The sequence below is a fragment of the Komagataeibacter rhaeticus genome, assembly GCF_011611525.1.
GTDB lineage: Bacteria > Pseudomonadota > Alphaproteobacteria > Acetobacterales > Acetobacteraceae > Komagataeibacter > Komagataeibacter rhaeticus.
This window is the reverse complement of record NZ_CP050139.1, coordinates 2,983,633-3,038,584: the sequence shown is the minus strand read 5'-3', so window position 1 is coordinate 3,038,584 and position 54,952 is coordinate 2,983,633. Positions and strand designations below refer to the sequence as shown.

Genomic DNA, 54,952 nt, shown 5'->3' with positions numbered 1-54,952 from the left:
GGGATACGGAAACGGTTCATGGCGATGTACATGGGATCGATTCTCCTGTTGGGGTGCATGCGGCTAGCGGCCGCCGGACACCGTCATCACGCTTCCCGTCATATAGGATGAGGCGGGCGAAAGGAGAAACGCCACCGCCTGCGCAATTTCGTCCACATGGCCCACGCGGCCCATGGGTACCACGGTTTCGGCCAGTTTCGCGGTTTCTGGCGGGACCATGTCGGTCGCGGTCAGGCCGGGGGCGACGGCGTTGACGCGTATGCCTTCACGCGCGACCTCATTGGCAAGGCCGCGGGTAAAGGTTTCGATCGCCGCCTTGGTCGCGGCATAGGGCACAAGCCCCGGCAGGCCGCCCAGACGGGCCGCGACGGAGGACAGGTTCACGATCGCGCCGCCGCTGCCGCCATGGCGGGTGGACATGCGGCGCACCGCCTCGCCCGCCGCCAGCATGGGGGCGCGGATGTTGATGTTGAACAGGGTATCGAGGGTCTGGGCCGTCTGTTCGTCAATCCGCACCCTGGTGCCGGTAATGCCGGCATTGTTGACCAGACCCGTCAGCGTGCCCAGTTCGGCCGCGCGGTCGAACAGGGTGCGGATTTCATCGGGTTGCGCCATGTCGGCCCGGATGGCCAGCGCCCGGCCGCCCGCCTGCGTAATGGCATGGGCCAGTTCCTCGGCCGGGGCGGCGGTGCTGGCGTAATTGATGGCAACGCCATGGCCGCGCCGCGCAAGCAGGGTGCTTATGGCGTGGCCAATGCCCCGGCTGCCTCCCGTCACGATCACGACGCCGGGCGCCTGCGTCGGGGGGGTGGGGGGATTGCTGTTCATGGGCCTGTCCTGCCTGCTGTGTCGTACCGGATGAACTGATCATAGACCCCCCCGTCCGCCTGCAAACAGGAAACAGTCCTGCCCGCAGGCACGGGGCGTATATCAGCCATCCAGTCGCGACAGGTGGGGCAGCAGGTCCGCCAGTGCCTTGATCGTCGCGTTGTGGGACTGACCCGTTTCATCAGCGAAGCGGGTGATGACGGGTGCGGGGAACAGTTTGCGCACCGTCTCCTCATCGGCCGGTTCGCTGCCGGTGTGGTTTTCCCATGCGTTCAGGCGGGCTTCCAGCCCGGCATGGCGGGCGCGTTCATGCACCTCGCGCCGGCCCGGGCTGCCGGCATCGCCCATATAGGCAATGACGGCACTCATCAGGCCGGAGGTATCGTTGCGCGCGCCTGTCAGCGTATCGGCAACCTTGTTCGCGGCATTCCCGATCCTGTCCGTGATGGTGGTCATTATGCGTGCTCCTTCGGTTCCGTGTTCAGGTATGCGGGGGCAACGTGACGGGAACGGGGTTCGTGGCATCACGGATTTATGAAGGATGCGGCGCATTTCCGGCGGAACCCCTGCCGTGGTGGCGCGTGCCCCGCGCGGGATGGCTGCGCTGCGGGGATGTGACTTGACTCGGCAGGCAAACTGCAATGCGCTGGGATGATATAACAAAACCCTCCCTAACCTTACCAAGGAGAGCAGGATGCACCGCATGCCCGCCGTCCGGCGTTATGGAGCGCATGGCCTGACCTGGACCGCCCCTTTTGTCATTCTCCTGCTGCTGGGCCTGCCCGCGCATGCCGGCGAGCGGGAAGACCAGACCAGGGCATGCAAGGAGGATGTCTTCCGGCTGTGCTTTCTCGATATTCCCAATGAACGGCTGATGTCGGCCTGTCTGGAAAGCAAGCGGGACCGGCTTTCCCCCCGATGCCGCGCGATGTTCGAGGATGACGCACCGCCCCCCGCCACGCCCCCCGCGCGGGTTGGGGAGCAGCCTGCGCCTTCACCCCCCGCCACCATGCATTGAGGGCCGGTTGCGGACGCCACCTTTTTGAAAAGGGACGGCAGCGTAACCTTTCATCGGGATTGCATCAGATGAATTCAGCCGACGACCGCTCCGGAACGGCCATCGGCAGTCCGGCTGCGGTCGCCATTTGACGGCAGGGGGTTTGTGTCCCACACAGGGGCATCCGTCCCCGTCCGCAAGCCGCACCGGAAAAAGCATCCATGTCCCAGAGTGCCCCGACCATCATGTGGTTTCGTGATGACCTGCGCCTGGCGGATAATCCGGCCCTGTCCGATGCGGCCGCATCGGGACCGGTCATATGCCTGTATGTGCATGATCCCGCCCTTGCACCGGGCAGCGCCGCGCGGTGGTGGCTTCATGGTGCCCTGACCGCGCTGGAGGATGACCTGCGCGCACGCGGTGGCCGGTTGTGCATCATGGCGGGGCCGGCATGGCAGTGCGTGCTGCGGCTGGCCCGTCAGGCCGGGGCGGGAGCAGTTGTGTGGAACCGCCGCTACGGTGGGGCTGCCCGGCAGGTGGATGCACGGATCAAGCTGGCGCTGAAGGACATGGGCGTGCAGGCCCGCAGCCATCGGGGCAACATGCTGCATGAACCATGGCAGGTGCGGACCCGGCAGGGCGCGCCGTTTCGGGTCTATACCCCCTGGTGGCGGGCGGTCCGGGCCATGGGCGCCCCGCTGCCGCCCCTGCCGGTGCCGGCCGCGCTGGGTTTTGCCGCCCTTCCTCCCGCCGTGGAGGACGGTCTGGTCAGCCTGTCCGCGCTGGGGCTGCAACCCACCCGGCCGGACTGGGCGCAGGGATTGCGTGACACATGGCAACCCGGTGAGCAGGCGGCGCATGCACGACTGGCCACCTTCATGGCGACACGCCTGCCGGGATATGCCCGGCTGCGTGACCTGCCTGCCCGGCCCGCCACATCGGGGCTGTCGCCCTGTCTGCGTTTTGGCCATATTTCCCCCCGGCAGATCTGGCATGCGGTGGAAGCGCAGGGAGACGTGGACGCGGACGGGATGTGTTTTCTCAGTGAGGTGGGGTGGCGGGATTTCGCGCATGCCACCCTGTTCGACTGTCCCGACATGGCAACGCGCAGCCTGCGGCCCGAATATGACCGCATGCCCTGGCGCACCGACCCGGCCGGGCTGCGGGCATGGCAGCAGGGGCGGACGGGCTACCCCATTGTCGATGCGGGAATGCGTGAGCTATGGCACACGGGCTGGATGCATAACCGGGTGCGGATGATCGTCGCCTCTTTCCTGACCAAGCACCTTCTGCTTGACTGGCGCGCGGGCGAGCGGTGGTTTGCCGATACGCTGGTCGATGCCGACGGGGCCAGCAATCCGTTCAACTGGCAATGGGTTGCCGGATGTGGACTGGATGCCGCGCCCTATTTCCGTATATTCAACCCGGTCCTGCAGGGGGAGAAATTTGATCCCGAGGGTGATTACGTGCGCCGCTGGGTGCCGGAAATTGCCCATCTGGCGGGCAGGGCGGTCCATACGCCCTGGAAGTTTCCCCACGTCCATCGGGGTTATCCCGCCCCCGTGGTGGATCTGGCAGATGGGCGCGCACGCGCCCTGGCGGCATGGAAGACACTGTAAGGATTATGTTTTCTTTATTCCATATCGGCTATGTCCTGTTTTGTGAATTTATGGATACCTGAAATACCCAGAGTAAAATGGTAATAAAAATACATGAATTTGAATTAAAAAATCTGGGCATAAAATTTAATTCCGGAATTTTGACATTTTTTCTTGTGTTTCCCTAATAAAATATATTGTGTCTATACCGTTTTTTGAAAACCCGCGTGATCTGGACCAGATTTCCCACATGGAAGACACGCATATCGAATCAGAGGGCATCATTTCATGGGCAGGCAATATGGTTCGGCAGCAGCGGTTTCGTATGAGGAGGGATGCCTGTCCTTTACCGCCGGCCATTTTGATGTGGATATGATACGGCAGGCCATCATCCAGTATCGCCGGTCCGGTTTCCATCATGATCCCCTGCGCCTGCAACCGCTTGTTGTCCGGGCCGGGGCATGGCTGAGCCTGCGCCTGCATGAACTGCATGAATGGAACCAGGGATTCTTCAGCCTTGATGGCGGCACGGTTGTCATCCATCCCACCGCATCCGATACAGTGACCATGCTGCCGGTTGATATCCGCAACCAGGGCGGGAGCCTGGTCTTCAGCGCGGCGGAGAATCTGTCCGGGACCCTGCTGGTCAACCTGAGCCGCCCCAGGCAGGCCCATGCGCCCGTGCAGCTTGTCTTTCAGGGCTGTGCGTTACAGTTTGCCCATTACGATCCCATGACGGATATGACCCTGGTGGGCCTGGTGCCGGAATATGAACTGCCCCATGGCTGGGTGGCGGTCAGGCTGGACGGCAATCCGTGGCGGATTGACAGGGCCGTGCAGGTTCCGGGGCTGGACAGGCCGGTCCTGCGCCGGGAATGGCAGGCGGATGAACGCGAGACCGTTACGCTCAGCCTTCCCGGCTGAACGGGCGTTCACGGATATGTCACGAAAAAGGGAGGACTCTGCGCGCGCAGAGCCTGAATGCCAAAGGACCAACAGACTTATCCACAGGTATTCACACTGGATTCAGGCTTGCGACTCTGGTCTGGTGTTGCGGTAAAGAGACAATAAATGGCTATTTTCCGCCATCAGAAGGATTCTCTTGGCCGCCTGTGCGCTTCGGCCTGTGCTGTTATCGACTGGACTCGGGTTGAGTCCAGAAAAAAAATCCACACCTGACCGGTCTGTTCATTTTTCCGCTCCCTATCCCCTGGCCGTGCGGGCCTGCTGGGCAGGCGGCCCCTGGCCGGCCTCATGCGCATCCTCGAACTGCAGCAGGATTTCCGGTGGCAGGTTTTCATTGCTCACCATGGTGAACCGCTCCCGTAATGACCGGCGTACCCATGATTCGAATGGTGAAAGGATGGAACGGCATACGGAATGCCGCAGGATGTCGGTTGATGTTGACATGGCGGGTTCCCTGCCTGCGTGGGCCGTCGGATGGAGAACGGTCGGGATGGCCTGACAGTTTCCATCCCGGTCCGCATGCTGCCGTGGCCGCCATGGAAGCCCCCGGGCGGGTCAGGCGGCGATGGAATCCAGCAGGGGAATGCCGGTTGCCTGCGCCATGTGCTGGCAATATGCCCGGACCCGTTCCGGCCAGTCCAGACCGGCCACGATGGTCAGGCTGCGCAGGTGGGCAAACAGGTGAATGTCATCGCGCGACAGGGTGCCGTTTACCGCATCGGGCCGCTGGATCAGTCCCGCCAGACGGGCCAGTCCCGCATTGGTACTGGCGCGCAGGGCCGGTGTGTCGGCCAGGCTTTCACCAAAGGGGCCGATCATGTCTTCCTTGTTGCGGATGAAATACAGCCGTGCCGCCGTGGTGGCGAATTCCGGCAGGGGGGCTGCCGCGAAACGGGGCAGCATGAGGTGGATGCCGGCGCGCTGTTCATCCTTCAGCCACTGGCTGATCGCGGGCCGGGTCGGCCCGGTCAGCACGAGCCTGCCATCCATCGTGTCGATATGGGCGACAATATCCATGCTTTCCCCCATGAAGCGGCCGTCCTGCTCCAGGATGGGCACCAGCTTGCGCCCAACCATGCGGGTAGGAGTCTCCACATCATCATTGAGCAGCACGACATCCGTAACCGGCACATGCTTGAGGCCAAAGATCATGCGTGCCTTCACGCAGAAGGGACAGTGGTCGTAAATATAGAGTTTCATCCAGACCTCCAGGAACGGAACAGGGCCGCGATCTTGCGATCGGTCCTGCTACGGGCGCAGCGCATGGACGGATCGGATCGCGGCGGGAATCCAGCCAATAAGGGTAACCTGCGGCACAAGGCAGACAAGCCCCGCTAAGGGGACGATGGTGAAGAACTGCAGCCGGGGCAGACGTGGTGCGAGGATAAGCCGCGTATCGGGTCTCCCGGTAATCCCGCCCGCCCCCATATCCTGACGGGGACTGGCCGCCAGCACAGCCGGATCTTTATCTGCCGCCCGAAGGGGATGGTGGCGGGGATGCGTACGCCCTTTCTTTTGGCGGGTGATCACGATAGAAAACGCAGGATGGAAAACGCGTCGGATACACAATCGGCACCCGGCGGCGGGCGCCGGAATTTCCTCGGGCTTGTCACCGCCGCCACGGCTGCCGCCGGTGCGGGGGCCTGCCTGTGGCCGTTCCTGCAAAGTCTTGCCCCGCGTGACAGCGCGGCAGCGCATCTGCCGGTAGACGTGGATGTCTCGGCCCTGCCGCCGGGGCAGCAGATTGTCGTGACATGGCAGGGCAAGCCGGTTTTCATTACCCACCGCACGCCCGAATCCCTTGCGGCCCTGCAGGATGCCGCCCTGACCAGCCGCCTGCGTGATGGCCAGTCACAAGACCAGCAGCAGCCCCCTTATGCCGCGAACTGGCATCGTTCGATCGAACCGCGTTATGGCGTGGTAGTGGGGGTATGCACGCATCTGGGTTGCGTGCCAGCTTACCGCCCCCTGCCCGAAGGGCAGGCCGACGGCCGGTGGCCGGGTGGTTATGCCTGCCCCTGCCATGGCTCCAAATTCGATCTGGCAGGACGGGTATTCCGCGGCGCGCCCGCGCCCTACAACCTGCCGGTGCCGCCGTACAGCATGCCGTCGCCCACTCTCATCCGGCTGGGTGAGAACCCGGCCGGGCAGGTATTTGATTTTTCGACCATCCGCCAGCTCTGATATGCGGCCTAGCGGACGGGCTTGAGATGCAGGTCCATGGTGTAGATCGCAACCGGAAGCTGCACGCGTGAAATGCCATCGGGCTGGAACGTTGCGGTCCGGTTGAGCTGCACGGCCGGAATCCACAGCACGCCATGGCTGTCGATCCACATGGCATCGGCCCAGACCAGCCGCCTGTCCCGTACCAGCGTGCTGGCCCTGCCCTGTGGCGTGATGCGCAGGATACGCAGTCGGTTCACATCCGATACATACAGGTTGCCATCACCATCAATGGCGGTGCCTCCACTGCTGGGCGTATTGTAGAAGCGGGTCACCGCGCGCGCGAGACCGGCTGCCGGCAGGACCGGGTTTTCAAGCGCCGCCGTTGGGGCTGACCACATCGGGCCGGAACTGGGCTGGAAATACAGTGTCCGCCCGTCTGGCGAGACCTCAAGCTGGTCGGCATGGATGCGCGCGGGCTGGCCATGCACGGTCAGCAGCCTGCCTTCGGCATGCATCGGGCGTTTATCGGTGGTGGAACGGTCATGCGCCAGCACCCGGCGCTGCGCCCCGGTGGACAGGTTGACCACCACCAGCGCGGGATCACCCGCATCGGTTACGAAAATCGTGTCATTGTGGAAGCGGATGTCATCCATGTAGCTGTGCGGCGTACTGGCCGCGCGCAGCGAGAGGGCATGGACGACCTGCCCGGTCGTGATGTCAAAGGCCAGCAGGCGGGCCGGTGCGCCATTGGCGGGGTTGGGCGGGCCACCCACATTCGCATCGCCCGAATCCACCACCCACAGCAGCCCGTCCGACCCGATGCGGATGGCGTTGACCCGGACAAAGGGCTGGAGCATGCCCCTTGTCCCGTCAGGGTGGTTCCAGCGCGCATCGGGGAAGGCGTGGGGCTGGCCGTTGGCATCGATCTCGGCCACGGTGGGACCACCGCTGCCGCCTCCGCCCCAGTAGGGGAAGGAGACGAACCGCTGCCCGTCATCCGCAACGGCCACGGCGTTGAGGATACGCTCCGATGTCCACGCCACATGCAGTGCCGGCGTGGGGCGCGCCATGCCGGGATGCAGCGGCATGATACAGGCCAGAAGCCCCGCCGCTGCAAGCGCGGCGCGACACTGGCCCCGGCGGAAGCGTGGGCTTGGCATGGCCTTACCCTAACACTGCTCCCGTCCCCGTGGCATCACGGGTGCGTGTGGAACATCCGCCGGGCCGGTGCGCGGGTGTCAGGCCGCGGGGGCAGGGGCCGCCGCCAGCTGCCCCAGGGCCGCGCGCAGCTTGCTTTCATTTTCGGGGGAGAGAGAAGTCTGCAGCACGCGGGCATGGCCCTTGAACTGCGACAGGTCGGCCAGCACCTTGTCCGGCTGTGACTTGCGCACCAGCACGAACAGCGCGGACGAATTGGCGGGGATGGTGGCACCAAGCGATTTGATGAAATTGTCATCAATCCCGTAATCGGACATCTTGCCCGCGATGGCGCCAGCCCCCGCGCCCACGATGCTGCCCGCCACGAAACCGGCCAGCGGGTTCAGGCACAGAAGCCCCACCAGCGCGCCCCAGAACCCGCCGGAAAACAGGCCGTAGGAAGCGCCGATCTTCTCCAGGTTCACGCTCTGCTGCAGGTGCAGCTTGCCTGCCGCGTCCCGAACCACGACAACCGCGTCTTCCAGATCCAGCAGGTATTCCTTTTCCAGTTTCTTGCATTCGGTCAGCGCGGCCGTGGCTTCGGCCGGACTGTCAAAACCGACAACGATCAGATCGGACATGGAGCACTCCATTTGATAGGGCCGCCACCATTGTGGCAGCGGCATAAGGTTATCGTGATATTACATGCAGGAACGCCTTATTCCGTGGTGGTTTTTGAACATGGTTGCCCCCGATGGGGTGCAGGTCTTGATCATTTCGCGCCCCGTGCGGGATGGGGCCTGCCCTGATGCCGGGCGGCGGGCAGGGGAATGAACCCGCATGCCAGCCATGTGTTATCTGCCACAGGGCGACATGCCATGCCCGCGTGACCGAAGGGAAAGGAAACCCGATGCCCCGTTCCATGAATAAGGATGATCGCCCCGATGATGGCGGCGCAGGCAGGCACGGCGCCGCCCGCAGGCTGGCCGAGGCCGGGCTGCGGGCCGAACGCGCGGGGGATCAGGCCCGTGCCGATGAACTGTTTGACGAAGCCGGGCGTACCGACCCCGAAGCACTGGAAAACGTACTGCGGGAAAATCCCGTTCCCCGCCGCCGTGTGTCGGGGCAGGGCTTTGGCGATGACGCGGGCGTTGCGCGCCTGAGCCGCACGGTGGAACCGCATGGCGATTCGCCGTCCCGTGCCGGTATTACGCAGGCAGGCAGTGGCGCGGATTCCAGGCAGCGGTAAAACTGCCATTATCAGGAAAGCGTTCTTGGCACGGCTTCTTGCAAAAAGCCTCGCGCGATGCCGCCTTTTGAAAAGGCGGTATCCTGCAGTTTGATGTGTCCATCAAAAAGGCTGTTTGGGGTGCCGCTAGAGCGACGGCCCCCACATGCCCGCCACGAACACGATTGCCCCAAGGGCAAGCATGGCGATATGGAACATCACCTGTCCCGGCATGTAGTCCGGCGTGATGTTCAGCCCGTAGATGAACTGCACCACCACCAGCGTCAGCCCGATCACACACAGGCCGATACGCACGGGGCTGACCGTGACGGGCCATATCTGGTTTCTGCGGTTCATGTACTGCATGCCTCCGGGCTTTGCTGGCAGCATGCCACAAAACCCGGCGGGGCAGAAGCCGCGACTTTCTTGTCAGGATTTGCCCGTGCCGCGGCGCATGCTATGCGCAGCTATGGGTCGTCCCCGCCACGGCCACGGTGAACTGACAGGAAAACCATGCGTCTTGACCGTTGCGCCCCCACTGGCATGCTTGCTGTCTGTGCCATGATGGCCATGCCGGCTGCCGCCCACGCGCATCCCCACCACCATGGGGCGGCCCGCACGGCGGTGCGCCATGCCGCCGCGCCGGATGTGCCGGCAGGCCCACCCTTGCCCGACGGCCAGGTTTTCCTGCCGCCTCCGCCGGGGCCGGACACCGCGCAGCGCGCGGCCGATGCCTCCATTTATGCCGCCACCCGCGCGCTGGAGGGTACGCCGCGATGGAAGCTGGCGCAGGCCGATAACCGCGATACGCCAGCGCATATGGTCTCGGCCTTTTCCTGCGCGGCGGGTTTTACCCTGCCGCCGGAACGGCTGCCGGAACTGGTGGGCCTGTTCGCGCGCATCGAGCGCCGGCTGGACCCTGCCGTGCATGCGCAGAAAACATTGTGGAACCGCCCCCGCCCGTTTACCGAGGCCGAACTGCCATTATGCATACCCCTGCGTGACAGCCTGCGACGAGACCCGTCCTACCCCTCGCTTCATGCCACGCTGGGCTGGGTGGCGGGGCTGATCCTGTCCGATATCCTGCCCGAGCGGACGGCATGGATCATGCAGCGCGCGCGCGTATTTGGTGAAAGCCGGGTGGTGTGCGGCGTGCAGTGGCAGAGTGATGTCACGGCGGGCTGGCTCAATGGTGGCGTGCTGTATTCCGCCATGGAACAGGATGAAGGCTTCCGGCAGGAAATGGATACGGCCCGGGCGGAAGTGACGGCCCTGCGCACCACCATGGCCGCCCCGCCTGCCGCCGAATGCGCGGTGGAGGCGGATGCCGCCGCCCATCCACCGCAGTAATGTATAAATAATAAAAGTTCTTGGGTGCCGCATTTCTTCAAAAAGGCGGCATTCTTCAAAGCTTTTTGAAAAAAGCTTCACCAAGAACTTCTTTACGTTTTACATCCTGCACGGATCAGGACAGGAACCCGATCCGCCGGTTGCCATCCCGCCCCGCCGTCTCCGCCCGCAGGCGTTCCAGCAGTTCGTCCGGCGTGGGGTCTTCATCCAGCAGGCGCGCCCGGCGCAGCACCAGCGCGAAATCCGATGGTACCAGGGTGCGGACGTGGCGCAGCCCGGCGGGGGGCGCCTTGCCAAAGAAGCTGTGGAACGCATGGGCCGCCTGCTGCTCGGTCAGGTAGCCAAAGCGCGCACGGAACAGGAAGCGCCGCATGCTGGCGGGGTCCAGTTTTTCCACCAGGTTGGTGGTGCAGGCAAAGGGCAGCGGATGCTGTTCCATCCATGTCAGCATTTCGTTGACCTGACTGATCTCCCATGAGCGTTCGGCCGCCCTGCGGTCACCCAGCAGGCTGTCGGCTTCGTCAATGATCAGGAAGGCACCACTGTCGCAGGCTTCGGCAAAGGCGGCCGCGATCTGCTGCTCGCTCTGGCCCACATACTTGTCCAGCAGGTCGGAGGCACGTTTCTGCAGTACCGGCATGTCCATCCGGGCCGCCAGATGGCGGGCATAGGCACTCTTGCCCGAACCCGGTGGCCCGGACAGCAGCAGGGATACCGCGCGCGGCGCGCCGGGGCGGGCCAGGCGCGTGGTCAGCGCATTGAGGTCACAATCCGCGTTGATCAGTGTCGAATCGTAATCCGTCACGTCCGGCTGCGCGGGCATGGGCATCTGCCCGCCTGCGGCGGCGCGCGCGATGCCGGTTGCGATCATGCTGGCCATGGCCGAATCCCCGCCCGCCAGATGGGTGGAACGCAGCGCGTTGCGGAAGATGGCGGGGGCTGCGGGAATGGCACGGGCCAGATCGGCCGCGTCGGTTGCGGCCAGGGCTACTTTTTCCTCGCGCGCCATGTCCTGCCACAGGCGGGTGCGCACCCCTATGCCGGGCTGGCGGACCTCGATGCACAGCGCCATGCGCCGCGCGATGGCGGGGCCAAGCGTGTCCAGGTCATTCGCCGTCCAGATGACCGGCGTGCCGCCCTGTTCGAGCAGGCGGTGGAAGAACACGCGGCTGTAGGACTGCGGCGGGTCGAACAGGCTGGCGGTAAACAGGTCTTCCGCCTCATCGAACAGCAGGATGGAATCCGTGTTGCGCAAAAGCCGCGTGCTGCACCGCAGGTCGGCCAGGCGTTCATGGCGCGAGGGCTCGTCCCCCGCGCTGTCGGCCTCGCCCACGGGGTAAAGGGTCGCACCGATATGACGGGCCAGTGTTGCCGCGAATTCGGTCTTGCCGGTGCCCGGTGGCCCGTACAGCAGGATGTTGATGCCGGTGGCGTGCTGCGCGATGGCGGCCTTCACCAGCTTTGCCGCGATCTCGGCCTGCTGGCCCAGATGGGCAAAGGCCTCCCATGGCAGCGTGGCATCGCGCGGCTGGCCCAGCAGCAGGGAGCGGATGTCCCCCACCACGTTCGCGCGCCGGTTCATGAGCGCCATGAGCCGGGGCAGCAGGGTGATGTCGCCATCCTCGTCCACGGTCATGAGCCCGCTCATGCGCAACTGGCCATCGGGGGCCAGTGCGGTGGCGATCGCCTCCTCCTCCTGTCCCAGAAGCAGGTGCAGCAGCGGAATGTCCTCGCACAGGAACGGCCCGCGCGAGCGGTTTTCGCACAGGTCGTCCCATAACTGTTCAAAATGGCCGTTCAGCCGGTAGCACATGGCAAGGCCCAGCACCTCGCTCGCAACCCTGCCCAGCCCGGTGGCCTGGGTCAGTTCCTCCAGCCACGTATCCACATAACCCCGGTCACTTGCGTGCTGGAGGCGTACTTCCTCCAGCGCGTGGCCAAGCCGCTTCCATTCCGTGGCGGTGGGCGGATTCTCGCCATCATGGCGGGGGCTGGCGGGCAGGTCCTTGTCGGGCAGGCCCAGATCGGGCTGCGCCTGCACCACGCAGCGCACCAGGGCACCCGCATCGCGTGACCCGCGATGGATCGAGCCATGCAGGATACACAGCATTTCCAGCAGCCGGCGTGTCTCACCGCGCACGCGCGGTGAGCGGGGCGGGGCCGTCCTGCGCCGGGGTGCCGGTCTTCTGCTTTTGGCTAGCGCCATATATCGGGTCTCCTGCTACTCCTGTGCAATATAGGGATTGCAGGCGCGGATGTCGCGTGGGGGAAGAGGAATATGTTGCCCTCCTCTCCCTTCAGTTACCGCCCGACAGGGCAAAGCCGGTTTCAACCTGGTCCAGCAGCGCATCGAGTTCCGTCCGCCGCAGGGGGTCGGTGCCGGTGGCCACATGGGCGCGGGCGCGCTTTTTCAGGCTGCCTGCCACGCGCGAACTGACCGGCCGGGCCGCCCCGTTGCGCAGCAGGTCCGCGATGCTGGCCCCCTGTTCGTGGGCGGCCATAATGACCGAGAACGCCATGTGGTTGACAATGTTCTCGAACTCGAAGCGCCCGAAGCGGGACTGGCAGCGGCTTAGCTGTTCCAGTGCCGTGGCATAGCTTTCCACCGCGTTGAAGTGGCCTGCGGTGCGGAAATGCTGGGTATGGTAGCGCGATGCCTGGATATGTTCCTCCCGCGCCAGATCCCATTCGCCAATGGCCGCGCATTCCGTCTCGATCAGGCAGTGCAGCGCGCGGGCATTCAGGCAGGCCGCGACGAAATCGGTATGGGTAATGTCATTCCATGACAGGGGCTGCCCCGCGCGCCGCATGGCAAAGCGGAAGCCGCGATGCCCGTCAATGCCGTACACGATGGTGGTGTTGCCCCGGCATAGCGGGTCGGTACCGGTCACCATGATGTGGCCGCTATCGGCGCGGTGCATGTAGTGCTGCCATGTCATGACATCCAGCAGCGTCTCGTCATCCACCACCCGGTCGGTATGGCGGCGGACATGCTTCATGAAACTGGTCGCCTGCAGGCCGGTTACGGCACGGGGCGAGAAATCGACCTGCCACCATATGCATGCCCGCAGCAGATGGAACGCAAGCGCATCACGCAGCTGCGCCAGCTCCACATTTTCCGTGGCAAGGCTGTCCATCTGCGCATCGCACAGGGCCTTTACGGTGCTGAAGCGATGGGCCAGCATGTCCAGCTGCCGCGCGACCGGCTGCCATGGGTCAAGATAGCTGACCAGGTTCTCGGGGCGCGAATGCTGCAGATGCCACGCAGCCGGGGCGGTACGGAGTTCACGCATCAGGCAGTCCTTGAAGTCTTGGTGGCCGGAAAGGCGGTGCGGGCTGAACGGCCGGCCAGAATAAGGGTGTGTCCCGCATTGATGGTTCCCCCGCATCATGGCTGTGGCCGGATGCGCGGGCTACGGCGTGGTCCCCTGCCGGGACAGCGCATGGCATACGCTGTCTGGGTTGCCGTATTGATGTATATTATGGGCATGTTATGTGATACTGCTAATTAATATCACATTAAATTCGCGACAGGATTTTACGCCTGTCCGCATTCCGTCCTGACATGCGCCACGGGGCCGTGCTGCCCTAACGCAGCATGGTGCCAACAAGTTCACGCGTGATGCGGGTGATATCCACCCCCGCCCGGCGTATGACCGAACGGCTGGTATGCTTGGCATCCACCAGGGTCACGCGGCCCGCGGCGGACAGGGTATGCAGCCCGTCGGTCGCGGGGCGCCAGGCGGCGGGCGCATGCAGGGCGCGCAGTGGGTGGGCCGCGAATTCCCGTGTGGTCAGGGTGGTGATGGCCAGCGGCGTTATGGCCCCGCCATAGGTCCGTGCGCAGTCCTGCGTGGGCAGGATGATGGTGCCATCCTCCATGACCACCGGCGTGCCGCCGGGGCGCGCGCTGTGTATGTCGCGGCGCACGGGGTTGGCGGGGTGCGGGTGCCACGGGCCGGTCAGGCTGTCGGCCCATGCCACATGCAGCGTGTCGACGCGGGGCTGTTCGTGTTCATGCCATGGGGTATGGAACAGCCACCACCGTCCATCATGGAACAGGGGGGAGGCATCGATCATGGCGCCGGGAAAGGCGCAGCCTTTCACTTCTTCCCATCGATAGGGGAAATCCGTTGCGCGGTACAGGCGCTGCCGGCCGCTGCCGCCTGATTCCGGCATCATGAGGAAGGAGCCGTCCCGCTCACGCAGGATGACGGGATAGGACAGGTGCCACGGTTCCACCAGTACGGGGGCATGGGCCAGCAGGCGCAGTGCGTGGTCAAGGATGAACACGTCGATCCGCCCCACCCGCACGCGGTAGTCATAGGCTTCGGCAAACAGGTACAGCCGGTTCTCGTGCCAGATGCCAAACGGGTCGGCAATGAAGCGGAAGGGCCCCGGGTCCGGCAGCCATGTGACCGGCAGCCCCGCAAGCTGGCCCGCGCGCAGCACATCGGGCAGCGGGCGGTCTATGATGCCCGTCTGCCATATGTCGGTCCGGCCCAGTCCCATGCGTGCTTTCCCTTGTCATCCCGGTCGTGGCGGATTTGCAAACAGGCATGCGCTGCAATATGCCAGATGTCATCTGTACCAGATGGACATGGAAGGGGAATAGCAAGCATGGGCAGGACGGAACAACCCCGCCGCCGGACCATTCGGGACGTAAGCAAGGGGGGCGTGCCCGGCGTGTGGCTGACAGCCTACACCGCCCCCCTGGCCCACAGGCTGGACGCGCATGTGGATGTGATTCTGGTGGGGGATTCGCTGGGCATGGTGGTGTATGGCATGTCCGACACGCTTGGCGTGAGCCTGGACATGATGATCGCCCATGGCGCGGCCGTGGTCCGGGCATCGCGTCAGGCGCTGGTGGTGGTGGACATGCCCTTTGGTTCCTATCAGGAATCGCCCGCCCTGGCGTTCCGCAATGCCGCCCGCGTCATGGCGGAAACGGGTTGTGGCGCGGTCAAGCTGGAAGGCGGGGCCGAAATGGCGGAGACCGTCGGCTTCCTTGTCCAGCGTGGCATTCCGGTGTGCGGGCATGTCGGCCTCATGCCGCAGGCGGTCAAGGCCACGGGCGGGTTCCGCACGCAGGGGCGTGATGCGGAACAGGCGCGCAAGGTCCATGCCGATGCCCACGCCATTGCCGCCGCCGGTGCCTTTGCCGTGGTGCTGGAGGGCACGGTGGAGCCCCTGTCGCGTGAGATCGCGGCCAGCGTGCCGGTGCCCGTCATCGGCATAGGCGCTTCCCCCGCCTGCGACGGGCAGGTGCTGGTGGTGGATGACATGCTGGGCATGTTCGGCACCGCCATCCCACGCTTCGTGCGCCGCTATGCCGATATGGGCGACGTGATTGATGATGCGGTGGCCCGGTACGCGCAGGATGTGCGCAGCCGCGCCTTTCCGGGGCCGGAAGAATGTTTTGGCGTGCGCCGCCAGGTCACGCCGGGATGAGGCGTGCCCCCGCGCCCGTGCCCGCTCCACCCCCCGTCGGGATGCTGGAGATCGTGGCCTTTGGCGCGGGTGACATGGGGTTCAACATCATCTGGGGGCTGATGCTCAGCTACCTGGCGTATTTCTATACTGAAATCTGCCTGTTCCCCGTGCAGATGGTCGGCTTCATGCTCATGGCCGCGCGCGCGGCCAGTCTGGTCACCGACCCGGCGGTGGGGCTGTGGATCGACCGCAGGCCGGCGGGCCGGCAGGCCCTGCCGCTGCTGCGCGCGGGGATTGCGCCGTTCATGGTGCTGGTGGTGCTGACCTTCGTGCCGCTACCGCGCGGGTGGTCCATGCTGGCGCGGGGCATCGGCGCCAGCATCGGCTATATGGGGCTGTGCGTGGCCTATGGCGTGGTCAATACCGCCTATGGCGTCATGACCAGCCTGATCACCGCGGCACCCGATATGCGCCTGCGCCTTGCGACCAGCCGCATGGTCGGGGCCACTCTGGGCGGCCTTGCCATCAGTATCGTCACCCTGCCTGCGGTGGACTGGCTGGGCCACGGCAGCCGGCAGGTGGGTTTTGCCCTGTTCATGGCGGGGGTGGCCTGCGTGGTGGGCGGGCTTCTGTGGCTGTCGGCGCGGTTCTGCCATGAGCGCGTGCAGGCCCATGCCGGGGAAAAGCCGGTCCGTGCCCCCGTGCGCGCGCTGGTCGGGATGCTGGCCGCCAACCGGGGGTGGCGGCGGCTGACCGGCGCCATGCTGCTGACCATGCTGGGCAGCACCTTCCTGTTCGGGGCACTGGTCTATGACGTGCGTTATGTGATGGGTGCGAAGGATTACATGGCGGGCTGGCTGCTGGGCATGATCAGCCTGATGGTGCTGGCGGGGTGCTGCGTGTCCCTGCCGCTGGCGATCAGATGGGGAACGGCGCGTGTCATGCGCGGCGGGACGGTGGCGGCGGGGGCGGTGCTGCTGGTGGCGTACGGACTGCCTGCGGGGCCGGGCGCGACGGGGGGGCTGCTGGCGCTGTTCGGGCTGTGTGTGGGGATATGCAACCCGGTCTGCTTCACCCTGCTGGCGCATTGTCTGGACCACGGTGGGGCCGGAGCGGGTGGCCTGCGGACGGTGGGGCTGGCCTGGGCGCTCAATTCCACCGCATCGAAAATGGCGTTTGACATTGGCGGCAGCCTGCTGGCCGGGCTGCTGGCAGCCTGTGGCCTTGCGGGCGGGAGCAGCGTGCAGTCCGCGCATGCGCAGGCGGGAATCCATGCCGGCTTCCTGCTGGTGCCTGCCGTGCTGTACCTGCTGGCGGGTGGCGTGGTCCTGCGCGGCCTGGGCGTTCAGAAGCCGGCGGCCGCCGTAAGCGGCACGGCCAGCCCGCCGCCTGCGTAATATTGTGGCCCGCCAGCGGCGGCAGGGTTCCCCGTGCCCGGCAACCTGCCCACGGCCACGCCCGGTGCCAGACGGCGCGAAAGCGGGCATGCGGCACGGGCGTTCCTGCAAAAATCTTTTTATTTCATTATTATGTGCCAGCGCTGGCGGGTATGACATCGCCTTGAACAAATGCGGGACCGATATAGTATACTCACGTGGCGTATCGTAAGCCCTGATATCGGGCATATCCCGTATAAATGTACGGACAGGTGGAAAGGTTTGCGGGTGGGACAGGAATCGGCACATATCGTAAGCAGTTACGAGCAGGAACTCGAGCAGCTGCGCTCCATGATGGCGCGCATGGGCGGGCTGGTGGAACGGCAGACCTCGCAGGCTGTCGCTGCCATTGCCGATATGGATGAAAATGCCGCCGGCATTGCCTCCGACCTCGACCCGCAGGTCGATACGCTGGAGCGCGATGTGGAGGCGATGGTCATCCGCATCCTCGCCCTGCGCTCACCCGTGGCGGGAGACCTGCGCGAGGTCGTCTCGGCCCTCAAGATCACGGGGGACATGGAGCGCATCGGGGATTGCGCGGCCTCCATCGCCCGGCGTTCCCTGCGTGTGGAGCTGGTGAACTCACGCGTGTCGCTCAGTGGCCTGCGCGGCATGGGGCGGCTGGTGCAGGACAACCTGCGCCGCGCGATCGATGCGCTCAGCCAGCGCAACCCCGACCTTGCGCGTGAGGTCTGGCAGTCCGATACGGCGGTGGATGAGCTTTACAACGCCATGTTCCGTGAACTGGTCACCTATATGATGGAAGACCCGCGCAACATCGGCGCATGCACCCACCTGCTGTTCATTGCCAAGAACCTGGAACGCATTGGTGACCACGCCACCAATATTGCCGAACGCGTGTATTATACCGCAACCGGCGAGATCCTGCCGGTGGTGCGCCCGCGCGGCAGCTTTTCGGGGCAGGGGAGCTAGGCGCCGTGAACCCACAGGTTGACCGGCCGCTCCGCATCCTTGTGGCCGAGGATGATGCCGCCCTGTCCGTCATGCTGTCCTACAATCTTGAAGCGGCGGGCCATGCCGTCATGCCCGTGGATAACGGGCTGGATGCCCTGCGTGAGGTCACGGAATGGAAGCCCGACCTCGTGCTGCTGGACTGGATGATGCCGGGCCTGTCCGGGGTGGACCTGTGCCGCAGGCTGCGCATGGCCACGGCCACGCGCTACCTGCCGGTCATCATGCTGACCGCACGCGGGGAGGAACGTGATTCCATCCACGCGCTGGATACCGGGGCGGATGACTATCTGGTCAAGCCCTGCGGGATGGATGTGCTGCATGCGCGCGTGCGCGCGGTCATGCGCCGGTGTGCCGGGCGGGGGGCCACGGCGGCGGCGGAGCAGAATGACGATGTACTGGGCTTTGCCGACATAACGGTGGACCATGGTGGCCGGCGGGTCACGCGCGGCGGTAGCGCCATTGCCCTTGGCCCTACCGAATACCGGATCCTGCTGCACCTGCTGCGTAACCCGCGCCGGGTGTTTTCCCGCGCGGAAATACTGGCCGCCGCATGGGATGACCGTATCCATGTGGAAGAACGCACGGTGGACGTGCATATCCGCCGGCTGCGTCTGGCGCTGAACGCAGGCGGCGGTGTCGACCTGATCCGCACCGTGCGCTCCAGCGGCTACATGCTGGATGACGGCAGGGTGGATTAGGGAGTGTCGTCAGCGGTCCCGACAGGTGGGGAACCCGGTATCGGTGTTCCGCCCAGCAGGGCCGCAAGGTTCCTTCTGCCCTGATGAAGGCAGCGCGCCCCCGGACCTTGGTCCTTTGGCCTGATGTTGTGAACGCGCAATGATTCCAATATGGTCATGGTTCATGACATCAAGGAATCGTGAATGGTGGACTGCCCTGCCCCCGGCATGACGGACCCGGAGCATCCGGCCGGATGGATGACCGTCCGGTACAGGCTGGCGGCATGCGTTGCCTTTTCATCGCGCCTGTCAGGTTCACGGGCACGGCGCCCGTCAGGACTGGTAATGGCCTGTCTTGCCACGCTGATGGTCGGGGCGTATCCCGTGGTGACGGCCGCTGCCACGCCGGAACCCGCACTGGCTGTCATGGCGCAGGGACAGGCCAATGGACAAAGCTATACCCGCGCGGCCCTGCTGGCCCTGGCACAGCGGCGGACAGTCACGCTGGCGGTGGACCCTGAACATATAGGCCCGCAGGTTGACGCCGTGCCGCTTGCCGCCGTGATGGGTTCCGGTGCAATGCCGGATGCGCTGCGTCTGGGGGCATCGGACGGTTTTGTGGCGGAACTGCCCGTGAGTACGCTCACCACGGCCGCAGACTACGGCGTGCGGCCATGGATCGCCATCGAAGATCCGGCCCGGCCATGGCGTTCACCACAGGGCGAGGACCTCGGGCCGTTCGTGTTGGTCTGGGTGGGCGCGAATGCGGGGCGTATCGGGCAGGAACAGTGGGTTGACCGGCTGGTTTCGGTACAGGGGGAGACCGCGCCCGTGGCCCGCTGGCCCGGACTGGGGCTGCCTGCGGCAGTGCCCCGGAGCGATCCCGCATGGCGGGGGCAGGCCCTGTTCCTGAGTAACTGCATGCCCTGCCACAGGCTTAATGGAAATGGGATGGGGGACAAGGGACCTGATCTGGGGCAACCGGTCAATGCCGTGCGCTATCTGACCCCGGCCGGTTTCCATGCTCTGGTGCGCAACCCGCGTGCGGTCCGGCACTGGGATGGCGCGCGGATGGAAGGATTTCCCCCCGCAGTACTGAGCGATACGGATATCGATGCCATCCATGCCTATCTTGCCCGGCTGGATACCGGGGCAACCCTGCGTCAGGGCAAGCCCCGGGAATAAAAGTTTTTGGTGAAGCTTTTTGAAAAAAGCTTCACCAAAAACGTTCTTATGACGACTGGGTGTTATCCGGATGCCCGTAACGCCTTCTGGCTGCCTTACGATACGTCGGGACCCGCTCCGTTCAGGCGCGTCTGGCGGCTGTAGCGTTTCATGGCCCGGTCGCGCCGCAGTGGCGAGAGGCGGCGTGTCCAGAAAATGCCGTTGATCTGGTCAATCTCATGCTGCAGGCAGGCTGCCAGCAGTCCTTCGGCTTCTTCTTCCACCATCAGGCCATCCAGCCCGGTGTAGCGCACCCGCACGCGCGCGGGGCGGGTCACGGGGGCATGGATGCCGGGCATGGACACGCTGCCTTCTTCCGCCGTGGCGGTTGCGGTGTCCTGCCAGATGATTTCGGGGTTGGCACGGGCCTGCGGGCCATTGCCACCGGGCAGGTCGATCACCACCAGCCGCAGCAGCATGCCCACATGGCATGCCGTGATCCCTATGCCCGGTGCGGCATGCATGGTCTCCAGCAGGTCACGCGCCAGTTCTGTGGTCCGGGCGCTGGTGGCGTCAACCGGGGCCGCCGCCTGCTGCAGGCAGGCATGCGGGAAGCGGATGATGGGCAGGATGGCCATGGTGTGGGGTTCTGCCCCGTTCAGTACAGGAAGGGGCCGTTATCGTCCGGGCTGACATTCGTGTAGTAGGGAATGTAGAAATTCATGCCAAACGGGCTGTAGGTATGGTCCACGCCCGATACGGGCCGTATCGGCTTTACGTCATGTTCGGCCAGGCAGTCATACAGCGTCTCGCGCAGGTGCTGGGTGTCCTTGTCCGACCTTGGCGCGCCGAAGAACAGGTCATGCGCGTAGGGTTTGCACGCCTGTGGCGTGTGATCGTAATAGGTGGCGTAGCGTTCCTGCCTGTTGCGGCTAATGTCGGCATCGGAAATCCACTGGTGGCTGGCGGCGGTGGTATTCCATATTTCCTTCCAGCCCGTACGCATGTGGGGCAGGCGGGCCACGGCCACGCCGTCCTGCCGGGTGCCGTCCTGCCGTACCAGGGTGCCATGGCATGACATGACCTGCATGTGGTCGTTATAGACGGCGCTTTTTATCGTGCCGTCCTCGAACCGCATGGCCGGGGACGTGCCGGGCGTGCCCTGGTTGGCAATTGCCACAACGGCGGAGGCCACGGCAGGCTGCTGGCAGTAATTCACCATGGGGCGGGGCGTGTGCTGCGCGCAGGCGGCCATACCAAGCGGAAGACATAAAGCTACAAGACGGCGCAACGCTCTTATCCTTTTTCATGATGTGGCACATGGCGGTTTTCCATGCCCGTACCGTCTGGGGTACAGGAGGGGGCAAGGCCCTACAACAATATAAATTTTCAATCCGGGTCTGTGCTTTTGTCTTCTCTTGCCCCTTCATCCAGGCCCGCCCGTGACGTCAGAAAGTCAGGCTGGCATGCAGCCCGCAGACCACTTCATTCCCCACGCGGCGCAAGCCGCTCCAGTCCGCCACCCGACCCGAAGGATGCCAGACATACTGGAAGTCGGGCTGCATCACCATCCATGGCGTGACCTGTGCCTGATAGGTCAGTTCCAGGTGGTTCTCGCTGCCCTGCAGCAGGGCGCCACTGGTGCGGTCGTATTCCCGCAGGCCGGAACTGGCGCGCCCGATGCCCCAGCCCAGGCCTATGGTATCATTGTTGCGCCCCCTGAATGGTGCCTTCAGGTTCAGCCCCGCATCGATGGCAAAGCTGATCATGTTGCGGTCACCGCTGTTGCCGGTGGCGCGCGCGAACACGCCCAGCGAGCGCGGCGAGGCAAGCGAAGGCCGCCAGATCATCTGGTCGATGATGCCGTAGAGCAGCCAGTTGCCCCGGTCCTGTCGTGGCATGCCGCCATAGGTGCCCAGCGGGCGGCCCTGCATGTTGTAGCGGTAATCGGGGAAGCGGGCGGTATCGTAATATCCCCCCAGCTTGTACACACCCGGCAGGCCGGGATTTCTGGTCGCGCTGCCCATGTCGGCGGGCTGGGGGTTGAGCGCATATTGCAGTTCGGTGATCAGCAGCGCGCCGGTGCCCATGTTGAACTGCGTGCCGCTGCCGTCATTGGTGGTCTGGCTGGTGGGATCGGCCCGGTTGCCGCCATTCTGGATGACGAAGGAATTGCTGCTGTTGCCCGGGGGGTTGTCGTCGGCCGCGGCGAACATGAAGGTGAATGTCTCGTCCGGGCGGTAGCGGACCCGCACGGCGGGGGAGGCAAGTGGCCATGACGGGCCGCCGGCATACAGGTTGAGTGATGGCCCCATGGGCCAGCCGAAATTGGCGTTGAGGTAGAGCGCCCCGTAATCGCTGATCAGGAATTCGGTATCAAGGTCCTGCTGGCCGATCTTCACGTCCAGCTTCCCGCCCAGGAAGGAGTGCTGGTACCACAGTTCGAACAGGCGGGTGGAGCGGTCGGCCTCGAACCCGCTTACGGGGTTGAAATCGGCCAGATGGTCCTGCGAGATCGAACGCCCGCGCGTCTGCAGCGCGCTGACATTGAACAGCCCGCCCTTCAGCCCGAACAGCTTTTCGGTATCAATGGTCAGCGTGGGCATGGTCACGCCATCATAGGCGGGACCGGTGCCGGCGCCCCCCGCGCCATCGCTGGCCGAGGCACTGCCGCCGGTGGCATTGCCCCACAGTTCATTCACATCCTGCAGGTCGAAGCTTATGCCATGCCTGTAAAGCCAGGGGCGCGCACCCCCCATGTTGCCCAGCAGGCTGCCGCTTGTGTCCAGCGCGTCTGCGCTGGGGGGGGCCTGCGCATCGGCCTGCGCGCGTTCGGAATCCCGCACGGTGGCCGGATCGATCTGCTGGATCAGCGGGGTGGAATTGCCCAAGCGGGCGCGGTCATCGGCAATCTGGGTGCGCGGGACCTGCGCGTGGGCTGTGGTGGCCCCGCATGGCCCGATCAGCATGCAGGACAGGAAAAGGAGGCGTGACAGGGCCGTCCACCGCGGTGGCGGGGGATCAGGTATTTTCATGGCAGGGGAACATCCCGTCAGGATGGGCCTGGCCTATGGCGGGCCAGGAAGGAAGCGGTCCCGCAGGGGGGCCGCCGCAGCTACAGGATGACGGGATTTCAGGTAATCCGGAGCATGGGTGTCCATCCATCTCCGGTCAGGCCCGCCCGGCGATATCGTAAGGGACAACGGCAGGTCTCCTGACTTGCGGGTCATGATACTCCCTCCCCCTTCCCGGCCGGGGCCAGTGGTCGCGGCGGCTGCCGCAATGGATGGAGCACTCTCCGCCTACAGTTGCGGGTACAGTTGCCGACTGTGCCCCCGGGTGCGGGTCCACCCTGCCGGGGCTTACGGCATTCCCTTTCTCGCCCGTTCGCACGGGACCGCTGTCTTTCCGGGCCGGACTATAGCGCTTGCGGACAGGCATGCAAGGTCATGCGGCAGGCTGGGCCGCCATAAGGGCCGTGACGTCCGCCATGGTGGGAGCCGCCTGTGCGGCACCGGCCCGCGTGGTGGCCAGCGCGCCGCACGCCGCCGCGACACGCACGGCCTGAGCCGGCGGGTGCCCCGTCACCATGGCCGTGGCAAGCCCCGCGTTGAAGCAGTCACCGGCCGCGACCGTATCAATGGCATGAACCCTGAAGGGCGGGATGAACCCCTGCGCGCCGGGGGCGGAATAGACCACGCCCCTGTGCCCCAGCTTGATGATGGCGGTGCTTACGCCGCGTTCGTGCAGGATGCGCGCGGCGGCCAGGGCGGTTGTCTCGTCCTTGGGTTCGATGCCGGTCAGGGCCGCGGTCTCACGCTCGTTGGGGGTCAGGATGTCGGCCAGCCTGCACAGTTCGTCCGGCAGTCCCCCTGCGGGCACCGGGGCGGGGTCAAGCATGACCGGTATGGCGTGTGCCCGCGCATGCCGCGCCACCGCGATCATGAGCGTGGGGTCCATCTCCATCTGCAGCATGACCATGCCGGCACCATCCAGCGCGGGCAGCAGCAGGGGGAGGGAGGTGTCCGTATGGGCCATGTTCGCGCCCCCATCCACCAGGATCTGGTTCTCGCCCGCCCTGTTGATGGTGATGAAGGCCCGGCCGGTGCCCGTGGCCGCATCCTCCAGCAGCCAGCGCGTGTCAACGCCCGCGCCCTCCAGCGTCGTGCGGGCCATGCTGGCCAGCATGTCGCGCCCGGTCCAGCCCGCCAGCGCCACCGCCTGCCCCAGCCGGGCCACCGCCATGGCCTGGTTGGCGCCCTTGCCCCCCAGCCCGGTGGAGGAGGCATGCACATGCATCGTCTCCCCCGGCCGGGCGAAGCGGGTGACGTGCATGACAAAATCGATATTCGTGCTGCCGATTACGGCAATATGGGCGCATGACATGGGTAGGGCACCTGAAAGGGGGAAGGGGACGGGACCATCCGGTTGCGGACCGGCCTGATCCCGCAGGGAGCTTTGCGGTTCTATTCCGGCACGACCCATTCCACATGGGCCTGGGCTTCGCCATCGCCCAGATACCCGCACAGGCTGGTCAGGGCATCGCGGGCGGTCTGCGCGAACTGGAAGGGGGGGTTGGCCACCAGAAGCCCGCTGCCATTCAGCCGTGCCGGGTCAAGGGGCGGGCGCAGGGTCAGTTCGATGGCCAGCAGGTTGCGCTGGCCCGCATCCTTCAGCGCGTTGAGGAAGGCACGCGTGGGCGCGCGGTGCTTGATGGGATACCACGCCGCCACGATGCCGGTGGCAAAGCGCCGCCGGGCCGTGATGATGGCCTGCGCCAGCCGGTCGAATTCCCCCGGCTGTTCAAAGGGCGGGTCCATCAGTACCAGCCCGCGCCGTGCCTGCCGGGGTGGCAGCAGGGCGGTCACGGCTTCATAGCCATCGCGGCCATGCACGCTGACAGCCGGGTTGTGGCGGAACAGGCGCCGGAGGTCCTGCTGGTCCTGCGGGTGGAGTTCGCAGCAGGCCAGCGTATCACCGGGGCGCAGCAGGCGGGCGGCAATGGCGGGGGAGCCGGGATAGGACGGCCTGCCACCCTGTTCCCCCATTACCGCCTTCACCATGTCCAGCCACTGCCGCACGCAGGGCGGCAGGATGGTGCCGGGTGGCAGGTCAAGCAGGCGGCCGACGCCCTCACGCCATTCCCCCGTTGACTGGGCCTGCGGGCCGGAAAGGTCATACAGCCCGATGCCCGCATGGGTATCAAGAACGGAGAAAGGCGAGGGCTTGCGGCGCAGTGCGTCCAGCAGCGCCACAAGCATGACGTGTTTCATCACATCGGCAAAATTGCCCGCGTGATAGCCGTGTCTGTAATTCAATGTCCTGTTGCCCTGAAGCATGCCTTCCCCCCGTTACGGGGGTCTGCAGGACTGTTACTGCATGGTGGCGCCTTTTTCCATGCCGGGCACGGTTTTCATGCGGCCCCCACCCGTTTTTCGGGGGGCGGGGGCCGCATTGCCATCATGTGGCATGGCGGCCGGGCCGTACTAATCGCGCAGGGCCATGCGCCCGATGGCGGGGTCATCGGTAAAGAATCCGTCCAGCCCCATGTCCAGCATGCGACGGATTTCGGCTATGGAGCCCTTCGGGTTGCGGGCGTCATCGCCACTGGCGTCACGCAGTTGTGCGGGCAGGAAACGGTTTTCCGGCCGGAAGGTATAGGAATGGACCAGAAGCCCCGCACGATGCGCGTCATCGATCAGTGTCGTCGGCTCAAGCCAGGCCCCGGCGGCATCACGCGGGATGATGTCCGTATTGGATGGCCCGATCACATCGGCATAGTCCCGCACGCGCTTCAGGCCATCCGCGGTCATGAGATCGCCAAAGGTGAGCGGATCGGGCGAACCCAGCGTGTCGGGTACGGGCTGCGTGCGCTCGCCCATCAGGAACATCAGGCGGGCCTGCGGGTTGACGGCCTGCACCCTGCCGTGGAGCAGGCGCAGGTTCGCGGTCTCGAAGGACTGGACTTCAAGCGGGCAGGTGCGGGTGTATTCATGCGCCGCGATCACGCGCAGGAACGTGTCTTCGGGCGTGTGGCCCAGCTTGTGGAAATGGGTGGAGTTCTTGATCTCGGGGATCAGCCCGATCACGCGCCCGCGGGCCGCGGCTTCGGCGGCGACGAAATCAATGACTTCCTCGAATGTCAGGATATCGAAATGCCCGTCATAACGGGTGTTGTGCGCGCGCACCGTGGGCAGGCGTTCCTTCGCGCGCAGGGTCTTGAGTTCGGCCAGGGTGAAATCGGTGGTGAACCAGCCGGTCTCCTGTGTGCCGTCAATGTTCAGGGTGCGGCGGCGCGACGCGAACTCCGGATGCGCCGCCACGTCCGTCGTGGCGGTGATGTTGCTTTCATGGCGGGCGACCAGCACACCGTCGCGGGTGGGCACCAGGTCAGGCTCGATATAGTCGGCCCCGTCCATGATGGCGCGGGCATAGGCCGCCAGCGTGTGTTCGGGCCGCAGCGCGGAAGCCCCCCGGTGCGCCATGAGCAGCGGCACCGGCGCCAGCGCGGGTGCGGCATGGACGGTGGTGCGGGCAAGGAACAGCCCCATGCCCGTCATGGTGCCCGTTATGGCCTGTCTGCGTGTCAGCATGAACCTTCTCTGTTCCTAAAAGCTTGCACCCACGGTCAGGAAGAACATGCGCGGGGCGATCGGGTATGCGGAATACTGCCCGCTGGCGTAAGTGGTGCTGAGTGTAGACCAGCCACGGGTGCCTGTCAGGTTGGTGATGTTGCCCTGCACCTTCAGGCCCTGCACATGCGGAATGCCACGAATGGTGTAGCCGGCATTGATGCTGAACAGCGCATAGGATTTGACGGAAAGGTCATTGGTGTAGGTGGTGTAGCGCTTGCCGATGACATCACCGATGAACTGCGCATAGAAGTTGCCCCAGTTGGTGGAGGCCACGAATTTTTCCGTCCAGTCGGGAATGCCCACGACATTCTTCCCGGCCGTCGGGACCAGGGTGGTGCCGCTCATGTAATTATCGTTATAGACCGACTTGTTATAGGACAGGGCGTTGTAGAACGAAAAATGCGGCCCGAACTGGGCGGTAAAGGAAAAGTCCATGCCATCGGTGGAAACCGAGCCGACATTGGTCAGGACCGTCGCACTGCCCACGATCGAGGCAATGGTGGGCGTGGACGAGACCGCCAGAAGCCGGTTTGAAAAGTGGACGTGGTAATATTCGATCTGCCCGCTGATATTGGTCAGCGGACCAGCCCTGAGGTGGCGGTTGGTCCGGAAACCCGTCTCATAGGTCCATGCCGTTTCCGGTTTGCCTTCCTTCTTGAACAGTTCGAATGCCGACTGGCTGGTCATGCCCCACGGGCTGGCATTGCCGTAGCCCGTATCCTGGAACGAGCGCATGTTTTCCTGGATATTGGCAAACCACTGTTCATGCGGTGTGATGTTCCACAGCGCGCCAAACGCGGGCAGGAACGGCCTGACCGTTGCGATCCGGCCGCCCGGAATGGTCTGGGCCGTGGAAGGCGACAGCGAACCCGGAAGCCCGGCTACCGGCAGGGTGCCGTCCGTATAGACCAGTTCGGACTTGAAGCCTGCGTTCAGGTTGAAATTCTTGGTGATCTGCCAGCTGTCCTGCAGGTGGGTGGTCCAGGTATTGGTATAGAAATAATTGGTGTACTGGTGGATCAGGGGATTGGACTGGCGATCATAGGGTGTTGTCGGGTCATTGATGTCAAATGCGTACCAGCGGCGGGCCTGTGTATTGTTGTTGCGCTCGTACCAGCCGCCCAGTTCAATATGGTGGTGGCCGACATCGTAATGCAGGGTGGACATGATGCCACCGCGATTGTCCCAGTATTCCGTCGTGCGGGTGGCCATGCCCGAACCGCCGAATACATCGGAAAGCTGGGAGGCGGAATCATTGGGGAAATAGGCGCTGAACAGTGTCGGCAGCCCGGCCGCCGAGATCGGTCCCGCCACCACGCCCTCACCCAGGTCGTGATGGTAATAGATCTGGTTGTCCCAGCGCAGGTGGGAATTGAATGTGTGCGACCATTTTACATAGGCCAGGAAATCCTCACGCTGCGCATCGGAATAATAATTGCGGTAATTGAGACCTGCGTTCTTGTAGGCTGCCGAATTGTAGTAATTAACGGCCTCGCTCAGATTGGGGTACAGGAACGGGCGGACATACAGGCTGCCGCCTGCGGGTTCGACAATGCCGTCCTCGTTGGGTTCCACCTTGTCCGACCAGTCGAAAAAGGCCGTGATCTTGTCCTTCGAACCCTGATGCACGAATTTGGCGTTGACCTGATTGCCGCCCTGATGCCCGGCAAAGTCCCACGCCCGCGCATCCTGCCGCGCCCATGAGAAATAGGCGGAATTGCCGTTGCCGAAATCCCCGGTATCCACGCGGGCAAAGGTGCGGAACGTCGACCAGCTGCCAAATGTCTGGGACAGCTGGCCCCCCGCGTGGTGCAGCGGGTCCTGGGTGGTGAATTCAAGCGAGCCGCCAAGATTGCTGGTCGAAGCCGTTCCAAGCGCGCCCGACCCGGTGGCAACCGAAGCGGAACCGATATTTTCACTCAGCGCCGCACGCTGTGGGGACAGCCCGTTATAATTGCCGTATGACTGATCCCCCAGCGGGACGCCATCAAGGGTAAAACCAAGCTGGTTCTGGTTGAAACCATGGATGTAGAGCGATGAATTCTGTTCGTTATTGCCCCACGGGTCGGCATTTTCGAACACGACGCCGGGCAGGATTTCCAGCGCCTTGAGCGGGTTGATACCGGGCAGCAGGCGCTGCAGCTGGGTATGGTTGACGCTCTGTTCGGAGCGCGAGCGCTTGGCCGTAGCCATGATCTGTTCCACATTGGCGGACGAAGCCTGCACGCCCCTGACGGCTGCTTTTGTGGCCTTGGCCGATGCCCGGTCGGGTGCGCGGTCTTTCGTATAGGGCTGGATGGTCTGCGCATGTGCCGTGGAGAGCGCCAGAATGGAACAGAACAGGCCAAGGGCGATACGGCCGTTATTCAGTATTTTCGGTGCCACAGATATTTTCCCGCAATATAAAAAGCAGGGCATCATGTAATGAACCATTGACATGATTTCATGTGAAGCTTTTATGATGGTGCGGTCCTGCCACACAGGCATGGAAATGAAATCATGGATTATGAATTTTTTATTTCAGAAATATAAATCGACATCCGCGTAATGGAATGAAGTAAATCCGCGATGTGTTTTTCCAGGGGGGACCACACAGCCCTGCCCTGTGGGCCTGCCCGTGTGGAGGTATCCATAACACGGTCGTACCCCATCATGCGGGTCGCCGGCTGTCTGGCCTGTGCCCGGTCCATGGGGAAGGGCACGCATGATGGCGTGTGGCGTTCGGGGGAGCCGCCTGAAAAGCCCGGCCAGTAGGCTTCAGGACGTATCGCCAGCCCGGGGAAGGCGAGACCGGGGACCTGTTTTCATCAATGAACGGTTCCAGATGGGCCGTCAGGCCACGGGCACGGGTTCCACCCTGCGTTCACTGATCCAGGTATCCAGTGCGGCCGTATCCATCGGGCGACCGAAATAATAGCCCTGGATCACGTCACAGCCGATTGCGCGCAACTGGTTGCACTGCTCGGCTTCCTCCACCCCTTCGGCGATGACGGTCATGCCCAGCGTGTGGCCGATGCGGATGATGGCGGTCACCACCTGCCGTACGTTGCCGGTGCTGCCAAAGCCGTTCATGAAGCTGCGGTCGATCTTGACCTCGCTTATCGGCAGGCCGGCCAGGTTGGACAGGCTGGAATAGCCGGTGCCAAAGTCATCCATCGACAGGCCAATGCCCAGGTTGCGTATGGCGGTGGCAGTCGCCACGGTCTGGTCGAAGTTCTCGATCATCGCCGTTTCGGTCAGTTCCACGATCAGCCGCTCCGGCGGTACGCCGGTCTGGTGCAGGATGGCACCAAGCTGGGCCACCAGTTCGGGGTCCTGGAACTGGATGGCGGACAGGTTGACCGAGACCGTGGGCACCTTGATGCCGCGCGCGATCCAGTCCGCCATCTGTTCACAGGCCACCCGCAGCGACCATATGCCCAGTTCGCGGATCTGGCCGGTTTCCTCCGCCACGGGAATGAAGCGCCCCGGCGAGACCATGCCCAGTACCGGGTCGTTCCAGCGCGAAAGGGCTTCCACCCCATGCAGGGCGCCCGTGCGCAGGTCGACCTGGGGCTGGTAGACAAGGGTCAGCCTGTTATCGGCAATGGCCTCGCGCAGGGCGGAGGCCAGGATGACATGGTCATCCGCCTGCCGGTTCATGGAAGGATGGAAGAAACGGTAGCAGCACCGTCCCGCCTTCTTGGCCTGTGCCAGGGCGGTATAGGCCTGGCGCAGGCGTTCTTCCATATCCTGTCCGTCATCAGGGGTGCTGATGCCGATGCTGCCGGACAGGCTGACGGGAATTCCGTCCACGCTGAAGGGTTCCTCCAGATTATGGATGATCCGTTCGGCCAGCAGGGTGATGTCGGCACTGCTTTCTTCGGTCAGCACCACGAATTCATCGCCTTCGGTGCGGATCAGCACATCGCGTCCGACAATGCCGTGGCGCAGGCGGTCGGCGAGTTCCAGCAGAAGCTGGTCCGCGCGGCCTTGCCCCAGCGCCTGCACGATCTTGCGGAAGCGGTCCAGGTCGATGATCAGCACGCTCAGGGGCACGACAGGCGGCCGCGTGGCAAGTTCGGCCATGCGGCGGTGGAGCCATGCGCGGTTGGGCAGGCTGGTCAGCCGGTCGGCATAGGACAGGCGGATGATGGATTCGCGGCTGCGCTGCTGCTCCACCGCCAGCATGGCCAGATGTACGCAGGCATTGACAATGCGCCGGTGCCAGCGGTCCGGCTGGCCGGGCGTGCGGAAATACAGCGAGAAACTGCCCGCCACATCACCATTGCGCAGGATGATGGGCACCGCCCATTCCGCCGCCAGTCCCTGCTGTGCCGCAACATCGCGCAGGGCGGCCCAGCGGGTTTCCTGACTGAAATCGGGAATGACCACTTCTTCCGCCGTGGCGATGGCGGTGCCGCACGCACCTCCCGCCGTGCTGGCTTCCAGCCCCTCGAACGCCTGCAGGACAGGCATGGGCAGGGCGCCATGGCCACCTGCATGCAGGATGGCGCCGGTGCTGAGCATGACCACCGCCATGCAGTCCGGTGCGATCAGTTCGATACGGCGGCACATGAAATCCAACATCTCGCGCAGCGAGAACTGGTCCGTCAGCGCTTCCACCACATCGCGCTGCAGGTCACGCAGCTGCCGGTCATGGGTAATGTCGTGCAGGATGACGATAATGTCCGCCAGGGCGCCATCATCACCAAAATGCGGGGTAACCGCGCAGCGCAGCCACAGATCCGTGCCCTGCGGGCCACGGGTGTGCACGTCCAGCTCGAAACCCGTGCGGAGGGAAAGCTGCCTGCGGAACTGGCGCAGGGTCCCGATATCGCTTTCTGCGCCGGACAGCAGCGTGCCGAAGGGGGCATGGCGCAGGGCGTCCACCGTCATGCCCAGCAGGCTGGCCACCGCCCTGTTGGCATGGGTAATCCGGTATTGCGGGTCAAGTACCAGAATGCCCCGGTCGGTCGCCTGCATGATCAGGGCGCTGATGGCCCCGTCCTCACGCGCCTGTTCTTCCTCCGTCCGGTCCTGGAACGTGATCAGTTCATACGGTACGCCATCCCAGTCCACGCCTTCCCGCCACAGGCGCACGGGCAGGCCCAGCCCGTCCCTGCGGCGCAGGGTGGCGCTGCTGCCGTTGCGCGTGGCGCCGCAGGCCGCCCCCGGTGGGGCGATGTGGGCATCCCACGCGGCGGGGGGGCCAGTTGGGCGCATCGGCTCGGGGAACAGGCGACCAAGCCATTTTTCTTCCCTGCCGGCAGGGTCGTAGCCGGTCAGCCGGCTGGCGCATGCGTTGGCGTAGATGACCTGTCCGGAAACATCCGCCATCATGACGGCCAGCGGCAGTTTCTCCAGAAGGGAGGAAGCAATCCGTGTGATGTCCGGCATGGTTGCATCTTTCACAATATACTGTCCGGTCTGAATTGGGACGGAACAGGGTCAGGGGGCATGATTGGCAGTATCTGTCGGTCAAAAAGAATCCTTACGGAATTCTTGACAATAATGCGGCAGCTTTGTGGCCATGAACCCTACGGCATTTTACATCAATCCCGCATGCATTGACTGCCGGTTCCAGGATGCCCCCTTTCTTTTTTCTGGCTGTGACTGGGGTGTTTCCTGTCAGTATTCCGGCTTTTCGCCCTTGGCCGGAACAGAGGTCGGGGTCCCCGGGGTCCCGGCATAGGTCAGCAGCACCACGGTCGGGGTATCGCCCGTTTCGCCGCGGTGGATGGCATTGACGGACTCGGCAAACGCCTCACCTTGGTGAAAAGTTTCCGTCCTGCCGCTGGCCTGATCATGAATGGTCAGCTGCCCTTCCAGTACATAGCCCGCGTTCGGCACCGGGTGGGTATGCCATGGCAGGGCGGTATGGGCGGGAATGGTCAGGCGGATCATGGTCAGTTCCGGTGCCGTGGCCGGATAATGGTCATAGGCTTTGCCGTTCCATGAACGGGTGGCCTGAAGCAGGATATCACGATGGCCGGATGCAACCTGCTGGGCCCGGGCTGGCATGGTGAGGGCAGACAGGCACCCGAAGGCCAGGAAAACAGCGAACCTGGGCATTTCACGCCTTTCCGGTCAGTGGGGGACAGGCAGGTATAGCGTCTGATATTCCGAAGCGTTTCCATAATATTAATGGAATGGATACTGTCTCACACGATCTTGAAACGGATGGAGGGAGATCCGCGGCATCCCCTCAGGTCGTGCCACCCTTGGTAATGATAATACCAATGCATGTAACCCGATGCCCGGTCTTGCATATCTTGAGGTGACGTACATCGGGCAGTGCGGGTTCCACCATTCCACTGGGCTGCTGTGGCTGCCATGGCGGAATATCGATAAAATTGTCCATCGGGCCATTGCCGGGGTCAAAGTTGAATGGCCTGACCACATGCCCCTGTGCCGCCAGCCGTCTGGCCAGTGCTTCCATGTGCTTTTTCTGGTACAGGACGGTATAGCCGCTTTCTATGGTGGGCAGATCATCATCCAGATTGAACTCCGTTGTATGCACGGCCACGCCACCGGGCCTGATGCATGCAAGCGCGTTTTCAACAAAATCCAGTCCTTTCTGCAGGTTGCCAAGATGCTCCAGCGCACACATCGACCAGCAGAAATCATATCCCCGGATATCGGGCGGGATGGCATTCATGTCGACAAAGCGGTGTTCGACCAGCCGGTCAAACGTTTCCCGGTCAATGATGTCGGGCTTGAATACCTTGTCCAGTGACCCGGCATGTTCCCCGCTTCTGATCCAGCCTTTCTTGCTGGAGCGTTCCGGATCAAGGTCCGTGGCCGTAACCTTCACGCCATGGCGCGCCAGCAGGCTGGGGATCGGTTCCTCCCCACAGCCGAAGCCAAGTCCGGTGGCACCGGGGCGCATGCATCCGGCTTCATAAAGGGCCTGGAGGATGAAGGCATCTTCCCAGATTTTCCGGTGGTAGAGAACGGCGCACCGGATTTCCTGACACCAGTAGGCCAGCCAGTCGCTTTCGATATCACTCTGGGTGGCAAGTTTGCTTTCAAGCCCGACCTGCTGTGGCCGCAGGTTTTCCCGGTGCGGCAGGTCGGCTGCCAGCCGGTGGGCAAGATCGTAGCCAAACGCCTTGATATTGAGTTCCATCGCGCGAAAATTCTGGGACATATGGACGATCGATGCGTATTGTTCGCCGTTCTTCTGTCCAAACAGGGCGGCAAGTCTGCTGAAAATCCGGTTCTTTTTCATATTTCTCTAAGAGCCTGAATCAGAAAGCGGTTTGATTGATTTTTCGCAGAACTCTGCGGATATGGGCAATCATCAACCACGCGTGGGATGAAGAGATTGTTGCCTCGACATCCTTCGTGAGGCGACGGCAGCGTCCGAGCCATGCAAAGCTGCGCTCCACGATCCAGCGTTTGGGCAGGACGACGAAGCCTTCGGCCCGATCGCTACGCTTGACGATCTCGATCGTCCATCGGCCGAGTTCAGCCAGCGCACCACGCAACTTCTCGCCGGCATACCCGCCGTCATGACCCGGCGCAAATCCGTACGTCGTGGTCTCCCCAGTCGTTTCTTCTCGGGCATCAAAGGCGCAATCAGCGCCCACTCCGCATCGCGAAGGTCGCTTGCATACTCCAGGTCGTCCCGGCGATACTGCGCGCGGGTGATTTCAGTCCAGGCCATCTTGATCTCATCAGGTTATCGCAAACCCATGAATCATAATCCACTGAAATCACTCAACTCATTTTCGGTCAGACACTAAGCAAATGATGGACGACAGAATAAAAAACCGCATCGTGGTTTCCAGGCCGCGAATTACTACGATCTAGAATATAGATAACCACAAATGACCCATCCGGAGAAGGGTGCAGGAAAGAAATATCCAGTCCATGCGTATTACTTGAAAATGATTCCTGATAATAGATTATACCTTTCATGATGACCTGTGGTCATCATGGTCCGTTCATGTCCGTCTACAGATTCTGTCGGGTTCCACCATCCGCAACCGGTCGGCAGGCGGATTTTTCCCTTCCCCGCTGTTTGCGGGTGCGGCGTGATGCAAAGAGGGACAGGAAAAACACAGAAAGCGCCGGAAAACCAGCGCTCTGATACAGCATGTTATCGATAGGTAAAGGAGAATGGTGGAGGGAGTTGGATTCGAACCAACGTAGGCGTACACCAGCGGATTTACAGTCCGCCCCCTTTAGCCACTCGGGCATCCCTCCATGTTGGCGCGGTAATTAAGGGGTAGAGGGGGGGGGTGTCAATAACCTTGCATGAAAAACTTTGCCCATCCCCGGTTTGGGGGCATGACGCAGGCTGCGCTTGGGCTTAAAGAACGATCATGAACATGCGACCCTCCCGCCGCCGTGGCGGCCAGCCTGTGGGCCATCAGGCCCCGTCTTCCCACCGTTCCGCGCCTGACCGGGGTGGTCGGGGGGGGCGTGGTGCCGTTTCCGCACCGCGTGGCACATGCTGGCTGTATGGCCAGCACGCGGTACAGGCGGCACTTGAAAACCCGGCGCGGAAACTGCGCCAGCTTCTGGTCACGGCCGAGGCGCAGGAAACGCTGGCCTCCCGGCTGGAAGGCGGCTTTCCCATCCAGCCCGTGCGCACCGAACGCGCGGCGCTGGATACGCTGTGCGGCCCCGATGCCGTGCATCAGGGCATGGCGCTTTTAGTGGATGTGCTGGCCCAGCCGGATCTGGATACGGTACTGGAACAGCCGGGTCCGGTACTGGTGCTGGATCAGGTAACCGACCCGCGTAACATTGGGGCCATCCTGCGTTCGGCCGCGGCGTTCGGGGCCGTGGCGGTGGTGATGCAGGACCGCAACGCCCCCGAGGAAACGGGAACCCTGGCCCGTGCGGCCTCGGGCGCGCTGGAAATCGTGCCGCTGATCCGCGTGGTCAATCTCTCCCGCGTGCTGGATGCGCTCAAGTCCCGTGGCCTGTGGGTTGTGGGGCTGGACGCGGGTGGGGGTGTGCTGGATGGTGCGGCCTTCCACCAGCGCCGCGTGGCGCTGGTGCTGGGGGCCGAAGGGGCGGGCCTGCGGCGGCTGACGCGTGAGCATTGTGATGAAATTGCGGGCCTGGCCATGAGCAGCCGGATGGAAAGCCTGAATGTATCCAACGCGGCCGCGGTCGCCCTGTATGAAATGTTCCGTCACCGTTAACGGGGTACTGGCCCCATCCGCTGACGGATTAAGGCTTCCGGGCCTGGCCTTTTCTGGGAAAGGGTTTCCCGGGGATTTTCCTGGCTTCCCAGGCCGGGTTCGGGTGCCAGCCTGCCGGTCATGCCGGCGGGTCGGGTCATGAAAAACTATTTATGTTATAACAGATGGATTTATGACGCCATTCTTGCCATTCGGGACCGATGGCAAGATCACGTAATATTGCACACCCTCCCGCCCGTGCCGTAGGGACGGGGGCGTGATGACGGGACTGCTGGCCCGTTTCCGCTGGCTGTACGCCCCGCGCGCGGTGGATCTCGGCTTTGCCGTGCGCACGACCATCGCCGCCCTGCTGGCCCTTGTCCTGGCGCTATGGATGGAAATGGACGACCCCCAGTGGGCGCCGATGACCACATGGATCGTGGCACAGAATTCACGCGGGCAGAGCCTGTCCAAGGCACGGTGGCGGCTGCTGGGCACCCTTGGGGGCGCGGTGGTGGGGGTGGGGCTGATCGCCGCCCTGCCACAGGCATCGTGGCTGCTGTTTCCCGTGCTGGCGGCGTGGGTGGGGGTGTGCTGCGGCCTTGCGACCTTCCTGCGCAATTTCCATTCCTATGCGCTGGTACTCATGGCCTTTACCAGCGGCCTGATTGCCCTGAACGCGGCCAATGCGCCGCAGGATGTCTTTGCGATCGCGCTGTCGCGTTCGACCTATATTTTTCTTGGAATCCTGTGTGAAAGCGGGCTGGCGTCGATTTTCGCGCCCCGTCTGGCCGATGTGGCCCGGCGCGAGATCGGGCGCAGGGTCGCCGCCGCCATTGCCCAGGCCGGGCAGGCGCTGGAGGGCATGCTGGCGGGGCAGGAGGCGGGTTTCCTGCGCTCGCGCGCCCTGCTGGGTTCGGTGTTTTCCGTGTCCGACCAGATCGAGTTCAGCGAGGTGGAGATGCGCCACCGCACCCATGCGGGCGACCATGCCCGGGCGGCCCTTGCCAGTGTGGCGGTCGTGATGTCGCGCGGTCTGGGGCTGGTCGCCCGCATGCACGAGACGGCACTCCCCCCTGCCTTTGCCGCCCCGCTGGCCATGGCGCAGGGGCTGGCCCGCCGTGTGCGGGCGGACATGAGTGCGCCCGACCCCGTGGCGCGCATTCCCGCCCTGCGTGGCCGCATCCGCGCCATAGGGGCGGAATGCCGCCAGCAGCTGGTCAATGACATCATTGCCGAGTCCATGCCGGACCCGCAGGGCGGCGCGGCCACCCAGCGCCATCTGGACGGGTATGTCCTCAATGCCTCGCTTGGTGTGCTGCTGGCCCGGCTGGACGCGGCACTGGCCCATCTGGCGGCAACGCAGGGAACGGGGGCGCACGACCATTTCCGTTTTTCCACCCCGGCATGGCGTGACCGGACGGATGCATGGCATAACGGCCTGCGCTCGGCGGGTGCCGTGCTGGCGGGCGGGCTGGTGTGGGAATGCACCGGCTGGCCCGATGGCGCCACGTTCGCCATGTTCGTGGTGGTGACATGCAGCCGCTTTGCCGCCAATGAAAACCCGCTGCGGGACAGTCTGGGCTTTCTGCGTGGGGCGGTGTGGGCGGTTGTGGTGGCGGCGTTCCTGACCTTTGTGGTGCTGCCGGGGCAGGCGGTGTGGGAGACGCTGGTGCTCTCGCTGTTCGTGCCCATGATGGTGGGCGGCCTTGCGCTGCGCGACGGGCGAACGGTGGGCACGGCAGCGCCCTACAACAACTTCCTGCCCTTCATGGTCTATCCGGGCAACCAGTCGCGGCTGGATGAACTGACCTTTTTCAATACCAACAGCGCGGTCGTGCTGGGCATCTGGTGCAGCGTGCTGGTGTTCCGTCTTGTGCTGCCTTTCGACCCGGATGCGGAACGCTGGCACATGCGCCGCCAGATGGTGGCCGACCTGCGCCGCATTGCCCGTGCGCCCACCATCCCGGATACGGCCGCATGGGTCACAACGCTTACGGCCCGTTTCGCACGTCTGGTCCGTCATGCCCCCCTGTCCGATGCGCAGACCAATGCCTATCTGGACGGTGTGCTGGCCACCATGACCGTGGGGCTGGACCTGATCCGCCTGCGCCGCCTGCTGGCCCGCCGCACCCTGCCCCCCGCCCTGCACCGGGCAGTGGGGGACCTGCTGGCCGCCTTTGCCGCGTGGCGCGGCCAGCCGCCTGTGACGCTGGCCCGCATGGCTGCCACGGTACTGGCGCAGGCGCGCGCGCAGGCGGGGCGTGAAGCCAACCTGTCAACCCGGCTGGAGATGGGATGGTGCGCCGCGTATCTGGAAATACTGGCGCGTGAACTGGTGGCGCATGCGCGTTTTTTCGATACGACGCACCGTTTTCATGTACCGTCCGGTCCGCTACCAGTCCGGGCGCATACGCAAGCAGCATAAGGAATGGATAGAACATGACAATCAGACGCCTGCAGCCCGAGGACCGTCTGGCCGGTGCCGTTGTGCATAACGGTGTTGTCTACCTGGCCGGACAGGTGGCCGATGACCCGGAACTGGATGCCGAAGGCCAGACCGCCGATATCCTGCGCCAGATCGATACCCTGCTGGCCGAAGCGGGGACCAGCAGCGCACGCCTGCTGTCGGTCCAGATTTTCCTGAGCGACATGAATGATATGGCCGCGATGAACCGTGCGTGGGATGCCTGGCTGGACCCTGCCTGCAAACCGGCCCGTGCCACGGTGGAGGCCCGTCTGGCCGATCCACGCTGGAAGGTCGAGATCACCGGCATCGCCGCCCTTTAAGGCGGCCTGCAAGTCGCAAAGATGTTTCTGGTGATGCTTTTTTTAAAGCTTTGAAGCTGGTCGCCCTGTTGAAAAAAGGCGTCACCCGGAAACCTGCCATTACTTTTTCAGCAGGGCGTTGTTTTGAAATAATCTCCAGACATGCATGGCAGCGTGGCGGTGGCGGACGACGCCCGCATGCAACCGGCGGGCATGAAAACGGTTCTGCCGTGTAGATGATCAGGAGACCCCATCATGCCCGATGACGGCACGCCTTCTTCTTCCCGCCTGAGCGGTCGCGGGGCGCCGCAGGTCGGCGGTGGCCAGATGGCCGACAGCATCCACGATTTCGGCGGCGGGGGCCCGATGGGCCGCGCGGGCCAGCTGGCGGAGCGGGCGCCGGTCTATGTCCTGCTGGCCGCGTCGGAAGCCGGCCATGTTACCGGGCAGGTCTGTGCCGCCTCCGGCGGGACGGGCGTGGGCTAGTGGCCGCCCCTTGCGGCACGGGCGTGGCAGTGGCACATGGCATGGATGCGCATCATCCTGTCCTGCCTGTTCATGCTGCTGGGAGTCGCGGCGTGTTATTTCGCCATTGGCATGATTACGGATGCCGGGCGTTTCATATCGGATGCACATCCCTGGTAAGGGGCGTGCGCGCAGGCGGATACAGGATGAACCGTACGGTCCCGGCAGGGTTATGCCATCTGGCCAGCATGCTGTGGTCGCGCATGCTCTGGCCGCGCCATGGCGGGTGCTACCGCCGCGTTTCCGTCTGGCTGGGTCCAGACATGGGCTGGCTGGAACGCCCGCGCCCGCTGGATATATGATCGCGCCGTGCGGGGCCAGCCTGTGTGCGGACCCGCAATCATTTGTGTTGCCGCCCCCCATGGCTTCATGCATCTGTCGGACGTTGAGGCCGGAAGCCAGGCAGCAGCAGGCACACAGCAACATATTGCATGCAGGGATGACCCTGCGGTGGAGGTTGACATGATCCGTTTCCCCGGTGTTACCGCCCTTGTGGTGGCGGGTATCGTAACCGCCTCGCCCGCCATGGCGGCGGTCTACCGCTTTGAAGGCCATTTCGCGGCGGAGCACGGCACGACGTCCCACCCCGAGGGAAAGGTCGAGGCCGCGCTGAATACAAAGACGAACCTGGTCCGCTACACGTTGACCTGGAGCGGCCTGAGCGGCCCGGTCACGGCGGCCCATTTCCATGGCCCCGCCCCGGCGGGTGAGGAAGCGGGCGTGCTGGTCCCCATTGGCGGCCCGTACAAATCCGGCCAGCACGGTGCGCTTGTCCTGTCGTCCGAACAGGCGCAGGCCCTGCAGAACGGTCAGGTCTATGTCAACCTGCATACGGCGGCCCTGCCCAATGGGGAGGCCCGCGCGCAGCTGGAACGCCTGACGCCAGACGCCCGGCCCTGAAGTGCTGGCCCCGCAGTGCTCCGGGCGCCTATTATATCCATGATATAATTTGCATGGAGGCGCCTTGTGCGGCAGTGTTGGGGCCGTGACATGAAAACATGTCAGCCATGTGAAGGACCCGGGGCGACGGTGTTCGCCGCAAGTCATGGAGTCTGCTTTTGCGCCTAGCATCTCTGGCCGTTGCGGCGGCTGTCGTCTCCCTGTCCGGTATCGGTTCCATAACCCAGGCCCACGCGGTGGACGCGCTGGGCGAACACACGGCAACCATAAGCTTCAGGCTGTCCGCCGCCGATCTGGGGGCGGGTGTCTCGTGGGGGAAAGGGGTCCTGTCGTTCGAAGGGCATGACTACCCCTTCCGAATCCACGGCGGTTCCGGGGCCGCCATCGGCTTTTCCACCACCCAGGCCACGGGTACCGTCTATAATCTCTATCGGGTGCAGGATGTTGAAGGCACGTACTGGTCCGTCCAGGGCGAGGCCACGATGGGTGCGGGCAAGGGTGGCGCCGTGATGGAAAACAACAACGGCATCCATATCAAGTTCACATCCAACAGCACTGGCGCACGGCTTGCCTTCTCGGTGGAGCGGCTGACCCTGCGCCTGACACCGGATGCCAGGGCCGCCCTGCAGAACAGGACGGACGGTACTGCGTCGCATCAATAGTATGTAGCCCCCTGATCGTGCATGGTGGCACCCTTGTAAAGACAGAGGGAGCCACCGGGGCATGACAGACGATATCCATACATTTGGCGATGGCCGCCTTGCCGCCAGCGTGCGGGCGCAGGGGGCCGAACTGTGCGCCCTGCGGGCGCAGGGGCGTGACCTGCTGTGGAGCGGGCAGGACCCGTGGCGGCGGCATTCCCCCGTGCTGTTCCCCATCGTGGGGCGGCTGGTGGATGATACGGCATGGGTGGAGGGCACGCCCTACCGCATGACCCAGCACGGTTTCGCGCGGGACTGCACGTTCCGCTGGCTGGCGCGTGACGAGACCGGCTGCCGCCTGGAACTGGTCGATACGCCCGCCACGCGCGTGCATTATCCCTTCGCGTTCAGCCTTGTGATCGAATACCGTATCGAAGGCGGCGCCCTGTCGGTGCGGTACTGTGTGACCAACCCCGATGATACGCGGGTACTGCCCGCCTCGCTGGGGGCGCATCCGGCCTTCATATGGCCGCTGGCCCCCGATGTGGCCAGGGACCGGCATGTGATCGAGTTTGACCGGCCCGAGCCTGCCCCGGTGCGCCGGCTGGAGGGGGGGCTGCTGCTGCCCGATCCGTTCCCCACGCCGGTGCGGGGGCGTGTGCTGCATCTGGACGATTCGCTGTTCGCGGCCGATGCGCTGATCCTCGACCAGCCGGCCAGCCGGGGGCTGACCTACCGCATTCCCGATGGGCCGGGGCTGCGGCTGACATGGGAAGGCTTTCCCCAGCTGGGCATATGGATGAAGCCGGGGGCCGGTTTCCTGTGTATCGAGCCGTGGTACGGCATGGCCAGCCCGGTCGGGTTCAGGGGTGAATTTTCCGCCCGCCCCGGCGTGTTCCATCTCCAGCCGGGACAGGAATGGCGGGCAGGCTGGCAGGTTGGCTGCATCTGAGGGGATCGGGGTCCGGCGGGTGTATTTTCCATGCAACACCCGCCGGAATAAGCCTTGCGGAAAAAGCATGGATCACCCCGGAATTCTGCGAAAATATCGTATTTGCAACCACCCGGTTGCGGCGTAGCGTGCGCGCAGGAGCAGCATGCGGCAGTCTCGCCCGCTAGGCTCACGGGAAACGCCTCGATGCGTAGTTTTTCTCCTGTCCCCGCCGTGGGATTTTCCCTCGCCTTCCCCCTTCTTGCACTTCGTGGTTTCCGCCAGCGCCTCATGGGTCTGGTGGCGGCGGCCTATCGCAGGCAGGGGATGATGCTGCTGGCCACGCTGCCCAGCGTGGCCGTGCCGTCGGGCTGCCATTCCGGCATTGAAAACGCGCCCTCCCTGCTTGCATTGCGCGGCTGGGACCGGGCGGCCTGAAGAACATCCGGGCGGTGTGACCCTCCGGCTCCGGCTTCTGGCGTGTATGGCGGCGCATTCCGGTGTGCCGCCATATTCATATGGAATGACGGGCGTGCGCGCCGTAAGGTACCGCCCCATTGCATATTTATGGCCGGAGACGGGAGCGCGCGGGGCGATGCGTAGATACATGTCATGGGGTGGGGCGTGCATGGGGGTGATGCTGCTGGCGGCGGCCGGCATGGCCCATGCCGCCACGACGGCTTTCAACAAGCTGCCCGATTACGAGAAATTCGGCATTACAATCACCAGTTCCTATCATGTGCGCAAATGCGGGGTGACGGTCCGGGTCAACCAGTCCCGTTTTGTCGGGAGTGCCGCCGCGCTGGAAAACGAAGGCATACTGGACAACGTCACCCCGGCCCTCATGACGCAGCGGCCTGCCTATTACGTGGGCCAGGCCATGCATGAGATCGTGCCGACCATCATCTACCATGTTTTCCTGCGTTATTCGGATGCATCGGACTGCCATTTCACGTTTCACATGAAGGGGGGGGAGGAGGACGCACTTTATTATGGTCCGTCCGACCCGGCCTTCCTCAGCTTTGTCGTCAATCGCCATACCATGACGCAGGTTGACTGGTACAAGGCCAGTTTTGACGAGATCCGGGAAGTCGCTTCCAGATTCGAGGAAGATCCCGCCTACGCCACCCCTGCGGGCGCGGAGGAGAATGGCATGTCGCCGCCTCATGCCTCCCTTCTTGCCCAGCCGGGCATGCAGGACGTGACAGACGGCGTGCAATGAACCAGACAGGGGCATGACTTCTACCCTGCCTGTCTTTCCCCCCGCCTTTTCGGGGCAGTTGCACGAACTGTTCCGCTGGCGGCGTGACGTGCGGCATTTCCGCCGCGACCCGGTGCCCGAATCCGTTCTGGAGGGTCTGCTGGCCACGGCCTGCCTTGCCCCCTCGGTGGGGTTGAGCGAGCCATGGCGCTTCGTGCGCGTGGATGACCCGGACCGACGCGCGGCCGTGCGGGCGGATTTCAGCCAGTGCAATGCCGATGCGCTGTCCAGCCGCGCGGGGTCCGAGGCCCGGCGTTACGCCAGCCTCAAGCTTGCGGGGCTGGATGACGCCCCACACCATATTGCCGTGCTGTCCCACCCCGATCCGGAACAGGGCAGGGGGCTGGGGCGGGCAACCATGCCGCAGACGACAACATGGTCCACCGTCATGGCCATTCATACGTTCTGGCTCGCGGCCACGGCGGCGGGTGTGGGCGTGGGGTGGGTTTCCATCATCAATCCCGGGCATATCAGGACCATACTGGATGTGGACCCGGCGCTGGAACTGGTGGCCTATCTGTGTGTCGGCTACCCCGCCGGGCAGGCCCCCACGCCGGAACTGGAGCGGCGTGGCTGGGAGCGGCGCGCGCCCGAGCGGCGTGAATGGGTGCGGCGCTAGGCCCCGCCCAACCGGGATTTCCCATTCTCGTGGCCGGACCGGGGCAGGGCGCTGTGTGGCCCCGCCCGTCATGGCGGTTGCGCGCACGCAGGGGCGGGCTGATGGAAAAACGGGTGGCAGATATTCGCTAAAGCCGGTTTTTCTGGTGCCGTGTTTAACCCATTGTGCCACCCGGCCCGCTGGGTGGTTGCCATGCGGGGCCTGTGTCCGCCCGTCCGCTCCGCGCAGCCTGTGGGGCCGGGGCCGTCAGGCCATGCCGGCTGGGCCGCCACGGAGGATCGAACGCTGCTGCACCATTTTGAATATCTGTTCCAGCATTACGGATACGGGGTGATCACCTTTATCGTTATGCTGGAAAGCATGGGGCTGCCGCTTCCGGCTGAAACCCTGATCATTTCCGCATCCGTCTACTGTGCCGCCACCCATCGGCTCGATATCCAGTGGGTGGCGCTGGCCGCCGTGGCGGGGGCGGTACTGGGGGATAATATCGGTTACCTGATCGGGCGCAGGGTCGGCCTGCCCCTGCTGCAGAAATATGGCGCGCGCATCAAGCTTACCCCCGACCGCCTGCTGCTGGGGCGTTTCCTGTTCCGCCATCATGGCAGTGGCATTGTCTTCTTTGGCCGCTTCATTGCGCTGCTACGGGTTTTTGTTGCCCTGCTGGCGGGGGCCAACCACATGCCGTGGCCGCGCTTTATGGTGTTCAACGCGCTGGGCGGGCTGTGCTGGGCCGGGGGGTATGCCACGGGTGCCTATTATCTGGGTCGCAAGGTGACGGAAGTATCAGGGCCCGCCAGTATCGGGCTTGGACTTGCCGTGGCGGCGGGCCTGGTTGCCAGTGCGCTTTTCCTGCGGCGTAATGAACAGCGGCTGACACAGGAAGCCCTGCGTGAAGCCCGAGCGGATGCGGCAACGCCGGGGGGAAGCGGGATCTAGCATGGTGGTGCCGCCATCTGGCGGCCATGACCGCGGGCGCGGGAACGGCCACGACGGCGTGCCCGCGGAGAAGCGTCTCTCAGACGCGGCGTATGGGATCGTCCGACGCAGGCCCGGGCAGGCGGGCCAGCAGCATGTGACGGTCATGGTCGGGCAGCAGGTCCGCCAGCGTTGTCTCGTCCAGTACTTTCATGAAGGCATCAAGGGCCTGCGCCAGGGCGCCCCGCAGCTTGCACATGTCGGACAGGATGCAGCCCGCCCCTTCGGGGTTGGCAGGTTCACAGCTGACAAGCCGCATGTCGTCCTCGGTCTTGCGCACGACATCGCCAATACGGATATCTTCTGGTGCATGGGCCAGAACCAGGCCACCACCCCGGCCACGCCGCGCGTCAATCAGCCCCAGCCGCGACAGCCGGTGGATGACCTTGACCAGATGGTTTTCAGATATGTCATACGCATCGGCGATCTCGTGAATGGAGACGCGCCTGTCTGCATGGAGTCCCATGTATAGAAGCGTGCGTAAGGCATAATCAGTGTGCAAGGTCAGGCGCATGCCAGTATCTAACATGCTGCCAGCGGACAGAGACAGGTCTCTATAAACTGCATATAGTTTACAATTTATAGTGGAAAATACTCTCCAGCCCTTGGTTTCAGTGAACAGATTACACATAAAGGCGACAAATGCGGTGCTATAATCTCACGCAAATGTGATCGCAATGTGGCGTACGTAATCTTTTTGCCAACATTTATCTGCCACGATTCCGACGGACGCATCCGGCTGTTGCCAGTCTGTGCCCGGTGCGGCTGGTGCCTGTACGCCCCGGCTGGCTGGCTGCGGCGTGAATTCCCCCTGCCCGTCACGGCACGCGCGCCTGTGCCATAATGGCATGGGGGCTGTGACGCTTGTTACATGCCCATTCCCGCTGTGCGGGATGAAAGGTGACCAGCCGGTCCGGAGAAGGGGCCGGGAGCGTTTTCTCCCACGACCCGCGGGATGACCCGGTCCTGTCCGCTCTCCCCCGCCATTCCTGCCGGGGAAAGAGGGGTCATCCGGGCCACTTCATAATGTATGAGAGTTATATAATCTTTTCCTACCTGAATGGGTAGGGTTATCTCGCAAAGATATAATTTTTTACTGAACTGTTTTTGCAGGATTTTTTTTCACCTGCACCATGATGACGCGGATGTGTTCCCACGCTTCGCGTTTTCCGGTTGCAAGAAACGGGAACAGGCGGGGAAAGGCCCGTCCGTCTTGCCTCGTGACCGGATGGCGCGCTACGTCCCGCGTGTTTCCCCCACCGATCAGGACACAGTCATTGGCCACTCCCCGCAAGCAGAATGCCAGCCGCCGTACCCATGCCATTATCGTGGCGCTGCTGCTTGGCGTTGTGGTGGGGCTGGGCCTTCATGCGGCCGGGCCGGCCGCCAGTGAACCGGCAACCCGGCTTGCCAGCCTGCTGACCGGCCTGTTCCTGCGGCTGGTGCGCATGATCATTGCCCCGCTTGTCTTTGCCACGCTGGTCTCGGGCATTGGCAGCCTGGGCGATGGCGCACAGGTGCTGCGCATTGGCGGGCGCATCCTTCTGTGGTTTGTCGTGGCGTCCTTCCTGTCGCTGCTGACGGGGCTGGTGGCGGCCAACCTGCTCCAGCCCGGCGCGGGCTTCACCACGCCGCTTTCAGCAGGTGACACGGGACTGGGACAGGCGCATTTCGATCCGGTCGAATTCGTGCTGCATGTGGTGCCGACCAGCATTTTTGATGCCATGGGCCGCAACGATATCCTGCAGATCGTGGTGTTCTCCGTCCTGTTCGGGCTGGCCCTGCCGGTCGTGGGCAAGGACGCGCAGCGCATGATCCTGCCCTGGACGGCGGAACTGGCGCGCATCATGCTGCGCATGACCGACATGGTCATGTATGTCGCCCCCTTGGCGGTGTTCGGTTCCGTCATGGGCAGTGTGGCGCATAGCGGGGCAGGCATTCTGGGCACGTTCGGCCTGTTCCTGTGCAAATTTTATGCAACCCTGGGTGTGCTGTGGGCGCTGCTGACGGCCATGACCTTCTGTGTGCTGGGCCGACGGGTGTTTGTGCTGGCGCGGACACTGGTGCAGCCGATCCTGCTCGGTTTTGCCACGGCCAGCAGCGAATCCGTCTATCCGCTGCTGGTGGAACGGCTGGAGCAGTTTGGCGTGCCTGATCGCATCAGCGGGTTCGTACTGCCGCTTGGCTACAGCTTCAACCTTGATGGTTCGGTGCTGTTCCAGTCCTTTGGCGCGCTGTTCATCGCGCAGGCCTACGGCATTCACATGCCGCTGGGCCAGCAGGTGGCGATGGTGCTGGTCATGATGTTGAGCAGCAAGGGCATTGCCGGCGTGCCGCGTGCGGCGCTGGTCACGCTGGCCGCCGTCATGCCGCAGTTCGGCCTGCCCGAAGCGGGGCTGGCGCTGATACTGGGGATTGACCACTTCCTCGACATGGCGCGCACGGCCACCAATGTGCTGGGCAATGGCTATGCCGCGGCCGTTGCGGCCCGGTGGGAAGGGGTGCTGGAAACCCGCCCGCTGGAGGAAGGAGAATAAAAGTTTTTGGGTGCCGCCTTTTTTCAAAAAGGCGGCTTCTCTGAAGCTTCTTGAAAAAAAGCTTCACCAAAGACTTTTCATTATTTTCAGTAGGTTGGTAAGGCGGCCTCCCAGAACGGGACGGCCATCCGTGCCGTCCCGTTCGTGTTCTTACGCCTTGGCCAGTGCGGCGCGCAGCTTTTCATCCAGCACGTCCAGGAAGGGCTGGGTATCGAGCCATCTGGCGTCCTTGCCCACCAGCAGGGCCAGGTCCTTGGTCATCTGGCCGCCTTCCACGGTTTCGATGCACACGCGCTCCAGCGTCTGGGCGAAGTGGGTCACGTCGGGGGTGTCATCAAACTTGCCGCGATAGGCCAGGCCGCGTGTCCATGCGAAGATTGACGCGATGGGGTTGGTGCTGGTGGGCCGCCCCTTCTGGTGTTCACGGAAATGGCGGGTCACGGTGCCATGGGCGGCCTCGGCCTCCACCACGTCGCCCGTGGGGTTGAGCAGCACCGAGGTCATGAGGCCAAGGCTGCCGAAGCCCTGCGCCACGATGTCGCTTTCCACGTCACCATCATAGTTCTTGCACGCCCAGACATAGCCGCCCTTCCACTTCAGCGCGCAGGCCACCATGTCATCGATCAGGCGGTGTTCGTATGTCAGGCCCAGTTTTTCGAATTCGGCCTTGAACTCACGGTCGTACACTTCCTGGAACACATCCTTGAACATGCCGTCATAGGCCTTGAGGATGGTGTTCTTGGTGGACAGGTAGACCGGCAGCCTGCGGTCACGCCCGTAGGCGAGGGATGCCCGCGCGAAGCCTTCGATCGAGGCACGGGTGTTGTGCATGCCCAGTGCCACGCCGGGGCCCTTGAAGTCATGCACGTCCAGCACCTGCTCGGGGCCGCCATCGGCGGGGGTATAGCGCAGCGTGACTCTGCCGGGACCGGGGATGCGGGTTTCGGCGGCGCGGTAGATGTCGCCATAGGCATGGCGGCCGATCACGATGGGCTGTGTCCAGTGCGGGACAAGGCGCGGCACGTTGGAGCAGATGATCGGTTCACGGAAAATGGTGCCATCAAGGATGTTGCGGATGGTCCCGTTGGGGGAGCGCCACATCTTTTTGAGGCCGAATTCCTTCACCCGGGCCTCGTCGGGGGTGATGGTGGCGCATTTCACGCCCACGCCATAGCGGCGCACGGCCTCGGCGGCGTCCACCGTCACGCGGTCATCGGTCTCGTCACGGTGGGTAATGCCCAGGTCATAATATTTCAGGTCGATATCCAGATACGGCAGGATCAGCCGCTCGCGGATGAAGTGCCAGATAATGCGGGTCATCTCGTCGCCATCCATCTCGACAACGGGATTCCTGACCTTGATCTTTGCCATGGTACGTCTGTCTGCCTTTATGATTTCTGTTTTTTAATCGTTGTTTTCGCAGCGCTTTTTCTTGCGCTTGTTCTGGCGCCCGTCCGCGCGCGGGCCTCCCGGTGGCCGCATTATTAGGCGTGCATGCCATGGATAAAAAGCACTGGTGCAGGGCGGTTCATTCACAAACGTGCCATCGCCCTGCGCGCAGGTGGCGTGGGGGGACTACCGGCCGGCGGGCGGCCATGGCATGAAACGGACCATGAATACCCCCCGCCCGCCCGCCCTGCGCCGCCGCCTGCACGGCCTGTGCACCCGCATCTGGCCCGATGCGCTGCTGGGCAGCATGGTGGTGCTGGCGCTGCTGCCCGCCTGCACGGCCTTGCAGGGGATACTGCGCGCGGTCATGCTGTGGGGCGTGGTGGCGCTGGCCTGCAACAGCAGGCGGGTGCTGCTGGCCTGCCTGCTGCCCGCGGTCATGCTGATGCCCGGTGCGCTTTATTACATCAGCATAAGCGGCGTGCCGCCGGGCTATCCGCTGTGGCTGATCCTGTTCTACTGCTCGCTGCCGGTGGTGAAGGGCTATATCGGCCCGGTCCTGCCCTATCTGTGCGCGTGGATGGTGCTGTGGGGCGCGCTGGTGGCGCTGTACTGCCTGCGCCCGCGTGGGCCCGTGGTGCGGTGGCGGAGCCGCACGCGCCTGGCCTGCATGGGGGTGCTGCTGGCCGGGATCGTGGTGCCGACCGTGCGGCTGTGGCAAAGCCTGCCGCCCACGCGCGGCGGGACCGAAAACCCGATGGTGCCGATTCATGCCCGCTTTGACCGGGCCTGGCCATGGAGCGTGCTGACCGGCTATGCCGCTGCCCGGCGCGAGACGCGGCGCGTGAGCGAGATGGCCAGCCGCATCAGCCATGAGCCGGTCCATGTCCTGGCCCCGCCGCCCGCTACGCCACAGGTGGTGGTACTGGTCATTGGCGAAAGCGCGCGGCGTGACCACCAGCATCTGTATGGCTACGCCGTGCCCACCACGCCCGAGATGGAGCAGGTGCCCGGCCTAGTGCGTTTTGACAACATGGTCACCCCTTTTGACTACACGGTGGGCGCCGTGCCGGTCATCCTGTCGGGCTATGACCGGCTGCTGCCCGGCGCGGTGCCGGGGCATGACCTGATATCGGTGTTCAACGCGGCGGGATTCGATACGTGGTGGATCAGCAACCACCCCCGGCTGGGGCCATATGACAGCGTGATCGGCGCCTATTCGGAACAGGCGCATCATATTGCCTACACCACCGTGCATGGCGGGATCATGAGCAGCCCGGTGCTGGATGAACGCATGCTGCCGGTGCTGGACGGCGCGATAGCGGGCGCGCGCGGCCCTGTCCTGATCGTGCTGCACCTGTTCGGCAGCCACGAGAACGCGGCCGACCGCTATCCCGCCGCCTTCAGCCATGTCGGCACGCCCTATGACAACAGCATCGCCTATACCGACCATATGCTGGCGCATGTGCAGGCAGGCCTTGCCGCCCATGGTGGCCCGGCCGTGATGTTCTACGTATCGGACCACGGGGTGCGGGTCAGTGAATGCACGGCGGGCATTCCCGCGCATGGCGATGTGCGCGCGGCCTATGCGGTGCCGTTCTATTTCTGGGCCTCTCCCGCATGGCAGGCCGCCCGCCCGCGGGCCATGCAGGCGGCGCGTGACAATACGCATGTCCCCTTTACGCTGGCCGCCATGCCCGCCAGCGTTCTGGACGCGGCGGGACTGGACTATCAGGGGGCGGACATGGGGCTGTCCGCGCTGTCAGCCCACCCTGACCGGCCACGCCGTATCGTGCATGGGGACAGCGCCGCCAACCAGAGCGTGGATTACGACCACAGCCATGATGACGGGCGCTGCCATATCACCCGTGACTGAACGCGGGTGGAAGGGCCGGTTCAGTGCCCTTCGGGGTGGGTCTTGCGCCATGCATCGTAGCGGCGCTTGTCCAGGCAGTAGGCCAGGTTCTTGTACAGCTGGATATGGCGGATATGGGTTACCTCCTCCTGGCAGGTGATCTTGTCGCTGTCCTGATATTCATCCCAGGCGGGCTGCAGGACCAGGGCGCGTTCCTTTTCCCCGGTGACACAGGCATTGGTCACGGCGTCACCAAATTCGGTGGTGCAGTCATCCACTACCGGATAGTTGGGAAAGGTCAGCGCTGGTGCGGGCAACTGCACCTCGGGGCGGATATAGAGCGAGTTCAGTTCCCCTTCCGGCACGTCGGCGCGGGCATGGGGCGCGCAGGCTGCCGCCAGCACGGCCAGCAGGGCACAGGTTGTGATTTTTTTCATGTCTTGCCGCCTTTGTCTTGGAGACCGCCTTCACGGTCTGCCTCTGGAACGTCCTGTAAGTTATAAAGAAGTTTCTGGTGAAGCTTTTTTCGCAGGGCACCGGGGGCCGTCGCCCTGCCTGAAAAGGGCGGTGCCCGGGAATCCTGTATTTTTTATCAGCGATCTGTTTTCAGACAACGCCTGCTACCGGGTTGAGGAACGGTTTTCACGAAGAGCGTCCATCCAGGCCCGCCACGCGGTCCAGCCATGGACAAGACGCGCCAGTTCCCCATACCCCCCACCGGCCGGATGGGCGCCATCCCCGCGTGCGATTTCGGGACACCAGAGCGGACTGGCGCGCAGCGCGTCCGCAATGGGCAGGAATGGCACCCCATGCCGCGCACAGGCCGCGCCCAGCGCATGGGAAAGGGCCTGCGTGCGGGCATCGGTCACGGCATGGCCGGTGGGCGGCGGTCCCACCATCAGGACAGGCCAGTGCGCGGTCGCGGCATCCTGCATCATGGCGCAGGCTGCGGCCAGACTGTGTTCAGGGGCAAGCCGGGGCCGGCCGTCGGGCCGGGATGTGCAGTCATTGACCCCGAAGGACAGGACGATCCCGCCATCGTGCCGGCCACCGATGCGGGCTTGGGTCTCGGTGCGCCAGCGCCGGGCAATGTCATGGCCCGTCTGGCCACGCACGCCCAGGTTGTAGAGCGTGACATCCCGCCCTTCCTGCCGTTCCATGGCGCAGAGCCGCCCGGCCCAGCCCTGACAGGTTTCATCGCCCGTGCCCGTGACATAGCTGTCACCGATAAAGCAGATTCGCATATGGGCATGATAGACCCGGCGGGGGTGGGAAACCATGCCGGAACCATCTGGTGTTTCCGTACTTTCCTATTTTGTTCTCATGTTTTAGTGTCAGTCCCGTAACCAGCCGTAGGGAGCGGGAACGGAAAGATGCGTGCAGGGATCGTACCATGGCTGTGGGGCTGGCTGCTGCTGGGGTACATGCCTGCACTGGGGGCATCCTCCCTTTATGTGCTGGCGCCCGCGACGCCAGGCTGCACCCGGCCCGATGCCCTGCCCCGCGCCCGCCATCTGGCCATGGGTCAGGACCATGCCCTGGCAGTCCTGCACTGCCAGCGCGCGGGCGGGGAGGGGACATGGCAGCGGATGGGCCAGCATGGTGACGCGCTGCTGCTGCGTCACCTGCCCGCGCAGCGGGGGGAGGCGGCGCTTTATTTTCCTGCCAGTGCCGCAACCCCGGCAGGAAAGACGGGCCGCCCCACGGGCCTGTTGTGGCTGGTCATGGTAGCGGGCGGGGCCATGGTGCTGTGGCCGCTGCTGCGTCATGGCTGGCGGGGGTGGCGCAGGCGCCGGGCCTGGCTGGTATGCACGGGGCTGGTCCGGCAGCATGCCGAGGCCCTGCGCATCCGGCGCAGGCAACTGGTGCAGCCGAACAGTTACGGGGTGGAACAGACCGGCAGGTGGCGGCGTGAGATGATGGCATTCAGCAAGACCGTCCTGCGTCCCGCGCTGCGGGCCCGGCATATGGGCCATGCCTGGCCGCGTCTCGAGGCACGGGTGCTGGCCCGGATCGAACGGGTTGCGTGTCAGGTTCCCGCAGGGTTCCATGGCACGGACTACACCCCGGACATGGACCCCATTGCCTACGAACATCATTGCGCCGACCGCCTGCGGGCCTGCGGGTGGGATGCCCGCACAACACCCCCCGGCGGGGACCAGGGGGCGGATGTCATTGCCTGTCGTGGTGGATTGCGGCTGGTCGTGCAGTGCAAGCTGTACCGTAATGCGGTGGGAAACGACGCGGTACAGCAGGTCGCGGCCGCCCGGCTGCATTATCATGCCGACGTGGCGGCTGTCGTCTCGAATGCCGATTACACGGCTTCAGCCCGGCAGCTGGCGCGTTCCAACACCGTGTTCCTGCTGCATCATGACGAACTGGCGGCCTTTTCCAGCCGCCTTGCGCAGAAACATGGAACGGGCTGACCCCTTGTCACGTCATAACAGGGTCGTGGGGGCCGCCCGTTCCATGCCCGGCAGGTGCACAGACATTCCCTAGTCCCGTGTGTTGCCGGAAACAGGAGGGACAGGGTGATTGCGTGTGCTCAGCCGGACCGTGATCAGCAGATGGGCGATCATACGTGCAGAGTTGCTCATGAATCATACCTCCTATCTTCTCCATACATAAATCGTCCGGGGAAAGCGAAAGTTTCCTGCTGGATTCGCCGTGTTTTTTCCATGCCGTTGCGTCCATGCTCCCGCATCCCCATTTCCATGGGGCAAACATGTCGGAACGGGGGATGAAGTGAGACGACATCGTGTCATGCTTGACGGGCGGGAACTGTACGCGGGCGCGCAGTGGACCCATGTCCAGCGCTTTGCCGACGCCCTGCGGGCACGCGGCCAGGACGCCGTGGCGATCCGGGACGAGACACCCCGCCCCCCGCGTGTCCCCCGTCCGCGCATGACGGGGCTGCCGCCACGGGGCACGCCGGCCGGTCGGGTATAGGGCATGGCCTATGCCTGCCTGCTGGTTGCCATCCTGGCGGAAGTGACCGCCACGTTCTGCCTGACGCTGTCCAGTGGCTTTACCCGGCCGGTACCGTCATGCGTGACCGTGGTGGGATATGGGGTGGCGTTCTATGCGCTGTCACTGGCGCTGCGCAGTATTCCCACCGGGGTGGCCTATGCCATATGGTCGGGGGTCGGCACCGTCCTGATTACGCTCGTCTGCCGTGTGGTGCTGGGGCAGAAGCTCGACCTTGCCGCCATCGGGGGCATGGTGCTCATACTGGCCGGGGTACTGGTCATGAACCTGCTTTCCGGCACGGGACAGCATGGATAGGGGACGGCCCGGAGGCGACGCCCCCTTTGCAGTCAGACCGTAGCGCAAGGAGCCGGCCCCCATGGGGGAGCCGGCCCGTAAACTCAACGTCGCATGCCGCCGCCGCCGCCACCCGGGCCGCCGCGTCCGCCATCCGGCGGGCCGCCATGGCCGCCACCGCCGCGCGGTCCACCGCCGTCGCGGGGATGCCACCCGCCGCCGCGGCCAATATATTCGGGCGCGCCCCCGTAATAGTCGCCATAGCCGCTGTAATAGCCGCCATACCCGCCGCCATATCCACCATAGCCGCCATAATAGCCGCCGCCATAATAGCCAGGTCCATCCGCACAGGCCGCAAGCCCGCTGGCCAGCACCAGCACCGACAGTGATCGGGTCAGTCTTTTCATGGGAAAGAGGGTCCTTTTTTCCATATCCGGAATGTTTCCTGATCCTGTCAGGTCATCCTGTATAGAGAAAAAAGGCCGGGAGACGACAGCGTTCCCGCGTGTTCCCATAATCCTTCCCGCCGGCCCGGCATATCGGGCGCGCGGGTCGGCGGGAAGGGGCAGGCGTTATTTCAGGCCATCGGCCTTGGCCAGTTCCCGCACGCGGCGCAGGAGGGAGACGGCATAGTCCTCGGCTTCCATCTTGGAGGAGAAGCCACCCAGCGTCTCGTTCAGGCCACCGATGCTGACCTCAAGGCTGTACTTGCCCTGTGCGTCAGGGCCGCTGGTTGCTGCTTTGCTCATGGTTGTGTCCTGTCTGGTCATGCCATGGCGCCGGGTTGCGCCATGGGCGACACGGTGCGTGTCTGCTGGTTATGACATGGGGTGCGGCGCCGGTGTTTCCATATGGCTCGCTGCAGGGCAGCCTGCCTGCCACGGCACTTGACAGCGTGGCGGCACGCTTTTGCAAGTCCGCTGCGATTCCTGCTACATGACATGCCGTACCGTTTCCCATCCCAGCCAGTGGCCTGCCCGCACCCATGATGACACGACTGCCCGGTTTCCTTCAGATGGCCCGCCTGTTCGACCTGTTCGAGGAGGTGGTGATGCTGGTGCTGACCCTGCTGATCGTGGTCATTGCCGGTACGTCGCTGGTGCATGTTGTGGTGGCGGTGGGACGGATGCTGGTGACAAGCGGGCTGAATCCGACCAGTCCGGAAACACTGCAGGGCATTTTCGGCATGTTCTTTACCGTGCTGATCGCGCTGGAGTTCAAGCATTCCATCCTTGTCCTGCCCGATGCGCAGCCCCACAGCCTGATCCGCATGCGTTCGGTGCTGCTGATCGGCATGCTGGCCACGGTGCGCAAGTTCATCGTGATCGACCTCAAGGAAGTGGACGTGATGGAACTGCTGGCCCTTTCCGCGGCAACGCTGTCACTGGGGATTGTCTACTGGCTGGTACGCCCGCCCGTGGCGCAGGCGCCGGGTCCCGTGCCCGGACATGAACCGGAAGCCTGAGCGGCTTCCGGTCCCTGGCGTCTATTCCTGACGGGCCAGTTCCGCCTCGATCCTGCTGATGCGCCGTGCCAGCGCCGGTGCGTGTTCGGGCTGGTCCTTTACGGCAATG

General features: G+C 64.1%; 59 protein-coding genes, 1 tRNA gene, 1 pseudogene and 1 riboswitch (2 of these 62 running past the window's edge). Of the genes and pseudogenes, 30 read left to right on the top strand and 31 right to left on the bottom strand.

Translation table 11 applies throughout. The features are described from left to right. The 3 genes from GWK63_RS13935 to GWK63_RS13925 all read right to left on the bottom strand — a co-directional run. Nucleotides 1-32, bottom strand: the beginning of a protein-coding gene (locus GWK63_RS13935; RefSeq protein WP_007397455.1) for an antibiotic biosynthesis monooxygenase family protein. It extends 283 nt beyond the left edge of the window; only the first 32 of its 315 coding nucleotides appear in the window; the start codon lies at nucleotides 30-32; the stop codon falls past the left edge of the window. Nucleotides 33-63: 31 nt separating this feature from the next. After that, entirely contained in the window at nucleotides 64-828 is a 765-nt protein-coding gene (locus GWK63_RS13930) for an SDR family NAD(P)-dependent oxidoreductase (protein WP_034931036.1), read from the bottom strand. A gap of 102 nt (nucleotides 829-930) precedes the next feature. Beyond that, nucleotides 931-1,284 carry a YidB family protein gene (locus tag GWK63_RS13925; protein WP_007397458.1) on the bottom strand — a complete coding sequence of 118 codons (354 nt, stop codon included), beginning with the start codon at nucleotides 1,282-1,284 and terminating at the stop codon, nucleotides 931-933. A gap of 238 nt (nucleotides 1,285-1,522) precedes the next feature. On the opposite strand from GWK63_RS13925, the gene GWK63_RS13920 reads away from it, so the two are divergent. From GWK63_RS13920 to GWK63_RS13910, 3 genes are all read left to right on the top strand, one after another. Continuing rightward, nucleotides 1,523-1,846: a hypothetical protein gene (locus GWK63_RS13920; RefSeq protein WP_034931033.1), complete on the top strand. Its 324-nt coding sequence runs from the start codon at nucleotides 1,523-1,525 to the stop codon at nucleotides 1,844-1,846. 200 nt (nucleotides 1,847-2,046) lie between these two features. Continuing rightward, nucleotides 2,047-3,444, top strand: a complete 1,398-nt coding sequence (locus GWK63_RS13915) for a cryptochrome/photolyase family protein (protein WP_007397462.1) — start codon at nucleotides 2,047-2,049, stop codon at nucleotides 3,442-3,444. A 267-nt stretch (nucleotides 3,445-3,711) separates the two neighbouring features. Continuing rightward, on the top strand, nucleotides 3,712-4,347 hold the full coding sequence (locus tag GWK63_RS13910) for a hypothetical protein (RefSeq protein WP_034931027.1): 636 nt from the start codon (nucleotides 3,712-3,714) through the stop codon (nucleotides 4,345-4,347). Between the two features lie 279 nt (nucleotides 4,348-4,626). On the opposite strand, the gene GWK63_RS13905 is transcribed toward GWK63_RS13910, so the two are convergent. The 3 genes from GWK63_RS13905 to GWK63_RS13895 form a co-directional block, all read right to left on the bottom strand. After that, nucleotides 4,627-4,833 carry a hypothetical protein gene (locus GWK63_RS13905; protein WP_139064271.1) on the bottom strand — a complete coding sequence of 69 codons (207 nt, stop codon included), beginning with the start codon at nucleotides 4,831-4,833 and terminating at the stop codon, nucleotides 4,627-4,629. 111 nt (nucleotides 4,834-4,944) lie between these two features. Next, nucleotides 4,945-5,589, bottom strand: a complete 645-nt coding sequence (grxB, locus tag GWK63_RS13900; protein WP_007397466.1) for a glutaredoxin 2 — start codon at nucleotides 5,587-5,589, stop codon at nucleotides 4,945-4,947. Nucleotides 5,590-5,637: 48 nt separating this feature from the next. Beyond that, entirely contained in the window at nucleotides 5,638-5,844 is a 207-nt protein-coding gene (locus tag GWK63_RS13895; protein ID WP_007397467.1) for a hypothetical protein, read from the bottom strand. Nucleotides 5,845-5,934: 90 nt separating this feature from the next. Between GWK63_RS13895 and petA the strand changes: the two genes are divergently transcribed. Then, nucleotides 5,935-6,573, top strand: a complete 639-nt coding sequence (gene petA / locus GWK63_RS13890) for a ubiquinol-cytochrome c reductase iron-sulfur subunit (protein ID WP_034931079.1) — start codon at nucleotides 5,935-5,937, stop codon at nucleotides 6,571-6,573. Nucleotides 6,574-6,581: 8 nt separating this feature from the next. Here petA and GWK63_RS13885 read toward each other — a convergent pair whose 3' ends face one another. Next, nucleotides 6,582-7,643 carry an L-dopachrome tautomerase-related protein gene (locus GWK63_RS13885; protein WP_007397469.1) on the bottom strand — a complete coding sequence of 354 codons (1,062 nt, stop codon included), beginning with the start codon at nucleotides 7,641-7,643 and terminating at the stop codon, nucleotides 6,582-6,584. A 150-nt stretch (nucleotides 7,644-7,793) separates the two neighbouring features. Next, a complete protein-coding gene (locus GWK63_RS13880) occupies nucleotides 7,794-8,333 on the bottom strand; it encodes a DUF1269 domain-containing protein (protein ID WP_007397470.1) in 540 nt (179 codons plus the stop codon). Nucleotides 8,334-8,602: 269 nt separating this feature from the next. Here GWK63_RS13880 and GWK63_RS13875 point away from each other — a divergent pair, with 269 nt between their 5' ends. Beyond that, nucleotides 8,603-8,941: a hypothetical protein gene (locus GWK63_RS13875; protein WP_034931077.1), complete on the top strand. Its 339-nt coding sequence runs from the start codon at nucleotides 8,603-8,605 to the stop codon at nucleotides 8,939-8,941. 126 nt (nucleotides 8,942-9,067) lie between these two features. On the opposite strand, the gene GWK63_RS13870 is transcribed toward GWK63_RS13875, so the two are convergent. Further along, a complete protein-coding gene (locus GWK63_RS13870; protein ID WP_007397474.1) occupies nucleotides 9,068-9,277 on the bottom strand; it encodes a hypothetical protein in 210 nt (69 codons plus the stop codon). Between the two features lie 156 nt (nucleotides 9,278-9,433). Here GWK63_RS13870 and GWK63_RS13865 point away from each other — a divergent pair, with 156 nt between their 5' ends. Beyond that, nucleotides 9,434-10,270, top strand: coding sequence for an acid phosphatase (locus GWK63_RS13865; protein ID WP_007397476.1), 837 nt, complete (start codon nucleotides 9,434-9,436; stop codon nucleotides 10,268-10,270). 115 nt (nucleotides 10,271-10,385) lie between these two features. Here GWK63_RS13865 and GWK63_RS13860 read toward each other — a convergent pair whose 3' ends face one another. From GWK63_RS13860 to GWK63_RS13850, 3 genes are all read right to left on the bottom strand, one after another. Continuing rightward, a complete protein-coding gene (locus tag GWK63_RS13860; RefSeq protein WP_007397477.1) occupies nucleotides 10,386-12,410 on the bottom strand; it encodes an AAA family ATPase in 2,025 nt (674 codons plus the stop codon). A 157-nt stretch (nucleotides 12,411-12,567) separates the two neighbouring features. Then, entirely contained in the window at nucleotides 12,568-13,563 is a 996-nt protein-coding gene (locus tag GWK63_RS13855; protein ID WP_007397478.1) for a hypothetical protein, read from the bottom strand. Nucleotides 13,564-13,858: 295 nt separating this feature from the next. Then, entirely contained in the window at nucleotides 13,859-14,782 is a 924-nt protein-coding gene (locus tag GWK63_RS13850) for a glucosamine inositolphosphorylceramide transferase family protein (protein ID WP_007397480.1), read from the bottom strand. A 108-nt stretch (nucleotides 14,783-14,890) separates the two neighbouring features. Between GWK63_RS13850 and panB the strand changes: the two genes are divergently transcribed. From panB to GWK63_RS13825, 5 genes are all read left to right on the top strand, one after another. Then, entirely contained in the window at nucleotides 14,891-15,721 is an 831-nt protein-coding gene (gene panB, locus GWK63_RS13845; protein ID WP_034931014.1) for a 3-methyl-2-oxobutanoate hydroxymethyltransferase, read from the top strand. After that, nucleotides 15,718-17,100 carry an MFS transporter gene (locus GWK63_RS13840; protein ID WP_007397482.1) on the top strand — a complete coding sequence of 461 codons (1,383 nt, stop codon included), beginning with the start codon at nucleotides 15,718-15,720 and terminating at the stop codon, nucleotides 17,098-17,100. The genes panB and GWK63_RS13840 overlap by 4 nt, the downstream gene beginning before the upstream one ends. Nucleotides 17,101-17,367: 267 nt before the next feature. Beyond that, entirely contained in the window at nucleotides 17,368-18,072 is a 705-nt protein-coding gene (gene phoU, locus GWK63_RS13835; protein WP_007397484.1) for a phosphate signaling complex protein PhoU, read from the top strand. 5 nt (nucleotides 18,073-18,077) lie between these two features. Continuing rightward, on the top strand, nucleotides 18,078-18,812 hold the full coding sequence (locus GWK63_RS13830; protein WP_007397485.1) for a response regulator: 735 nt from the start codon (nucleotides 18,078-18,080) through the stop codon (nucleotides 18,810-18,812). 183 nt (nucleotides 18,813-18,995) lie between these two features. Continuing rightward, nucleotides 18,996-19,976, top strand: coding sequence for a cytochrome c (locus tag GWK63_RS13825; RefSeq protein WP_223846552.1), 981 nt, complete (start codon nucleotides 18,996-18,998; stop codon nucleotides 19,974-19,976). Nucleotides 19,977-20,071: 95 nt separating this feature from the next. On the opposite strand, the gene GWK63_RS13820 is transcribed toward GWK63_RS13825, so the two are convergent. From GWK63_RS13820 to GWK63_RS13765, 12 genes and pseudogenes are all read right to left on the bottom strand, one after another. After that, nucleotides 20,072-20,593 (bottom strand): peptide deformylase, encoded by a 522-nt coding sequence (locus tag GWK63_RS13820; protein WP_007397489.1) that lies wholly within the window; start codon nucleotides 20,591-20,593, stop codon nucleotides 20,072-20,074. A gap of 20 nt (nucleotides 20,594-20,613) precedes the next feature. Then, complete coding sequence (locus GWK63_RS13815) at nucleotides 20,614-21,246, bottom strand: hypothetical protein (RefSeq protein ID WP_223846551.1); 633 nt, start codon at nucleotides 21,244-21,246, stop codon at nucleotides 20,614-20,616. A 157-nt stretch (nucleotides 21,247-21,403) separates the two neighbouring features. After that, complete coding sequence (locus GWK63_RS13810; protein ID WP_007397491.1) at nucleotides 21,404-22,990, bottom strand: carbohydrate porin; 1,587 nt, start codon at nucleotides 22,988-22,990, stop codon at nucleotides 21,404-21,406. A gap of 152 nt (nucleotides 22,991-23,142) precedes the next feature. Further along, nucleotides 23,143-23,372: riboswitch (cobalamin riboswitch) on the bottom strand. A gap of 30 nt (nucleotides 23,373-23,402) precedes the next feature. Continuing rightward, nucleotides 23,403-24,341: a ribokinase gene (locus GWK63_RS13805; RefSeq protein ID WP_007397493.1), complete on the bottom strand. Its 939-nt coding sequence runs from the start codon at nucleotides 24,339-24,341 to the stop codon at nucleotides 23,403-23,405. A gap of 80 nt (nucleotides 24,342-24,421) precedes the next feature. Beyond that, complete coding sequence (locus GWK63_RS13800; protein WP_039998619.1) at nucleotides 24,422-25,273, bottom strand: 23S rRNA (adenine(2030)-N(6))-methyltransferase RlmJ; 852 nt, start codon at nucleotides 25,271-25,273, stop codon at nucleotides 24,422-24,424. 168 nt (nucleotides 25,274-25,441) lie between these two features. Then, nucleotides 25,442-26,548 (bottom strand): glycerophosphodiester phosphodiesterase family protein, encoded by a 1,107-nt coding sequence (locus GWK63_RS13795; protein ID WP_007397495.1) that lies wholly within the window; start codon nucleotides 26,546-26,548, stop codon nucleotides 25,442-25,444. A gap of 15 nt (nucleotides 26,549-26,563) precedes the next feature. Then, entirely contained in the window at nucleotides 26,564-29,008 is a 2,445-nt protein-coding gene (locus GWK63_RS13790; RefSeq protein WP_085948972.1) for a TonB-dependent receptor, read from the bottom strand. A 414-nt stretch (nucleotides 29,009-29,422) separates the two neighbouring features. Continuing rightward, entirely contained in the window at nucleotides 29,423-31,969 is a 2,547-nt protein-coding gene (locus GWK63_RS13785; protein ID WP_039998579.1) for an EAL domain-containing protein, read from the bottom strand. 231 nt (nucleotides 31,970-32,200) lie between these two features. Next, nucleotides 32,201-32,644: a cupin domain-containing protein gene (locus tag GWK63_RS13780; protein ID WP_007397500.1), complete on the bottom strand. Its 444-nt coding sequence runs from the start codon at nucleotides 32,642-32,644 to the stop codon at nucleotides 32,201-32,203. Nucleotides 32,645-32,777: 133 nt separating this feature from the next. After that, on the bottom strand, nucleotides 32,778-33,722 hold the full coding sequence (locus tag GWK63_RS13775; RefSeq protein ID WP_139064272.1) for an SAM-dependent methyltransferase: 945 nt from the start codon (nucleotides 33,720-33,722) through the stop codon (nucleotides 32,778-32,780). A 100-nt stretch (nucleotides 33,723-33,822) separates the two neighbouring features. Next, nucleotides 33,823-34,086: pseudogene (locus tag GWK63_RS17540) on the bottom strand (transposase); the annotation flags it as partial. 611 nt (nucleotides 34,087-34,697) lie between these two features. Further along, nucleotides 34,698-34,783, bottom strand: a tRNA-Tyr gene (locus GWK63_RS13765). Between the two features lie 119 nt (nucleotides 34,784-34,902). Here GWK63_RS13765 and rlmB point away from each other — a divergent pair. The 13 genes from rlmB to GWK63_RS13705 all read left to right on the top strand — a co-directional run bounded on the left by rlmB (nucleotide 34,903) and on the right by GWK63_RS13705 (nucleotide 44,294). Next, nucleotides 34,903-35,733, top strand: coding sequence for a 23S rRNA (guanosine(2251)-2'-O)-methyltransferase RlmB (gene rlmB, locus GWK63_RS13760; protein WP_039998580.1), 831 nt, complete (start codon nucleotides 34,903-34,905; stop codon nucleotides 35,731-35,733). A gap of 259 nt (nucleotides 35,734-35,992) precedes the next feature. Then, nucleotides 35,993-38,140, top strand: a complete 2,148-nt coding sequence (locus tag GWK63_RS13755) for an FUSC family protein (RefSeq protein WP_039998581.1) — start codon at nucleotides 35,993-35,995, stop codon at nucleotides 38,138-38,140. A 14-nt stretch (nucleotides 38,141-38,154) separates the two neighbouring features. Further along, nucleotides 38,155-38,502 carry a RidA family protein gene (locus GWK63_RS13750; RefSeq protein WP_007397508.1) on the top strand — a complete coding sequence of 116 codons (348 nt, stop codon included), beginning with the start codon at nucleotides 38,155-38,157 and terminating at the stop codon, nucleotides 38,500-38,502. A gap of 234 nt (nucleotides 38,503-38,736) precedes the next feature. Further along, on the top strand, nucleotides 38,737-38,967 hold the full coding sequence (locus tag GWK63_RS13745; protein WP_039998582.1) for a hypothetical protein: 231 nt from the start codon (nucleotides 38,737-38,739) through the stop codon (nucleotides 38,965-38,967). A 36-nt stretch (nucleotides 38,968-39,003) separates the two neighbouring features. Further along, a complete protein-coding gene (locus GWK63_RS17430) occupies nucleotides 39,004-39,126 on the top strand; it encodes a hypothetical protein (protein ID WP_007397511.1) in 123 nt (40 codons plus the stop codon). 26 nt (nucleotides 39,127-39,152) lie between these two features. Beyond that, a complete protein-coding gene (locus GWK63_RS13740) occupies nucleotides 39,153-39,308 on the top strand; it encodes a hypothetical protein (RefSeq protein WP_157771992.1) in 156 nt (51 codons plus the stop codon). Nucleotides 39,309-39,468: 160 nt separating this feature from the next. Then, a complete protein-coding gene (locus GWK63_RS13735) occupies nucleotides 39,469-39,906 on the top strand; it encodes a CHRD domain-containing protein (protein WP_034931742.1) in 438 nt (145 codons plus the stop codon). A 158-nt stretch (nucleotides 39,907-40,064) separates the two neighbouring features. Next, complete coding sequence (locus GWK63_RS13730; protein WP_007397514.1) at nucleotides 40,065-40,568, top strand: hypothetical protein; 504 nt, start codon at nucleotides 40,065-40,067, stop codon at nucleotides 40,566-40,568. Nucleotides 40,569-40,629: 61 nt separating this feature from the next. Continuing rightward, complete coding sequence (locus GWK63_RS13725) at nucleotides 40,630-41,499, top strand: aldose 1-epimerase family protein (RefSeq protein WP_007397515.1); 870 nt, start codon at nucleotides 40,630-40,632, stop codon at nucleotides 41,497-41,499. Between the two features lie 186 nt (nucleotides 41,500-41,685). Continuing rightward, complete coding sequence (locus GWK63_RS13720) at nucleotides 41,686-41,916, top strand: hypothetical protein (protein WP_172459733.1); 231 nt, start codon at nucleotides 41,686-41,688, stop codon at nucleotides 41,914-41,916. A gap of 157 nt (nucleotides 41,917-42,073) precedes the next feature. Further along, a complete protein-coding gene (locus GWK63_RS13715; protein WP_034931744.1) occupies nucleotides 42,074-42,700 on the top strand; it encodes a hypothetical protein in 627 nt (208 codons plus the stop codon). Nucleotides 42,701-42,713: 13 nt separating this feature from the next. Then, nucleotides 42,714-43,358, top strand: a complete 645-nt coding sequence (gene bluB, locus GWK63_RS13710; RefSeq protein WP_034931704.1) for a 5,6-dimethylbenzimidazole synthase — start codon at nucleotides 42,714-42,716, stop codon at nucleotides 43,356-43,358. 183 nt (nucleotides 43,359-43,541) lie between these two features. Then, complete coding sequence (locus GWK63_RS13705) at nucleotides 43,542-44,294, top strand: DedA family protein (RefSeq protein WP_007397520.1); 753 nt, start codon at nucleotides 43,542-43,544, stop codon at nucleotides 44,292-44,294. Nucleotides 44,295-44,373: 79 nt separating this feature from the next. On the opposite strand, the gene GWK63_RS13700 is transcribed toward GWK63_RS13705, so the two are convergent. After that, nucleotides 44,374-44,799 (bottom strand): Rrf2 family transcriptional regulator, encoded by a 426-nt coding sequence (locus GWK63_RS13700; protein WP_039998584.1) that lies wholly within the window; start codon nucleotides 44,797-44,799, stop codon nucleotides 44,374-44,376. Between the two features lie 811 nt (nucleotides 44,800-45,610). Here GWK63_RS13700 and GWK63_RS13695 point away from each other — a divergent pair. Then, on the top strand, nucleotides 45,611-46,870 hold the full coding sequence (locus tag GWK63_RS13695; RefSeq protein WP_007397523.1) for a dicarboxylate/amino acid:cation symporter: 1,260 nt from the start codon (nucleotides 45,611-45,613) through the stop codon (nucleotides 46,868-46,870). Nucleotides 46,871-47,020: 150 nt separating this feature from the next. Here GWK63_RS13695 and GWK63_RS13690 read toward each other — a convergent pair whose 3' ends face one another. Next, complete coding sequence (locus tag GWK63_RS13690) at nucleotides 47,021-48,241, bottom strand: NADP-dependent isocitrate dehydrogenase (protein ID WP_007397524.1); 1,221 nt, start codon at nucleotides 48,239-48,241, stop codon at nucleotides 47,021-47,023. Nucleotides 48,242-48,482: 241 nt separating this feature from the next. Here GWK63_RS13690 and GWK63_RS13685 point away from each other — a divergent pair, with 241 nt between their 5' ends. Beyond that, nucleotides 48,483-50,135 carry a phosphoethanolamine transferase gene (locus GWK63_RS13685; protein ID WP_166498160.1) on the top strand — a complete coding sequence of 551 codons (1,653 nt, stop codon included), beginning with the start codon at nucleotides 48,483-48,485 and terminating at the stop codon, nucleotides 50,133-50,135. A 20-nt stretch (nucleotides 50,136-50,155) separates the two neighbouring features. Here GWK63_RS13685 and GWK63_RS13680 read toward each other — a convergent pair whose 3' ends face one another. Together GWK63_RS13680 and GWK63_RS13675 are read right to left on the bottom strand one after the other, a co-directional pair. Further along, entirely contained in the window at nucleotides 50,156-50,551 is a 396-nt protein-coding gene (locus GWK63_RS13680; RefSeq protein ID WP_007397527.1) for a hypothetical protein, read from the bottom strand. Between the two features lie 183 nt (nucleotides 50,552-50,734). Then, nucleotides 50,735-51,394, bottom strand: coding sequence for a GDSL-type esterase/lipase family protein (locus GWK63_RS13675; RefSeq protein WP_223846549.1), 660 nt, complete (start codon nucleotides 51,392-51,394; stop codon nucleotides 50,735-50,737). 93 nt (nucleotides 51,395-51,487) lie between these two features. Between GWK63_RS13675 and GWK63_RS13670 the strand changes: the two genes are divergently transcribed. The 3 genes from GWK63_RS13670 (at nucleotide 51,488) to GWK63_RS13660 (ending at nucleotide 53,399) form a co-directional block, all read left to right on the top strand. After that, entirely contained in the window at nucleotides 51,488-52,540 is a 1,053-nt protein-coding gene (locus GWK63_RS13670; RefSeq protein ID WP_112210132.1) for a restriction endonuclease, read from the top strand. Between the two features lie 319 nt (nucleotides 52,541-52,859). Then, the gene (locus GWK63_RS13665) at nucleotides 52,860-53,063 is read left to right on the top strand and encodes a hypothetical protein (RefSeq protein ID WP_223846548.1); all 204 of its coding nucleotides are present in this window, start codon (nucleotides 52,860-52,862) and stop codon (nucleotides 53,061-53,063) included. Between the two features lie 3 nt (nucleotides 53,064-53,066). Next, nucleotides 53,067-53,399: a DMT family transporter gene (locus GWK63_RS13660; protein ID WP_007397532.1), complete on the top strand. Its 333-nt coding sequence runs from the start codon at nucleotides 53,067-53,069 to the stop codon at nucleotides 53,397-53,399. Between the two features lie 83 nt (nucleotides 53,400-53,482). Here the strand turns inward: GWK63_RS13660 and GWK63_RS13655 are convergent, their stop codons facing one another. Continuing rightward, nucleotides 53,483-53,785, bottom strand: a complete 303-nt coding sequence (locus GWK63_RS13655; RefSeq protein WP_034931753.1) for a hypothetical protein — start codon at nucleotides 53,783-53,785, stop codon at nucleotides 53,483-53,485. Between the two features lie 165 nt (nucleotides 53,786-53,950). Further along, nucleotides 53,951-54,127 carry a hypothetical protein gene (locus GWK63_RS13650; protein WP_007397533.1) on the bottom strand — a complete coding sequence of 59 codons (177 nt, stop codon included), beginning with the start codon at nucleotides 54,125-54,127 and terminating at the stop codon, nucleotides 53,951-53,953. Between the two features lie 236 nt (nucleotides 54,128-54,363). On the opposite strand from GWK63_RS13650, the gene GWK63_RS13645 reads away from it, so the two are divergent. Further along, the gene (locus tag GWK63_RS13645) at nucleotides 54,364-54,843 is read left to right on the top strand and encodes a phosphate-starvation-inducible PsiE family protein (RefSeq protein WP_007397535.1); all 480 of its coding nucleotides are present in this window, start codon (nucleotides 54,364-54,366) and stop codon (nucleotides 54,841-54,843) included. Between the two features lie 21 nt (nucleotides 54,844-54,864). Here the strand turns inward: GWK63_RS13645 and GWK63_RS13640 are convergent, their stop codons facing one another. Further along, nucleotides 54,865-54,952, bottom strand: the 3' portion of a protein-coding gene (locus GWK63_RS13640; RefSeq protein ID WP_007397536.1) for a hypothetical protein. The gene runs 74 nt beyond the window's last position; 88 of the gene's 162 nt are visible here — the last part of the coding sequence; its start codon lies off the right edge, out of view; the stop codon is at nucleotides 54,865-54,867.

Coding starts and splice junctions, on each gene's coding strand:
- GWK63_RS13735 (WP_034931742.1), top strand. CDS start 39,469: ATGATCCGTTTCCCCGGTGTTACCGCCCTTGTGGTGGCGGGTATCGTA.
- GWK63_RS13715 (WP_034931744.1), top strand. CDS start 42,074: ATGCGTAGATACATGTCATGGGGTGGGGCGTGCATGGGGGTGATGCTG.
- GWK63_RS13680 (WP_007397527.1), bottom strand. CDS start 50,551: ATGAAAAAAATCACAACCTGTGCCCTGCTGGCCGTGCTGGCGGCAGCC.
- GWK63_RS13910 (WP_034931027.1), top strand. CDS start 3,712: ATGGGCAGGCAATATGGTTCGGCAGCAGCGGTTTCGTATGAGGAGGGA.
- GWK63_RS13875 (WP_034931077.1), top strand. CDS start 8,603: ATGCCCCGTTCCATGAATAAGGATGATCGCCCCGATGATGGCGGCGCA.
- GWK63_RS13810 (WP_007397491.1), bottom strand. CDS start 22,990: ATGAAAATACCTGATCCCCCGCCACCGCGGTGGACGGCCCTGTCACGC.
- GWK63_RS13925 (WP_007397458.1), bottom strand. CDS start 1,284: ATGACCACCATCACGGACAGGATCGGGAATGCCGCGAACAAGGTTGCC.
- GWK63_RS13850 (WP_007397480.1), bottom strand. CDS start 14,782: ATGGGACTGGGCCGGACCGACATATGGCAGACGGGCATCATAGACCGC.
- GWK63_RS17430 (WP_007397511.1), top strand. CDS start 39,004: ATGGCATGGATGCGCATCATCCTGTCCTGCCTGTTCATGCTGCTGGGA.
- GWK63_RS13745 (WP_039998582.1), top strand. CDS start 38,737: ATGCCCGATGACGGCACGCCTTCTTCTTCCCGCCTGAGCGGTCGCGGG.
- GWK63_RS13775 (WP_139064272.1), bottom strand. CDS start 33,722: ATGTCCCAGAATTTTCGCGCGATGGAACTCAATATCAAGGCGTTTGGC.
- panB (WP_034931014.1), top strand. CDS start 14,891: ATGGGCAGGACGGAACAACCCCGCCGCCGGACCATTCGGGACGTAAGC.
- GWK63_RS13825 (WP_223846552.1), top strand. CDS start 18,996: ATGGTGGACTGCCCTGCCCCCGGCATGACGGACCCGGAGCATCCGGCC.
- GWK63_RS13865 (WP_007397476.1), top strand. CDS start 9,434: ATGCGTCTTGACCGTTGCGCCCCCACTGGCATGCTTGCTGTCTGTGCC.
- GWK63_RS13700 (WP_039998584.1), bottom strand. CDS start 44,799: ATGGGACTCCATGCAGACAGGCGCGTCTCCATTCACGAGATCGCCGAT.
- GWK63_RS13750 (WP_007397508.1), top strand. CDS start 38,155: ATGACAATCAGACGCCTGCAGCCCGAGGACCGTCTGGCCGGTGCCGTT.
- GWK63_RS13880 (WP_007397470.1), bottom strand. CDS start 8,333: ATGTCCGATCTGATCGTTGTCGGTTTTGACAGTCCGGCCGAAGCCACG.
- GWK63_RS13885 (WP_007397469.1), bottom strand. CDS start 7,643: ATGCCGCTGCATCCCGGCATGGCGCGCCCCACGCCGGCACTGCATGTG.
- GWK63_RS13855 (WP_007397478.1), bottom strand. CDS start 13,563: ATGCGTGAACTCCGTACCGCCCCGGCTGCGTGGCATCTGCAGCATTCG.
- GWK63_RS13725 (WP_007397515.1), top strand. CDS start 40,630: ATGACAGACGATATCCATACATTTGGCGATGGCCGCCTTGCCGCCAGC.
- GWK63_RS13655 (WP_034931753.1), bottom strand. CDS start 53,785: ATGAAAAGACTGACCCGATCACTGTCGGTGCTGGTGCTGGCCAGCGGG.
- GWK63_RS13805 (WP_007397493.1), bottom strand. CDS start 24,341: ATGTCATGCGCCCATATTGCCGTAATCGGCAGCACGAATATCGATTTT.
- GWK63_RS13915 (WP_007397462.1), top strand. CDS start 2,047: ATGTCCCAGAGTGCCCCGACCATCATGTGGTTTCGTGATGACCTGCGC.
- GWK63_RS13755 (WP_039998581.1), top strand. CDS start 35,993: ATGACGGGACTGCTGGCCCGTTTCCGCTGGCTGTACGCCCCGCGCGCG.
- GWK63_RS13840 (WP_007397482.1), top strand. CDS start 15,718: ATGAGGCGTGCCCCCGCGCCCGTGCCCGCTCCACCCCCCGTCGGGATG.
- GWK63_RS13820 (WP_007397489.1), bottom strand. CDS start 20,593: ATGGCCATCCTGCCCATCATCCGCTTCCCGCATGCCTGCCTGCAGCAG.
- GWK63_RS13675 (WP_223846549.1), bottom strand. CDS start 51,394: ATGGTTTCCCACCCCCGCCGGGTCTATCATGCCCATATGCGAATCTGC.
- GWK63_RS13645 (WP_007397535.1), top strand. CDS start 54,364: ATGATGACACGACTGCCCGGTTTCCTTCAGATGGCCCGCCTGTTCGAC.
- rlmB (WP_039998580.1), top strand. CDS start 34,903: ATGAACATGCGACCCTCCCGCCGCCGTGGCGGCCAGCCTGTGGGCCAT.
- GWK63_RS13740 (WP_157771992.1), top strand. CDS start 39,153: ATGAACCGTACGGTCCCGGCAGGGTTATGCCATCTGGCCAGCATGCTG.
- GWK63_RS13905 (WP_139064271.1), bottom strand. CDS start 4,833: ATGTCAACATCAACCGACATCCTGCGGCATTCCGTATGCCGTTCCATC.
- GWK63_RS13690 (WP_007397524.1), bottom strand. CDS start 48,241: ATGGCAAAGATCAAGGTCAGGAATCCCGTTGTCGAGATGGATGGCGAC.
- GWK63_RS13795 (WP_007397495.1), bottom strand. CDS start 26,548: ATGCTGACACGCAGACAGGCCATAACGGGCACCATGACGGGCATGGGG.
- GWK63_RS13780 (WP_007397500.1), bottom strand. CDS start 32,644: ATGCCCAGGTTCGCTGTTTTCCTGGCCTTCGGGTGCCTGTCTGCCCTC.
- GWK63_RS13920 (WP_034931033.1), top strand. CDS start 1,523: ATGCACCGCATGCCCGCCGTCCGGCGTTATGGAGCGCATGGCCTGACC.
- GWK63_RS13785 (WP_039998579.1), bottom strand. CDS start 31,969: ATGCCGGACATCACACGGATTGCTTCCTCCCTTCTGGAGAAACTGCCG.
- GWK63_RS13650 (WP_007397533.1), bottom strand. CDS start 54,127: ATGAGCAAAGCAGCAACCAGCGGCCCTGACGCACAGGGCAAGTACAGC.
- GWK63_RS13670 (WP_112210132.1), top strand. CDS start 51,488: ATGCGTGCAGGGATCGTACCATGGCTGTGGGGCTGGCTGCTGCTGGGG.
- GWK63_RS13720 (WP_172459733.1), top strand. CDS start 41,686: ATGCGTAGTTTTTCTCCTGTCCCCGCCGTGGGATTTTCCCTCGCCTTC.
- GWK63_RS13685 (WP_166498160.1), top strand. CDS start 48,483: ATGAATACCCCCCGCCCGCCCGCCCTGCGCCGCCGCCTGCACGGCCTG.
- bluB (WP_034931704.1), top strand. CDS start 42,714: ATGACTTCTACCCTGCCTGTCTTTCCCCCCGCCTTTTCGGGGCAGTTG.
- GWK63_RS13660 (WP_007397532.1), top strand. CDS start 53,067: ATGGCCTATGCCTGCCTGCTGGTTGCCATCCTGGCGGAAGTGACCGCC.
- grxB (WP_007397466.1), bottom strand. CDS start 5,589: ATGAAACTCTATATTTACGACCACTGTCCCTTCTGCGTGAAGGCACGC.
- GWK63_RS13930 (WP_034931036.1), bottom strand. CDS start 828: ATGAACAGCAATCCCCCCACCCCCCCGACGCAGGCGCCCGGCGTCGTG.
- GWK63_RS13790 (WP_085948972.1), bottom strand. CDS start 29,008: ATGCCCTGCTTTTTATATTGCGGGAAAATATCTGTGGCACCGAAAATA.
- GWK63_RS13870 (WP_007397474.1), bottom strand. CDS start 9,277: ATGAACCGCAGAAACCAGATATGGCCCGTCACGGTCAGCCCCGTGCGT.
- petA (WP_034931079.1), top strand. CDS start 5,935: ATGGAAAACGCGTCGGATACACAATCGGCACCCGGCGGCGGGCGCCGG.